This is a genomic window from Candidatus Acidiferrales bacterium, assembly GCA_035515795.1.
Classification (GTDB): Bacteria; Bacteroidota; Ignavibacteria; order Kryptoniales; family JAKASW01; genus JAKASW01.
In genome coordinates, this window is the sequence record DATJAY010000012.1 from 57,672 (window position 1) to 115,342 (window position 57,671).

At 47.8% G+C, this 57,671-nt stretch carries 52 protein-coding genes and 1 tRNA gene (2 of these 53 cut by a window edge); 44 read left to right on the forward strand and 9 right to left on the reverse strand.

Going from position 1 to position 57,671, the window contains the following annotated elements:
- The 10 genes from fabD to VLX91_06295 form a co-directional block, all read left to right on the forward strand.
- Positions 1-127, forward strand: partial view of an ACP S-malonyltransferase gene (gene fabD / locus VLX91_06250; protein ID HUI29800.1) — the final stretch only. It extends 827 nt beyond the left edge of the window; the window shows 127 of its 954 coding nt (coding positions 828-954); its start codon lies beyond the left edge, outside the window; the stop codon is at positions 125-127.
- A complete protein-coding gene (locus tag VLX91_06255; GenBank protein ID HUI29801.1) occupies positions 124-780 on the forward strand; it encodes a hypothetical protein in 657 nt (218 codons plus the stop codon). Before fabD ends, VLX91_06255 begins: the two co-directional genes overlap by 4 nt.
- The gene (gene fabG, locus VLX91_06260; GenBank protein ID HUI29802.1) at positions 767-1,507 is read left to right on the forward strand and encodes a 3-oxoacyl-[acyl-carrier-protein] reductase; all 741 of its coding nucleotides are present in this window, start codon (positions 767-769) and stop codon (positions 1,505-1,507) included. The genes VLX91_06255 and fabG overlap by 14 nt, the downstream gene beginning before the upstream one ends.
- A gap of 33 nt (positions 1,508-1,540) precedes the next feature.
- The gene (locus tag VLX91_06265) at positions 1,541-1,780 is read left to right on the forward strand and encodes an acyl carrier protein (protein ID HUI29803.1); all 240 of its coding nucleotides are present in this window, start codon (positions 1,541-1,543) and stop codon (positions 1,778-1,780) included.
- A gap of 14 nt (positions 1,781-1,794) precedes the next feature.
- Positions 1,795-3,048, forward strand: coding sequence for a beta-ketoacyl-ACP synthase II (fabF, locus tag VLX91_06270; GenBank protein ID HUI29804.1), 1,254 nt, complete (start codon positions 1,795-1,797; stop codon positions 3,046-3,048).
- Between the two features lie 59 nt (positions 3,049-3,107).
- Positions 3,108-3,935: a ribonuclease III gene (rnc, locus tag VLX91_06275; GenBank protein HUI29805.1), complete on the forward strand. Its 828-nt coding sequence runs from the start codon at positions 3,108-3,110 to the stop codon at positions 3,933-3,935.
- Positions 3,932-4,564: a class I SAM-dependent methyltransferase gene (locus VLX91_06280; GenBank protein HUI29806.1), complete on the forward strand. Its 633-nt coding sequence runs from the start codon at positions 3,932-3,934 to the stop codon at positions 4,562-4,564. Before rnc ends, VLX91_06280 begins: the two co-directional genes overlap by 4 nt.
- 76 nt (positions 4,565-4,640) lie before the next feature.
- Positions 4,641-5,741: a cellulase family glycosylhydrolase gene (locus tag VLX91_06285; protein HUI29807.1), complete on the forward strand. Its 1,101-nt coding sequence runs from the start codon at positions 4,641-4,643 to the stop codon at positions 5,739-5,741.
- Positions 5,742-5,768: 27 nt separating this feature from the next.
- Positions 5,769-6,026, forward strand: coding sequence for a hypothetical protein (locus VLX91_06290; protein HUI29808.1), 258 nt, complete (start codon positions 5,769-5,771; stop codon positions 6,024-6,026).
- Positions 6,027-6,263: 237 nt separating this feature from the next.
- Positions 6,264-9,095 carry a PAS domain S-box protein gene (locus tag VLX91_06295; protein HUI29809.1) on the forward strand — a complete coding sequence of 944 codons (2,832 nt, stop codon included), beginning with the start codon at positions 6,264-6,266 and terminating at the stop codon, positions 9,093-9,095.
- 155 nt (positions 9,096-9,250) lie between these two features.
- Here the strand turns inward: VLX91_06295 and VLX91_06300 are convergent, their stop codons facing one another.
- The 3 genes from VLX91_06300 to carA all read right to left on the reverse strand — a co-directional run bounded on the left by VLX91_06300 (position 9,251) and on the right by carA (position 14,228).
- A complete protein-coding gene (locus VLX91_06300) occupies positions 9,251-11,701 on the reverse strand; it encodes an AAA family ATPase (GenBank protein HUI29810.1) in 2,451 nt (816 codons plus the stop codon).
- Positions 11,702-11,916: 215 nt separating this feature from the next.
- Positions 11,917-12,723 carry a hypothetical protein gene (locus VLX91_06305; protein HUI29811.1) on the reverse strand — a complete coding sequence of 269 codons (807 nt, stop codon included), beginning with the start codon at positions 12,721-12,723 and terminating at the stop codon, positions 11,917-11,919.
- Between the two features lie 374 nt (positions 12,724-13,097).
- A complete protein-coding gene (gene carA / locus VLX91_06310; protein ID HUI29812.1) occupies positions 13,098-14,228 on the reverse strand; it encodes a glutamine-hydrolyzing carbamoyl-phosphate synthase small subunit in 1,131 nt (376 codons plus the stop codon).
- A gap of 184 nt (positions 14,229-14,412) precedes the next feature.
- On the opposite strand from carA, the gene nth reads away from it, so the two are divergent.
- The 5 genes from nth (at position 14,413) to VLX91_06335 (ending at position 18,856) form a co-directional block, all read left to right on the forward strand.
- Entirely contained in the window at positions 14,413-15,210 is a 798-nt protein-coding gene (gene nth, locus VLX91_06315; protein HUI29813.1) for an endonuclease III, read from the forward strand.
- A 176-nt stretch (positions 15,211-15,386) separates the two neighbouring features.
- Positions 15,387-15,725 carry a P-II family nitrogen regulator gene (locus VLX91_06320; protein ID HUI29814.1) on the forward strand — a complete coding sequence of 113 codons (339 nt, stop codon included), beginning with the start codon at positions 15,387-15,389 and terminating at the stop codon, positions 15,723-15,725.
- A gap of 57 nt (positions 15,726-15,782) precedes the next feature.
- The gene (gene era, locus VLX91_06325; GenBank protein ID HUI29815.1) at positions 15,783-16,673 is read left to right on the forward strand and encodes a GTPase Era; all 891 of its coding nucleotides are present in this window, start codon (positions 15,783-15,785) and stop codon (positions 16,671-16,673) included.
- Between the two features lie 84 nt (positions 16,674-16,757).
- A complete protein-coding gene (locus VLX91_06330; protein HUI29816.1) occupies positions 16,758-17,519 on the forward strand; it encodes a DUF559 domain-containing protein in 762 nt (253 codons plus the stop codon).
- Positions 17,520-17,545: 26 nt separating this feature from the next.
- Positions 17,546-18,856: a DUF1015 domain-containing protein gene (locus VLX91_06335; protein ID HUI29817.1), complete on the forward strand. Its 1,311-nt coding sequence runs from the start codon at positions 17,546-17,548 to the stop codon at positions 18,854-18,856.
- 38 nt (positions 18,857-18,894) lie between these two features.
- Here VLX91_06335 and VLX91_06340 read toward each other — a convergent pair whose 3' ends face one another.
- Positions 18,895-20,214 carry a hypothetical protein gene (locus VLX91_06340; GenBank protein ID HUI29818.1) on the reverse strand — a complete coding sequence of 440 codons (1,320 nt, stop codon included), beginning with the start codon at positions 20,212-20,214 and terminating at the stop codon, positions 18,895-18,897.
- Between the two features lie 51 nt (positions 20,215-20,265).
- Positions 20,266-21,447 carry a hypothetical protein gene (locus VLX91_06345; protein HUI29819.1) on the reverse strand — a complete coding sequence of 394 codons (1,182 nt, stop codon included), beginning with the start codon at positions 21,445-21,447 and terminating at the stop codon, positions 20,266-20,268.
- Between the two features lie 199 nt (positions 21,448-21,646).
- Here VLX91_06345 and VLX91_06350 point away from each other — a divergent pair, with 199 nt between their 5' ends.
- The 15 genes from VLX91_06350 (at position 21,647) to VLX91_06420 (ending at position 37,463) form a co-directional block, all read left to right on the forward strand.
- Entirely contained in the window at positions 21,647-22,738 is a 1,092-nt protein-coding gene (locus VLX91_06350) for a UDP-N-acetylmuramate dehydrogenase (protein ID HUI29820.1), read from the forward strand.
- Positions 22,731-24,191: a DEAD/DEAH box helicase gene (locus VLX91_06355; protein ID HUI29821.1), complete on the forward strand. Its 1,461-nt coding sequence runs from the start codon at positions 22,731-22,733 to the stop codon at positions 24,189-24,191. The genes VLX91_06350 and VLX91_06355 overlap by 8 nt, the downstream gene beginning before the upstream one ends.
- 79 nt (positions 24,192-24,270) lie before the next feature.
- Positions 24,271-26,991: a pitrilysin family protein gene (locus tag VLX91_06360; GenBank protein HUI29822.1), complete on the forward strand. Its 2,721-nt coding sequence runs from the start codon at positions 24,271-24,273 to the stop codon at positions 26,989-26,991.
- Between the two features lie 82 nt (positions 26,992-27,073).
- Complete coding sequence (locus tag VLX91_06365) at positions 27,074-27,838, forward strand: acyl-ACP thioesterase domain-containing protein (GenBank protein HUI29823.1); 765 nt, start codon at positions 27,074-27,076, stop codon at positions 27,836-27,838.
- Positions 27,831-29,273: a hypothetical protein gene (locus VLX91_06370; protein HUI29824.1), complete on the forward strand. Its 1,443-nt coding sequence runs from the start codon at positions 27,831-27,833 to the stop codon at positions 29,271-29,273. Before VLX91_06365 ends, VLX91_06370 begins: the two co-directional genes overlap by 8 nt.
- Positions 29,274-29,333: 60 nt before the next feature.
- Positions 29,334-30,572 (forward strand): MFS transporter, encoded by a 1,239-nt coding sequence (locus tag VLX91_06375; protein HUI29825.1) that lies wholly within the window; start codon positions 29,334-29,336, stop codon positions 30,570-30,572.
- Positions 30,573-30,745: 173 nt separating this feature from the next.
- Positions 30,746-31,921: a T9SS type A sorting domain-containing protein gene (locus VLX91_06380; GenBank protein ID HUI29826.1), complete on the forward strand. Its 1,176-nt coding sequence runs from the start codon at positions 30,746-30,748 to the stop codon at positions 31,919-31,921.
- A gap of 15 nt (positions 31,922-31,936) precedes the next feature.
- Entirely contained in the window at positions 31,937-32,485 is a 549-nt protein-coding gene (locus VLX91_06385; GenBank protein HUI29827.1) for a DUF1697 domain-containing protein, read from the forward strand.
- A 36-nt stretch (positions 32,486-32,521) separates the two neighbouring features.
- Positions 32,522-33,115 (forward strand): J domain-containing protein, encoded by a 594-nt coding sequence (locus VLX91_06390; GenBank protein HUI29828.1) that lies wholly within the window; start codon positions 32,522-32,524, stop codon positions 33,113-33,115.
- Between the two features lie 9 nt (positions 33,116-33,124).
- Positions 33,125-33,331: a YwbE family protein gene (locus VLX91_06395; GenBank protein HUI29829.1), complete on the forward strand. Its 207-nt coding sequence runs from the start codon at positions 33,125-33,127 to the stop codon at positions 33,329-33,331.
- A 24-nt stretch (positions 33,332-33,355) separates the two neighbouring features.
- Positions 33,356-34,594, forward strand: coding sequence for a T9SS type A sorting domain-containing protein (locus VLX91_06400; GenBank protein HUI29830.1), 1,239 nt, complete (start codon positions 33,356-33,358; stop codon positions 34,592-34,594).
- A gap of 258 nt (positions 34,595-34,852) precedes the next feature.
- A complete protein-coding gene (locus VLX91_06405) occupies positions 34,853-36,313 on the forward strand; it encodes an aminoacyl-histidine dipeptidase (protein ID HUI29831.1) in 1,461 nt (486 codons plus the stop codon).
- Between the two features lie 147 nt (positions 36,314-36,460).
- Positions 36,461-36,907 (forward strand): hypothetical protein, encoded by a 447-nt coding sequence (locus VLX91_06410; protein HUI29832.1) that lies wholly within the window; start codon positions 36,461-36,463, stop codon positions 36,905-36,907.
- Positions 36,888-37,061 (forward strand): hypothetical protein, encoded by a 174-nt coding sequence (locus tag VLX91_06415; protein HUI29833.1) that lies wholly within the window; start codon positions 36,888-36,890, stop codon positions 37,059-37,061. Before VLX91_06410 ends, VLX91_06415 begins: the two co-directional genes overlap by 20 nt.
- A 39-nt stretch (positions 37,062-37,100) precedes the next feature.
- Entirely contained in the window at positions 37,101-37,463 is a 363-nt protein-coding gene (locus VLX91_06420; GenBank protein HUI29834.1) for a hypothetical protein, read from the forward strand.
- Positions 37,464-37,564: 101 nt separating this feature from the next.
- On the opposite strand, the gene VLX91_06425 is transcribed toward VLX91_06420, so the two are convergent.
- The gene (locus VLX91_06425; GenBank protein HUI29835.1) at positions 37,565-39,763 is read right to left on the reverse strand and encodes a S46 family peptidase; all 2,199 of its coding nucleotides are present in this window, start codon (positions 39,761-39,763) and stop codon (positions 37,565-37,567) included.
- A gap of 268 nt (positions 39,764-40,031) precedes the next feature.
- On the opposite strand from VLX91_06425, the gene VLX91_06430 reads away from it, so the two are divergent.
- Both VLX91_06430 and VLX91_06435 read left to right on the forward strand, forming a co-directional pair.
- Positions 40,032-41,042, forward strand: coding sequence for a hypothetical protein (locus tag VLX91_06430; GenBank protein HUI29836.1), 1,011 nt, complete (start codon positions 40,032-40,034; stop codon positions 41,040-41,042).
- 56 nt (positions 41,043-41,098) lie between these two features.
- On the forward strand, positions 41,099-41,863 hold the full coding sequence (locus VLX91_06435) for a glycerophosphodiester phosphodiesterase family protein (GenBank protein ID HUI29837.1): 765 nt from the start codon (positions 41,099-41,101) through the stop codon (positions 41,861-41,863).
- Between the two features lie 46 nt (positions 41,864-41,909).
- Here VLX91_06435 and thiL read toward each other — a convergent pair whose 3' ends face one another.
- Positions 41,910-43,079, reverse strand: a complete 1,170-nt coding sequence (gene thiL, locus VLX91_06440; GenBank protein ID HUI29838.1) for a thiamine-phosphate kinase — start codon at positions 43,077-43,079, stop codon at positions 41,910-41,912.
- Positions 43,080-43,135: 56 nt separating this feature from the next.
- Between thiL and VLX91_06445 the strand changes: the two genes are divergently transcribed.
- The 5 genes from VLX91_06445 (at position 43,136) to clpX (ending at position 49,440) form a co-directional block, all read left to right on the forward strand.
- Positions 43,136-45,736 (forward strand): CARDB domain-containing protein, encoded by a 2,601-nt coding sequence (locus VLX91_06445; GenBank protein ID HUI29839.1) that lies wholly within the window; start codon positions 43,136-43,138, stop codon positions 45,734-45,736.
- Between the two features lie 120 nt (positions 45,737-45,856).
- A tRNA-Leu gene (locus VLX91_06450) sits at positions 45,857-45,938 on the forward strand.
- A gap of 180 nt (positions 45,939-46,118) precedes the next feature.
- On the forward strand, positions 46,119-47,405 hold the full coding sequence (tig, locus tag VLX91_06455) for a trigger factor (protein HUI29840.1): 1,287 nt from the start codon (positions 46,119-46,121) through the stop codon (positions 47,403-47,405).
- A gap of 4 nt (positions 47,406-47,409) precedes the next feature.
- The gene (gene clpP / locus VLX91_06460; protein HUI29841.1) at positions 47,410-48,021 is read left to right on the forward strand and encodes an ATP-dependent Clp endopeptidase proteolytic subunit ClpP; all 612 of its coding nucleotides are present in this window, start codon (positions 47,410-47,412) and stop codon (positions 48,019-48,021) included.
- 153 nt (positions 48,022-48,174) lie between these two features.
- Positions 48,175-49,440, forward strand: a complete 1,266-nt coding sequence (gene clpX / locus VLX91_06465; GenBank protein ID HUI29842.1) for an ATP-dependent Clp protease ATP-binding subunit ClpX — start codon at positions 48,175-48,177, stop codon at positions 49,438-49,440.
- A 141-nt stretch (positions 49,441-49,581) separates the two neighbouring features.
- On the opposite strand, the gene VLX91_06470 is transcribed toward clpX, so the two are convergent.
- The gene (locus VLX91_06470) at positions 49,582-50,274 is read right to left on the reverse strand and encodes a DUF1573 domain-containing protein (GenBank protein ID HUI29843.1); all 693 of its coding nucleotides are present in this window, start codon (positions 50,272-50,274) and stop codon (positions 49,582-49,584) included.
- The gene (locus tag VLX91_06475; GenBank protein HUI29844.1) at positions 50,264-50,746 is read right to left on the reverse strand and encodes an NYN domain-containing protein; all 483 of its coding nucleotides are present in this window, start codon (positions 50,744-50,746) and stop codon (positions 50,264-50,266) included. Before VLX91_06475 ends, VLX91_06470 begins: the two co-directional genes overlap by 11 nt.
- 528 nt (positions 50,747-51,274) lie before the next feature.
- Between VLX91_06475 and VLX91_06480 the strand changes: the two genes are divergently transcribed.
- From VLX91_06480 to metG, 7 genes are all read left to right on the forward strand, one after another.
- Positions 51,275-51,568 (forward strand): hypothetical protein, encoded by a 294-nt coding sequence (locus VLX91_06480; protein ID HUI29845.1) that lies wholly within the window; start codon positions 51,275-51,277, stop codon positions 51,566-51,568.
- Positions 51,569-51,773: 205 nt separating this feature from the next.
- Positions 51,774-52,706 carry a M23 family metallopeptidase gene (locus VLX91_06485; protein HUI29846.1) on the forward strand — a complete coding sequence of 311 codons (933 nt, stop codon included), beginning with the start codon at positions 51,774-51,776 and terminating at the stop codon, positions 52,704-52,706.
- 73 nt (positions 52,707-52,779) lie between these two features.
- A complete protein-coding gene (locus tag VLX91_06490) occupies positions 52,780-53,004 on the forward strand; it encodes a DUF2795 domain-containing protein (GenBank protein HUI29847.1) in 225 nt (74 codons plus the stop codon).
- A 75-nt stretch (positions 53,005-53,079) separates the two neighbouring features.
- Positions 53,080-55,107 carry a BamA/TamA family outer membrane protein gene (locus tag VLX91_06495; GenBank protein HUI29848.1) on the forward strand — a complete coding sequence of 676 codons (2,028 nt, stop codon included), beginning with the start codon at positions 53,080-53,082 and terminating at the stop codon, positions 55,105-55,107.
- Positions 55,107-56,246, forward strand: coding sequence for a DNA polymerase III subunit delta' C-terminal domain-containing protein (locus tag VLX91_06500; protein HUI29849.1), 1,140 nt, complete (start codon positions 55,107-55,109; stop codon positions 56,244-56,246). Before VLX91_06495 ends, VLX91_06500 begins: the two co-directional genes overlap by 1 nt.
- The gene (gene ricT / locus VLX91_06505; protein ID HUI29850.1) at positions 56,239-57,369 is read left to right on the forward strand and encodes a regulatory iron-sulfur-containing complex subunit RicT; all 1,131 of its coding nucleotides are present in this window, start codon (positions 56,239-56,241) and stop codon (positions 57,367-57,369) included. The genes VLX91_06500 and ricT overlap by 8 nt, the downstream gene beginning before the upstream one ends.
- Before the next feature lie 10 nt (positions 57,370-57,379).
- Positions 57,380-57,671, forward strand: partial view of a methionine--tRNA ligase gene (gene metG, locus VLX91_06510; protein HUI29851.1) — the beginning only. 1,781 nt of this gene lie beyond the right edge of the window; 292 of the gene's 2,073 nt are visible here — the first part of the coding sequence; its start codon is at positions 57,380-57,382; the stop codon falls past the right edge of the window.

Genomic DNA, 57,671 nt, shown 5'->3' on the forward strand with positions numbered 1-57,671 from the left:
GGAGATCGGTCCCGGTAAAGTTCTTCAGGGACTTGTAAAAAGGACCGTCCCGGCGAAAGAAATTTTCGGAATAGACAAAATGAGTGAAGCGGACCTAGTTGTGAGGAGCGTGACTGAAAATCGATGAGCGAGTGTGTTGAAGTAGCCGAAACTAAGTTTGACATTGAAATCTTCACGGAAGGGTTCAGGGATCGAAGGGGCCCTAATGCATGCACTTCGAAATGCTGCCGCCATGGTGTCTATCTCGATCCTGCGGAACGCGACAGAATTCTCGATCACGCCGACGTCATCGAGAAATATTTCGACGACACTCAGACGAAAGACCGGAGCAAGTGGTTCGACAACACTGAAGATGAGGATTCCGATTTTCCGTCGGGCAAATGCGTGAGCACCGAGGTTTATAATGGCAAGTGCACGTTTCTCGACAGGAAAGGCAGGTGCGTCCTGCAAGTTGTCGAGACTGAGGAAAAGATGCCGAGATTTTCACTGAAGCCGTACTATTGTATTCTCTTTCCGATTGTGAAGATTGACGGAGTTTTCAAGTATGACGATTTCTGCAAAGGCGAGTCAGATTGCTGTACCGCGTCAGATCAGTGTGCAATGAAGATGATTGAATCATGTTCCACCGAGCTTCAATATGCGCTCGGAATTTCAAAGTACGACGAGGTTTTGAATCACTATCGAAATAGTGTTTTTGATTCTAAAAATCAGAAAACCGCTGAAGGTGTTCAGTCGGGCATAACGTATGCGGGAAAGGATGCAGTCAATGTTGGAAAATAAAGTTGCTCTTGTGACAGGCGGTGCTCGCGGAATCGGCAGGTCTATAACCGTCGAACTGGCCAGAAACGGAGCGGATGTAGCATTTACCTACAGGAGCTCCGCGAAGCTTGTAGACTCGCTCGTCTCGGAATTGAAAGCCATGGGACGAAGAGCGCTTGCCATTGAGGCGGACGCGACATCCATGGAAAGTGCGATAAAAGCCGTTGAAAAGGTTGTCACGGAATTCAAGAGGCTCGATATACTCGTCAACAATGCCGGTATTACCAAGGACAATCTGCTTCTTCGGATGTCTGAAGAAGATTGGGATTCCGTCATCAGGACAAACCTGAGGAGCGTTTTTAATTATACGAAGGCGGCCGCGCGTACCATGATGGGGCAACGTTATGGGAAAATAATAAACATAAGTTCCGTCGTCGGAATCATCGGCAATGCCGGGCAATCGAACTATTCCGCTTCTAAGGCAGGAATAATCGGTTTTACAAAGTCAATTGCCAAGGAACTCTCAAGTAGAAATATCCTTGTCAATGCAGTGGCTCCTGGTTATATTGACACAGATATGACATCTGTTTTTACAGAAGATCAAAAAAAGGCTTTCCTGGATTCAATTCCGCTGAAACGAGTTGCAAAGCCGGATGAGGTTGCAGGTGTAGTTCGTTTTCTCGCCTCACCCGACTCGGATTATATTACGGGTCAGGTGATTTCTGTCGACGGCGGGTTGTCAATTTAATATTAAACAAATACAAATGGAGGTAAAACAAAAATGGCAGTAGATGTCGAAGCAAAAGTAAAAGAGATCATTGTCAATAAACTCGGTGCTGAGGAGTCTCAAGTCAAGCCTGAAGCATCTTTCACAAATGATCTCGGTGCGGATTCACTCGATACCGTGGAGCTTGTCATGGAATTTGAGAAGGCGTTCAATCTCCAAATCCCCGACCAGGATGCTGAAAAAATTCGGACCGTCGGTGATGCCGTCAGCTATCTGAAACAGAGAGTAAGCTAATAACGGGGAAATTTATGAAAAGCGGAAAACGTGTCGTTGTTACGGGACTCGGAGCAATAACTCCGATTGGGCTTACCGTAGACGAATTTTGGAGAAGTATGATGGATGGAAAAAGTGGTGCTGGATCCATCACTTACTTTGATACTTCGAAATACGACACGAAATTCGCCTGTGAAGTGAAGGGATTTGATCCGCTTAAATACTTCGACAGGAAAACAGCACAGCGAATGGATTTGTTTACGCAATTCGCCATGGCCGCCGCCGCTCAGGCTCTCGAGCAAGCGCAAATCGACTTCGAGAAGATCGATAGAGACCGCGTGGGCGTGGTTGTAGGAAGCGGAATCGGCGGTATGTGGACCTACCAGAGGCAGCAGGAGACTCTTTTCAACGATCGCGGGCCACAGCACATTAGTCCATTCTTCATCCCGATGATGATTTCCGACATTGCTGCCGGAAACATTTCCATACGGTATAAATTGAAGGGCCCGAATTACGCGACGACGTCCGCGTGTGCCACTTCAGGCCATGCGATCGCAGATGCTGCGATGTTGATCCAGCGCGGCGATGCGGACCTGATGATAACCGGCGGGGCCGAAGCTGCGATCTGCCCGATGGGAATCGGCGGCTTCAATTCTATGAAGGCGCTCTCGACAAACAATGAAGATTGTGTTCACGCGAGCAGACCCTTCGACGCTAAACGCGACGGGTTTGTAATGGGCGAAGGAGGGGGTATCCTCGTCATCGAAAGTTATGAAAGTGCAGTTAAGCGCGGCGTGAAAATACTTGCTGAGCTTGCCGGCTTCGGACTCACAGCCGATGCGTATCATCTTACTCAGCCTGCGCCCGGCGGTGAGGGTGCAGTGAGGGCGATGAGATTATGTTTGAAAGACGCCGGGCTTGATCCCCAAGATATTGATTACATTAATGCCCATGGAACTTCGACGCCCCCCGGCGATAAGGGGGAAACACAGGCAATAAAAACAGTTTTCGGCGAGCATGCCAAGCAACTTCTGGTTAGCTCGACGAAATCGATGACCGGGCATTTGTTAGGTGCAGCGGGAGCCGTAGAAGCTATTGCAACCATTCTGGCGATCGCTAACGATACAGCCCCGCCAACGATAAATTACGAGTTCCCTGATCCCGATTGCAACCTTGACTATGTTCCCAACAAACCGATCAAGAGAACTATCAAAGCGGCCATGAGCAACGTCTTCGGTTTCGGCGGACATAATAATTGTTTGCTGTTCACGAAATTTAGAGAACAATAACAGCTCATAATTCATAAATCATAGTCCGTGGCCGTCAGCAATGGGCTGTGAATTAAGCTATGTTTTTTTCTCCAAAAAAAATCCTTGGGAAGTTTCGAGGTGTCCGGACTGACACGTTCGAGGCGAAGCGGCGTCATCTCAGGAAAAAACGCGAGCTTGAAAAGACTCTCGGGGTTAAAATCAGGAACGAAAATTATTTTTCGGAGGCGTTGACCCACCGTTCGGTATTGTCAATCCCGTCGTACGAGGAAAAGAACTCCAACGAGCGCATGGAATTTCTCGGCGATGCGATCCTTAATTTTCTAGTAGCTGAATTTCTTTTCAACGAGTTTCCGGAAATCGATGAGGGGCAGATGACCCGACTTCGCAGCCTTCTTGTGAACCAGCACGCACTCGCTGAATATGCCTCCGAGATCAATCTCTCGTCTTTTCTTTCTTTAAGCACGAGCGCCCAGCAGGCGATAGACAAAGGATATGAGACGATTGTTTCCGATGCCTTGGAAGCAGTGATTGCGGCGACTTATCTGGACGGCGGGATGAAGGCAGCAAAGAGATTTGTCGACAAAATGGTTTTGCCAAAGAAGAAACAGCTCAGCCGGCAAATGTTTAACGCACTTGATAGAAATTTCAAGAGCGCTCTCCTCGAATTGGCACAGTCACGCGGTCTCGGCGCACCGCGGTACAACGTTCTCAAAGAAGAAGGCCCTGATCACGACAGGACGTTTACGGTGGAAGTGTTGGTCGGCGATGAGTCGTGCGGAGTGGGGACGGGCAAAACTAAAAAAGCTGCGGAACAATCGGCAGCCGGAGAGGCATATGAGAAGCTGAAATACGGGAATCAGGAAAGAGACCGGCTCGATCCCTTTTCGGTGAGGGAGCAGAAATGAAGAGCGAAGCCGAGCACGTTCGACTGAACGAGGCGAAGTGGGACGGGTGGTCTCATAGACTAGACGGCGATGGCTGGAGATATCGGTATCTGCGCCGGATGCAAGCCGGTCTCATCTCGCTGTTGGATGTCAGAGAGGGAGTTAATTTCCTCGACATTGGATGTGGAACAGGGTGGGCAGTCGGTCAGGTTGGCAAGCTTGTCGGCGATAACGGCCTATTCTTTGGCATTGACATATCTTCCGTGATGATCGAAAAAGCAAAGGAGAGCTTTACAGGACGAGCGAATTTCCACTTCATAAAGGCAAATGTAGAATCTATTCCGCTCGAAGATAATTTTTTTGACATTATAATATGCACGAATTCTTTCCACCACTATTTAAATCCGGACAACGCGTTGAGGGAGATGCACAGGCTATTGAAAAACACCGGGAAAGTTTATGTGCTCGATCCAACTGCCGACAAATGGATCGTGAAGGTCGCTGGCAAGATAATAGGAATGCTTGAGCCTGCCCACGTTAAACTCTACAGCACAAAAGAGTTTCAGAGCTTGTTCGCCGGCGCGGGGTTGAAATATGCAGCCACCAGAATGGTTGACGGGCATCAGATAGTTCACGTCGGCGAAAGGTAGATTCCGGCAGGATGGCTATTCCCGGGTGAAATGAAACCGGATTAATCAACGGGCTAAAACCCATGGAGGTCTCATCATGTTTAAAGCAGGTTTGTTCATGTTAATTCTCGGATCGCTGGCCATGTCGCGCGCTCAGGATTCGAGATCTTCTGCAATGACAGGTCCGTTTGAGATAAGGACCGGTGTCAATGTAAGTCACTGGCTGTCGCAGAGCGAGAAACGCGGTGAGGATAGAAGGCGTTATATTACGCGAGCCGATTTTGACACGATCGCCTCGATGGGATTCGATCATGTGAGGATACCCGTTGACGAAGTGCAGCTCTGGGATTCGCTCGGGAATAAAGAAGCCGAAGGATTTGAGCTTTTGCACGATGCGATACAGTGGGCATTCGCTGCAAACCTGCGCGTCATTGTGGATCTCCATATCATACGGGCACACCACTTCAACGCCGGGTCGAACAAATTGTGGACCGATCCGGCAGAACAGGAAAAATTGGTGAACATGTGGCGCCGCCTTTCGGATGAGCTGCACCAATATCCGAACGACAAGCTTGCTTACGAAATTCTGAATGAGCCTGTTGCCGATAATCCCGGGGACTGGAATACTGTGCTTAACAAAGTCATAGCTGCGATAAGAGCTAAGGAACCTGAAAGGAAGATCGTCGTCGGCTCAAACAGATGGCAGATTCCGGACACGTTTCCCGAATTGAGATTTCCGGAGAACGATTCAAATTTGATCTTAAGTTTTCATTTTTACAGTCCGCTTGCCTTGACGCATCATACTGCATCATGGACTCCAATTGCCGAGTATAACGGGCCGGTAAATTATCCAGGACAGGTAGTTGACACGTCATACTACAAGGAGATGTCTCCGTCGGCTGCGGATTTCATGAGAACTACTGCGAACGGATATTTTACGAAGGAAGTGCTGGCAGAAAAGATGCTGCCTGCAATAAAGATCGCTAAGCAATACCATCTGCAATTGTACTGCGGCGAATACGGAGTCTATCCGAGAATTCCGGAGGATATAATGCTTCAATACTACAAAGACGTGTGCGAGATATTTAACGAGAACGGCATTGCATATTGTCACTGGTGCTACAAGGGAGATTTCCCGGTGGTCGACAGCCATGGCACGCCAAATCACAAAATGGTTTCAATCTTGACGGCAAAATAGAAATGAAAGCCTGTCGGACGCCCATCGGTGCCACGAAAGGAGAACACGCGAAATAATCTCGGACGCAAAGTCTGGACGCCAGACTTAGTTGTCTCTCGGAATGTCGACACGCTGGCCAAGAACGCAATAGTTGTGCCTGATAAAGTGAACGTGGAACAGGGGGAGTTACATTTACCACCATGGAGATTACTCTTAGGTAATGGTCCTGAAAATGTAACGGCATCATACGATTTTCCAGCGTGTTTCATGGGCTTTGTCGTGGCATCTTCTTTGAACCCTCTTTAATAGTATCTAAACGTAGGTTAAGTATGGCCAGACGACCGGGTGGAGGATCGATCTTTCTAACCATTTCTTTTCTGCAGCAGGTTCCTTCACTTTTAAACAGTTGGTCAATACACGGAACGAGAGGTTATCCAAGACAACGACCTCTGAATCTATATGTAGAATCTCACACGTAAGTAATTCAGTCGTTGCCGTCCGATATCTGATAGAGAGGAAAGGAGAAGAAGAACGCTTTTTAGATTGAAGCTGGAAAGCTACTCCGATCAGGAACTTGCCGAGCGCACAAGCTCCGTCCGCGCCGTCCTTTTGTTGTTGGCGATAGCCGTTACTCTCTATGCGGCCATCATGTCAATCGTATTCAGCGAGCACATCTTCAGATGGATTGGTTTGGAGGCCTTGACGGTTACGTTCACATTTGTTGCTTTGTGGTTGAACGGAAGGGGCCATGTCCGGGCTGTCGTCATTTGCGCCCTTATATATTTCTGGATGGTGATAACCGGATTTGCGCTGACTTCGGGTGGCATAAGAGGTCCGGCTGCTGTCATGTATTTGGGTCTCGTCTTCAGCGCAGGCCTGTTCTTTGGAAAGAATGTCGCGATCTTCGCAGCCATCGTATGCAGCCTCTCCGACCTGGGCTTCGTGTACCTGAGCGCTCATGGCCTCCTGCCTGCTCCTATATCACATTTTAATGATATCAGGTTCTGGATCGCGCATACTTTTGTCCTTTCCCTGTCCGTAATTCTTCCAAGTGTGGTGACGCGAAGCATAAGAAATGCTCTGCATAAAGCAACTGATGAAATAAATGAGCGTAAATCAGCGGAAGCTGCATTGTTTACCTCCAGACAAATGCTCCGCTTAGTACTCGATACGATTCCACAGCGCGTATTTTGGAAAGATCAGAACCTGAAATATCTAGGCTGCAACGAATCATTTGCGGAAGACTGCGGTTATGAAAAGCCTGAAGACGTTATTGGTTTGGATGATCACGACATAGCATCGGTCCAAACGGCGGATCTTTACCGGGCTGATGACCGCGAGATAATTGAAAAAGATTTGCCGAAACTCATGTATGAGGAGCCTCAAGTTAGATCGGACGGTGCGCTGGCCTGGTTGATAACCAGCAAAGTTCCGCTGCATGACGCGGACGGAAAAGTCATAGGAGTGCTGGGAACCTATGAGGATATCACCGATAGAAAAAATGCCGCGAGGGCGGTCCTCGAGAGTGAATCGAAATACCACAGGTTGATTGAATCCATGCCTGATGGATACTATCGCAGCACGCCGGAGGGCAAGTTTATCGACATCAATCCGGCTTTTGCAAGACTCCTTGGCTATACGCGGGAAGAATTACTTGAGATGGACATACCGAATGCTCTCTATTTTGACAAATCGGAGCGGGACGATCTCGTGAAGGACCCCGAATCCAAGTCGGGAACCGAAATCTATCGGCTCAAGAGAAAAGACGGGACTGAAGTCTGGCTCGAAGACCATGCGCGTTATGTTCGAGATGATCAGGGAAAGATGGTGTACCACGAAGGAATCTGCCGCGACATCACGGAGAGAAAGCGAGCCGAGGAAGCACTGAAGCGGCAAAGATTATTGTTCGAGAATTTTGCAGATGTAATTCTTTACTTCAGGCACTCCGACGGCAAAATTATTGAAGCAAACAGAGCCGCCGAGACTGCTTATGGTTATTCCCGTGATGAGCTGCTCACCAAGACTATCTATGACTTCAGTGTCAATGAAACCTCCGAAGAGGTGCAGGCGCAAATAGGCAAGGCTTACTCAAGTGGAATTGTTCTTGAAACGGTACACCGGCGCAGAGACGGGTCTACTTTTCCGGTCGAGGTAAGATCGGGTGGGCTGACGATGGGAGGCGAACGTGTTCTGGTAAGCGTTATCCGCGATTTGACCGAACGCAACCAGCTTCAGGAACAGCTTATCCAATCGCAGAAGCTGGAAGGACTGGGACTCCTCGCAGGTGGAGTCGCTCATGATTATAACAATATCTTGAACGTTATCATGGGCTACACGGATATCCTGAGATCAAAATTGGAAAAAGATGATCCCGACAGGCAACGGCTTGAGGTCATCATGTCTGCCGCAAACAGGGGGGCTGCGCTGACGAGACAACTTCTCGTTTTTGCAAGGAAAGATGTCGTATCACCGCGAGCCATCAACATGAATTCTTCCATAGAGTCAATTCGGAAAATGATGGAGACGATAATCGGCGAAAATATTAAACTCGTCTCTATTCCCGGAGATCGCCTGTGGAACGTTTACATAGATCCTTCGCAGCTGGATCAAGTCATAATGAACCTGGTGACAAACAGCAGGGATGCAATCGATGGAGTCGGGACGATAAGCATCAAGACTTTCAATATGCATGTGCACGAGAAAAGCGCCGAGAGACCTGTCGATTTGAGTCCGGGCGACTACGCAGTCCTGTCGATCACCGACACCGGACGAGGAATGCGGGAAGATGTTTTGAAAAGATTATTTGAGCCGTTCTTCACAACGAAACCGAAAGGGCGGGGAACCGGGCTTGGACTTTCGACGGTGTATGGGATAGTGAAACAAAACAATGGAGCCATCGATGTGGCAAGTAAACCGGGAGTGGGGACAAGGTTTCAGATCTTTTTGCCCCGCTATTGCGGCGAACCGGAGGAGCTGGAAGAGGACATTTCTGAAGAGCCATTGAAGGGAACTGAGACAGTCCTCGTTGTCGAAGATCAGGCTGAACTTCTTGATCTGGTAAAATTCAGTTTGGAAGAGTTTGGGTACAGCGTACTATCGGCGATAGATCCTCACCAGGCGCTTTTGATTTGTGAAGCATTTCCGAAAAAGATCGACTTGCTGCTGACCGATGTAATCATGCCCACCATGAGCGGCAAGCAGCTGAGCAAGAGAATTCTCGCCCTGAAACCCGACACCAAAGTCCTGTATATGTCAGGCTACACGGCGAACGAGCTCAATCATCACGGCGTTCTTGCGGATGATATCAATTTCATACAAAAGCCCTTTAATGTGATCGACCTTCTGAAGAAAATGCGGGGTGTGCTGGACAAGTAGACCGCGTTGTTGATGTCAAATTAATTTTTGGCTTTAATTAAATTTGGAAATGCCAATGCACGGCGAAAAGCCGAGTGTGATAATCAAGGCGGTTTTAGATAAGAAACTTTGACTAGTGCTAGGATTCAATCCTCGCACAACCCGTAGGGGAAATCCTACTTAGTTTTTCTCTTCCTGCTTTTCTTCCTACTCGTTTCTTTTTCTTCCCCCGACATCTCCTTCAATCTCTTCGCCACAAGGTGGAACACGGAATTTTTTTCGTACTGGCCTTTCCTGTCTTGCTTTCCTGCAGCTACACCGGTCAGGATTTCTATCCCATCCTCAATTCGCTCGACCGGATAAATGTGGAACCTCTTTTCGTTCACTGCCCGGATTACTTCATCGCGGAGCACGAGGTCTTTCACGTTTCGCTGAGGTATGATGACTCCCTGATCGCCAGTCAAACCTTTCGACTTGCAGACCTGGTAGAAGCCCTCGATCTTCTGGTTCACTCCACCGATCGGCTGAACATCGCCTTTCTGGTTCACGCTTCCTGTGACTGCGATGCCCTGCTTTATCGGGAGGTTACTAAGACTCGACAGCAGCGCATAGAGTTCGGTTGACGACGCACTGTCGCCATCGACGCCGCTGTACGATTGTTCAAATGCAATACTTGCCGAAAGCGAGAGTGCCTTTTCTCTCGCAAACTTCTCGCGCAGGTAACCTGAAAGTGTCATGACGCCTTTATCGTGGACTTTTCCCGACAAATTTGCCTCGCGCTCGATGCTCGTGATTCCCGCTTTGCCCATTCCGACTGCGGCCGTAATGCGCGTCGGCTTTCCGAAAGAGTAATATCCGATATCGTAAACGGCGAGTCCATTCACCTGTCCAACGCGTTCACCAGTCGTATCGATCATGATCATGTCCCTCTCGATCATTTCCTGGACTTTATCTTCGGTGAGATTGTTCCTTTCGATGAGCGATTCGAGACTCTTGCCGACATCTTCTCTGTTGACGAGTTTGTGCTCATTCTTGCTTGCCCAGAAGCTCGCTTCACGGAGAAGGTCGGCGATGTCACTGAACCGGGTCCAGAGTTTATCCTGCCGCTCCGCCTGACGTGCAGCGAACTCGATTACTGCTGCCACGCCTGATTTGTCGAAGTGCATCAGATTTTCCGCCCTGCATATTCGCGAGATGAACCTTGCATACTCTGTAATTTTCTCGGAGTCTAGTCTTACTTCGCTGTCAAAGTCTGCCTTCACTTTGAAGATCTTCTTAAAGTCCTCCTCGGCGTCGTACAGAATGTCGTAGACATACGGATCGCCGATGAGTATGACCTTCACGTTGATGTTGATCGGCTCCGGTTTCAGAGCGATCGAGTTCAATTGGAAAAAAGTGTCCAGCGGCTGGATCTCCAATTTTCTGTAAATCAGCGTCCGCTTTAGAGCCTTCCAAACTCCTGGCTCGGTCAGCGCGTCGAGCGCGTTCAGCACTATGTAGCCGCCGTCCGCGCGAAGGAGCGCTCCGCCTTTGATTTTTGTATGATCGGTTTGAAAAAATCCACGCGCGTCGATCAGTCTTTCGATTGTTCCGAAAATATTTGTGTAAGTCGGACTCGTTTCAATTACGACTGGACAACGCTCCCGATCCGTGTTGTCTTGAATCAGGTTTACCCGGTAGACGATGAAGGGATCGCTTGCCGGTCTTGGCGGCTGAGCCTCGGAATCCTGTTCTTCACCTCCCTTGAAGATTTGTATGTTGTTCAATGTATATTCTTGCACCAGCTTGAGATAGTCGAGGACCGCCTGGTTCATTTTGAATCGGTTCTCCAGTTCCTCAAATATTGAGCTGACGACCACCGAGACGGTTTGTCTCTCCATGTCCTGGATTTTTCTTACCATTTCTCCCGCAACCGTAGAGCCTTTTCGCGCCACCGCGGCAAGCTCTTTTCTGAACTCCTGTAGTTTGTGTTCGGCATCTATGTAATCTTTTGTTGTCAATTTGCCTTCGCCTGCAAGCTTTTCAAGCTCTTCGATGGGAACGGGTTTGCCTTGAAAGACAGGGAAAACCTGCGGCTGGGTGATCGGTCCGATTTGGACGGGCACGAGCGCGAATCCTTCACTTTCGATCTTCCTTTGAAATTCCGTGAGGAGAGCCTTCTCTCTTTTCTCGTACGACTCAACAATCTTGCTCCTCGCATCTGTGTAAGCTTCGCCTGTCAATAACTCCGGGATTTTTCTGATGAGATAGCGGACCGTCGCTTCGAGATCTTCCTTGAATTTTTTCCCCTGACCGCGGTCGAATTCGAGCAGATGCGGATTGTCCGGCTCTCTAAAATTGAAGACGTAGCACCTGTCGGGGGATGGCGTGCACTCCACCGTAATTTCTTCCAAGAGCCGTTTGATCGTGGTGAGCTTCCCGGTGCCGGCGAGCCCGCTGACGAAAATATTGTAGCCGGGACTCTTTATATTGACGCCGAACTTCAGAGCCTTCACGGCTCGTTCCTGGCCTATGATGGAATCGATCGGTTCTAATTCTTCGGTGGATTTGAATTTCAGTTCGCTTTCCGGACAACGCCATGTCAACTGTTCCGGGGTCAATTCGCGATACGTCTTTCTAGTCTTCAAGATATGCCCTGCCTTTTCTTCCAATTTATTCGGCGGAGGAATTAATAGCAATTAGATGCCGGCAATCGACGACGCTCGTTTCATCCGCTGCATCATGGCTTTGATTACAAAAAAAGAGGTCCGCCGATTTCTCAACGAACCTCCAGCTCTCCTTCGAGTAAAATTCAGATTCTACATGGAAGATCGAGACGCTTGTTACACGTTACTGGTCAATATCAGAACGCCCAGCGCCAGTGATCATCCCAGTCGCCGCATCTTCCGTTATTGAACGAAGCTCTTATCGCCTGCTGGATCATAAGGTAAGTGCGCAGCGACATGTCCGTCGGATCCAGAATGGCTCCGTTGAACGGATTGACGAACCATGATCCCATGTTGAAGTTGAGCGCAACGTTCACCATCGTTGTCGGATTCGTAATCGTGAAGGTCCCTCTCACCTTGAACTCAAGGTTCTGATTGTCTTTGAATTCGAACGGAACCCACGCGGTGTCTTTATGAACCGCTCCCCAGACTACTATCGAGTAGTTTGTCGTAGAGGAGTCGTCCGTGCTGCCGGGCTTGTGATTAAAGTCGTCGCTGTCCCAAAATCTCTCGGCAGGTGCGAGCCTGTGAATATCGAATTTTATTCCAGTATAAGTTCCTGCCGGGAGGGTATCGCTGGCAAAACTTATCGCTGCAGTATCGCCCACGTGTACCGCGAAGGGTCCGCGGAAAGTCACGCTGGAGTTGTCCTCATCGACGTTGATGAACGGGATGCTCGTGCTGGTATCAACCGTGACCGTATCGATGTCGGACTCAAACCTTATTCTCGCGAAGACTACGATCGCACTGTCGATGCGTATAGAATCTACTCCGGCCGTTGTGGCGCTTGCTTTCTTAAACCCAACCGGCGTACCTGTATTTGAAAACGCGACCGACATAGTAACATTCCCTGATGAAGATGAGGAAACGGGGTTGGTCGTCTTTGTACATCCGAAAACAATGAATGAAATTAAAAGACAGCCTATCGCTTTCCGAAAAGACATATTTCTCTCCTTTTCTTTTTCTGCATAATGTTCATTTGATGTGCCGAAAAAAATAGACGAAAATGATTTGTTTTGGTTTAAATGTTCTTGAGAGGGCGAAAAGATTGCTCGGTTTCCGTGCAAAGTTTGCACGCGCATGTCAGTTGGGTTTTTGAAGGAAGGGATAATTTTTCAGCAGCAGCGCGGACCGTTGCTGCGGTCGGAGAAAAATCCTTTCAGGAATTCTCTGAACGCGTCCCAGAAGCGCATTATGAGAAAATTGTCATTGCGAGGAACGGAGTGACGAAGCAATCCCTTTGTCTCGCCATAATAAACATGGGGATTGCTTCGCTTCGTTCGCAATGACACGTGCCCCTCTCTTTTTTGCCTCTCTCTCATTTTGCTGCAACGCTAGTTTGTGTATGCGTCAAGGCAGTCTTCGTCTCCATGATAGACATGAAATTGTCGAAGAGGTAATCGCTGTCGTGGGGGCCCGGTGACGCTTCAGGATGATACTGCACGCAGAAAAGCGGCAGACTCCTGTGGCGAAATCCCTCGAGCACATTGTCGTTCAAGTCTATGTGAGTCACCTCGTAATCGGAAGGGAGACTACCGGGGTCGACTGCGAAACCATGGTTGTGCGAGGTGACTTCGACTGTTTCGTTCAACAAATTTTTCACGGGGTGGTTCGCGCCGCGGTGACCGAATTTAAGCTTATAAGTTTTTGCGCCGGCCGCAAGCGCGAGTATCTGATGTCCGAGACAAATTCCGAAAATCGGTTTACGCCCGATAAGCTTCTTCACGTTTTCAATCGCGTAAGTGACTGCTGCTGGATCGCCGGGTCCGTTCGAAAGAAAGACTCCGTCCGGGTTGAGCTTCAAGACTTCTTCTGCCGGGAGACTTGCAGGGACAACGGTTACATCGCAGTGCCGTTCATGAAGCTTGCGGAGGATGTTTGTCTTGATGCCGTAGTCATATGCAACGACTCTGAAGCCCTTCTCGGTATCATCTTTTCCGTTTGAAGAATATTTGTACTGGTTTTTTGTGGTGACGACCTTTGCCAGGTCGAGGCCGGACATCGATGGAAACTTCTTTGCCTTCACGACGAGCGATTTGTCGTCGAGGTCGGTGGTAGAGATTACCGCGTTCATTGCACCGGTGGTCCGGATGATCCGTGTCAGCCTGCGCGTGTCGATGTTTTCGATCCCGACTATATCGTTCCGCTTGAGGTAATCTCCGAGGCTTTCCGTCGCGCGGAAGTTGCTGTAGAATTTACTGTATTCTCTGACGACAAATCCTGCGACCTGAGGCTTTGCGGACTCGACGTCTTCTGGATTTACGCCGTAGTTTCCGATATGAGGATAAGTCATCGTGACGATCTGACCGCAGTAAGATGGGTCAGTGAGAATTTCCTGATAGCCGATCATGCTTGTGTTGAACACAATTTCTCCCGCCGTTTCGCCGGAACCTCCGAACGATTCGCCGGTGAAGACAATTCCGTTTTCAAGTGCCAACTTAGCTATCAATTATTTTCTCCGTGCTTTTATTAAAAATACGAATCGGAAATGTTGATTACAATCCGAAGCGAGCGAAAACTCTAAATCGTAATCACTGGACTTTAAACAAATCGTAAATTCAAAGGCCGAAGGTTCAAAACTATCAAAGGTGTAAGGAAGCGAATTTTGAAATTTAGGATTCTGGATTTTCGGCGTGTCTAAGATTTCCTATTTAGAATCTACTTCCTTTAAAATTGCTTTTGTGCCATCGATTTTCTATGTTTTGTACATGAAAAGAAAACCTAAAACCAAATCTGTTTCTAAAGCTAGATCTAAACCCAAGCCCAAACGAATCATCCACAAGAAGAAAGTGTCGAGCGTGAGGGTTGTTCGAGACTGGGCCAAGGCTATGAATCCTATCTTCGAGAACTACGGACAAAGGAAGCACCCGCTGGATTACAGGAACAAATACCAACTTATGGTCATGGTTGTTCTGTCGGCAAGAGACTCGGATAGGCACATAAACTCTATTGCGCCAGCTCTCTTTGAGAAATATCCGTCGATGAGGGAGCTGTCGAAATTGGAGCCGGAAGATCTCTATCCGTACATTAATACGGTCACAAACTTTCCTAACAAGGCAAAATGGATTACTTCAATTGCTAAGGCAGTTGGCGATGACGAGAGTATTCCGTCTACCCTTGACGAGTTGACGAAGCTTCCGGGAATAGGAAGAAAGTCTGCGAATGTAATCATCAGCGAGTCAGGCGGGATAGCCGAAGGAGTTATCGTCGATTTGCACGTTCTCCGAGTCGCACCGAGGATTGGAATCGCAAAGGGCACCAATCCGGAAAAAATCGAGAAGCAGATCATGGAGAAAGTGCCCCAAGAATATTGGAGGGCAGCGGGAATGGGCATGTCTTTTCTCGGAAGGGAAATCTGCCGCCCTAAGAATCCGAAATGCGAAGAATGCGTCGTCAATAAAGTATGTGAATATTATGCGGCCCTGAAGTGATCGGATGCGGCGGCACGGAAAATATTAAAGTCTTGCCGGCGAAAATTTATGAGGCGGTTGCATCTTCACTTCATCTTTCCAATATTTAAGCGAGAAAATGCCGCGATACGGCATCCCGCGCACATTATCGGTTCTAAATCAGCGGGAATGGTTCTAACTTTTAAATAAGGGCTAACATGAAAAAAATTGAAGCTATCATTCGACCTTTCAAAATCGACGACGTCCGCGAAGCGCTGGTTGAAATCGGAATCAAAGGCATGACGATAACGGAAGTCAAAGGATACGGCCGCCAGAAGGGGCACACAGAAATGTACCGCGGGTCGGAATATCAGATCGATTTCCTGCCGAAGATGAAGATAGAAATCATTTCTCCGGATGATAGTGTTGACAAGATTGTAGAGACGATTATTAAAAGTGCGAAGACGGGCCAGGTAGGGGACGGGAAAATTTTTGTTTATCCTGTTGAAGACGTCATACGGGTCCGAACCGAAGAGAGCGGCGAAGCGGCATTATAGCAATTCCAGTGAAAAGTTGAAAGCTCTTCGCGGTTCGCTCTTCACTATCGGTTTAACATGAGCTTCAAAGCCGGTTACGTTGCACTTGTCGGTGAGCCGAACGTGGGGAAGTCGACTCTGCTGAACGGGCTCCTCGGTCAAAAACTTTCGATTGTAACTCCCAAGCCTCAGACAACACGCCACAAGATCGCGGGTATCCTCACCAAGCAAGATTTTCAAATTGTCTTCCTCGATACACCCGGACTAATCAAGCCGAGGTACGCGCTTCAGGAAGTGATGATGGCTTTCTCGAACGCGGCGCTCCATGATGCAGACATCGTCGTTTTCATTCTCGACGCGAGCGGCGCGGCCAAATCGTTGAAAAACTTAAGCGTCCTCAGCCGGTCGTTCCCGAAGGGTACGCCGGTCTTTCTTGCGTTGAACAAAATCGATCTCGTGAAGAAGAACGAAATACTTCCTCTCATTCATTCTGCGAACGAGGTTTACCCTTTCAAAGAGATCATTCCGGTTTCTGCTCTCACCGGTGAAAATCTTGAGGACCTTGAAAATACCATCGTGAAATACCTGCCGGATGGGCACGCGTTTTATCCCGAAGATTATGTGAGCGACCGCGACGAAAGATTTTTCGTAAGCGAGCTGGTGCGCGAAGAGATTTTTAAAACGTTCAAAGAGGAAGTGCCGTACTCTACGACGGTCGAGATTGAGGAGTTCAGAGAAAAGGATGACGAACGCAAAACTTACATCCGTGCTATCATCTATGTCGAGAAGGAATCCCAGAAAGGAATAATCATAGGCAAAAAAGGTGCGGCGCTGAAGCAGATCGGGCAAGAATCAAGAAAACAAATAGAAGAACTGATCGGCCACGAAGTGTTTCTCGAGCTGTTCGTCAAGGTGAGGGATGGATGGAGGGACGATAAGAAGACATTATCACGTCTGGGGTATAAGTAATAAGAGGCCGGAAGATGGAAGCGAGAGGCAAGCGATGTTGCATCGGGGGATTTTAGTTTCAAGGCTCGGGTTTTATCTTATATCATGCCTCGTGGTGAAGTCTTAGTCTCAATCCTGAACAATGAAGATGATCTTGAGATACTAAGAAAAAATCTCTGGTATCGTATCCCTGTCAGCAGCGCGAAAAAATGGTTAAGCAAGCGCTGGCCTCCTGAATTGATGGCTTTTTATCAGACCAGCATTTTCGGAAAAGAAAAGTATTCTATCCGCTATTACGGGAAGGTAAAAGAGATAAGGGAAGCGCGCCGGTGTGAACTCTTTCCAAACGAAGCTGACAATCCCAAGACGGCCCGTCTTTATTACAAGATTGTTCTTTCTTCTCTGGAACAACTAGAGAAACCGATCAGAAGCAACAGGGGGAGGCGTCTGATTTTCATTCCCACAACGTTTAAGAAATTCCAGAAGGCCACGGAAATAAATGACTTGTTCGATGAGAGCAAGCTTGAGGATAGGCTGTGGGCGGGATTCAAGAAAATGAAGATCGCGGCTGAAAGACAAATGTTCGTCCGGCCGGTGGGGAAATTCTGTGCGTTGGATTTTGCATTGTATTGTGAGGAAGGCAAAATGGATGTCGAGACGGACGGAGATTATTGGCATGCGAATCCCGAGAGAGCGGCGGCAGATAATTTCCGCGACAACAGTTTGAAGACGGCAGGCTGGGATGTTCTCAGATTCAACGGACGCCAGATAAACGATCATCTCTACGATTATTGCATTCCGACGATTAGTTCCAACATCCGGAAGTTAGGCGGCGTGCACAAGAGCAGAATCAGGTTCGACGAATGAGCATAAAGAAATCAAGGAGAAAAACCATGGAGAAGGTTCCGCATGCGGGCGCGGCTGTCAAACCGTTTAAAGCAGTACACTACAACCTCAGCAATCTTTCGGAAGTCGTCGCGCCGCCTTATGACGTGATCGATAAGAAGCGTCAGAACAGCCTTTACGAGAAAGATCCCAACAACATCATAAGGCTCGATCTGAATCGCGAGACAAATCCATATCAGGCAGCGGCAGCAGAGATGCAGAGGATGCTGAAAGAAAAAATTCTCGTGCAGGATAGTGAGCCGGCGATATATCCTTACTTCCAGACATTTGATACTCAGAGCGGGGAATCGGTTACGCGCCGCGGTTTTGTGTCGTGGATCAAGTTGGAGCCGTTTGAAGCCGGCGTCGTTCTTCCGCATGAACACACGCTGTCGGGACCGAAGATTGACCGGCTGAATCTGATGACCTCAACGAAAGCTTCGTTCAGCCAGATATTCAGTCTTTACGGCGATGGGAATAAGGTCGCTGAAAAGGAATATGACAAGTTGAGAATCGCGAAACCGTATTTGGAAGCCGACTACGATGGAGTGAATAACAAAATTTACCGTATCACCGATATGGGCATCGTGAAGACCTTTCAAAACGTCATGAGCAAGATGGCTGTTTACATAGCCGACGGCCATCACAGGTACGAGACGGCTTTGGAATACCAGAAGTTGATGCGCGCGAAGAGTCGGAAACAGGACGGCGAAGCGGCGTACGACTATATAATGATGTACTTCACGAATATCTTCGATTCAGGGCTTGTCGTTTATCCGACCCACAGGATTATTCACAGTTTGAGCAGTTTCGATTCGGGAAAGTTCTTACAGGCAACGAAGAATTACTTTGATTTGGATCCCAAGTCTGACGTCGGAGAATTAGCAGACTCACTCGCACCCGCCGGCGCCCATTCTTTCGGAATGATACTTCCTCAAAAGAAATATTTTCTCATGACGTTGAAGCGAGGCGTGGATGTTCTTTCGATTGTGAAGGAAGACGCTCCCGCACCTGTGAAGAGGCTCGATGTCACGCTGCTCCACGATGTCGTTCTCGGGCAGACGCTCGGGATATCGAAGGAAGCGCAGGAGAAAAAGTTGAACATCAACTACACCATCGATAAGAATGAAGTTGATAGCGCGGTTCAGTTCCCGCAGGCGGGATCTTCGACCGGCAAAGGTCAGATCGGATTCCTCCTCAATCCTACCAAAGTAGAACAGGTTCGCGAGGTCGCGGATGCAGGCGCCGTCATGCCGCAGAAGTCGACTTACTTTTATCCGAAGCTTCTGTCGGGGATGCTGATTAGTAGTCTTGAATAGAACCGCGACTTAAGTCGTGGGTTCTACATGAATCTTAGTTACTTGATTACGAGATTTATCTCTTTGAAAGTCGTGCCATCGGCACCCGTATTGACGCCGTTCGTGTATTCGCTGAAGTGATATTGCAGATCAAGGTGATCGGCTAAGAAGGCGAGAGGTCCATCCTCGATGTCAACTATATCAAAAGCTGCAAGTAACTTGAGAAGTCCACTTAGCTTGACGCTCGTTCCAAGAGTAGAATAGGAATATCCGATTCCTTGATAGGTAACTCCAAATGGAAATTCCACACCTTCAAAGGAGCCGCCGCGGACGTAAAGGAATTCCGCCAATTGTACCTGCCAACCTTTTCGCAAGGCGACTTTCCCGTATGTCCTTCCAAGAATCAGGTTGTCGATAGGCTCAATGTCGCCGATGCCGGATTTATAAAAGTTCTCGTAGGAATATCCATATCCATTATTGCTTACTGGGGTTATGGCAATCAGTTTTGCTGCGGCAAGGAGATCCTCTGCTTCCCTGGCCCAGATAAACGAAAACAGATTCCAGTTTCTGTTCTTGATATCCGTCTTTATGCCGATTTCGAAATTTAATCCAAGGGTTGCGGTTCGGGGTAAAAGCGGGCTCGGTGGATAGGACACGTATTCCCCTATGTTGCGTCTCGCGTATCCTATGTTTATGTTAAATATGGGGCTCATATCTGGCGACAGAATAATCGGTTGATCGGCAAGATGAGAGGCAATTTCCACAACTGGTATCTGTGCCATGATACCGTAGTCATGAGCATTTGCTTTGGGGCTGAGTTGGTTCCCGGTCGAATCAAGACCTGCTTCTTCTAAAGCTACACTTTTGAAAGTATACCCTAATCCCAATTTCACGAACCAATCGAATCCTACTCCGATGGCGTAATCTTCTTGTCTCTCCGACAGGTGGAAGAAACCAGACGTGTCCATCTGCGCAGTCGTCCATTCAACTGTTCCTTGATCAAGAAATACTCTTGAATAACCTGCGCCTAAGCTGCATTGAAGAGGAAGTTTCAAAAAGTTTCCTAAATTCATCCCGATGTTTGCCGCTGAGGTATTCAAAGAATGATCACTCGTCCACGAGATATTTGGCAGCCAGGGGGTTTTTTCTACATATATGCTTGTGTTCAAAAATCCGGTGAGGCTGAAAAGACCGAGCTGAGCCGGGTTCGCGATCGTCGCAGTTGCATTGTCAGAAGGAAGAGACGCGGCGATTCCCGCCATTCCATTCGCATCGGCGGAAGGTTGAATCTCCATGACTCCAGCGTCAAGTAGTCCTTGAGCATCTGCAATTTGGATTGTTGCGCTAAAGAGGCACAACACCAAAAGAATTCTTTTCATTTTTCGACCTCGTTCTTTGTTTGATCGCAAATGTTTCTTGTTGATGGAATATCATTTCAGGACTATGTTTATTGACTGAAATGTTGTTCCACTAATGAGGCTGTTTACACTGCTCATGTAGTTGCTGAAATGGTACTGGAGATCTAAATGATTGAGGAAGTAAGAAAATAATTTTGAATCCGGTTCAATAATGTTCAACGACGCAAGAAGCTGTAAAAATCCGTTCAACTTGAAGCTCTCGCCATAAGTGGAGTAAATAAGTTCTCCTGACGCCGTGTATGATCCACCGCGGATATATAGGCACTCTGCAATTTGGAACTGCCAACCTGTTTGTAAATAAATTTGCCCGAATGTTTCGCCGAGAACGAGATTGTCGAAAGGTCTGATGCCGCCAAGGCCGTTCTTGTATGAAATGGTTCTTGTGTACGGGCTGTCATTCGCAGAAGAGACATTTACAAGAATGTCTTCAGCTTCCCGTCCCCATGTAAATGTCAGTACCTTCCATGGTTTGTTTTTCACTTCTGATTTCAGGCCAATCTCGAAATTCCATCCGAGTACGCCTTGACGTGGGAGCGGATCGGATTGCCCCTGGATGCCGTAGTTAACTTCACCTCCAACATTTCTTCTTGCATAGCCAAACGTTAAATCGAACATCGGAGAAATTTTCCCATTACACCTGATCGGTGTCTCGTATGCATCGGAAATAATATCCACTACAGGTACCTGCAGGATGGCTCCGTAGTCGTGCGCGGGAAGTTTTGCTGCGCCTACGCCCGAATCCTGAGGTGCTAATTCTGAATCTATCCACTTGAAACTGTAACCTAAGCTGAGCTTCACTTTGTAATCAATTCCAATCCCGAAAGAAAGGTTGTCCGACTTTTCGTAAGCGTGCCATGTTCCGATTGGAGTCGGAGCGTAGGGCGAGGTCTCTGTGAAATTTCCCAAATCAAAATAGACCTGTGAATATCCTATTCCTAGACTGATCGGTGCAGGAAGAGCAAAATATTTGTTGAAGTTCATTCCGGCATTGAATGCAGTAGCGTCTAAGCTGAGATCATTCGAGAAACTCGGCAGCCATGGTGTCTTTGGGCTATATGTGCCGGCGTTAAACAAATTATCCAAACTGAAAATCCCGAGCTGTGCCGGATTTGAAATCGTGGAGATTGCATCGTCTGAAATTAATGATGCTCCGATTCCGCCCATGCCGTTTCCTTCGGCAGAAATAGGGATCATTAGAAAAGGGACTCCAGTTTCAACTTGGCCATAACTCTCTGCGGTGCCGAGAATCGCAAATGCTAAAAGAATTATCCAAAGGCTGTGACCCACATGACCTCCTTTTTCTTCCTTGAAAATATAGATGACACCATCGTCGATGTCAATCCCTGCGGGCCGTGAGCTATGAGCTATCCGCTAATTTGTTTATCTTTAATATATGGCGGTTCTGCAAGACAGATTGACAGGCATAAGATCCAACGTTTCCCTTGCTCCGTATACTACTATCGGTCTTGGCGGCAGCGCAAAATATTTTATTTCCTGTCCGACGGTTGATGAGATTTGCTCTGCGATAGAATTCGGCAGAAGCGAAAATCTTCCGATTGTCGTGCTCGGCGGCGGGAGCAATATTATCTTTCCGGATGAGGGCTTCGAGGGGCTTGTTATCAAAATCGATTACAAAGGAATCCATTTCGAAGATGATGGCTCGCGCACGGTTGCTCGTGTAAATGCCGGCGAAGGGTGGGATGATTTCGTAAAGTTGTGTGTTGAAAAAGATCTTGCGGGTGTTGAGTGTCTGTCGGGAATTCCCGGCTCGGTCGGAGCGACGCCGATACAAAATGTCGGAGCTTACGGACAGGAGGTCAGGGATACTATTGTCTCCGTGAAGGCAATCAACATAGAATCGCTCAAGGTTGTCGAGCTAAATTCGGGGAGGTGTGAATTTGGTTACCGCAACAGCCGATTCAAAACCAGAGATAAAAATAAATTCGTGATTGTCGAAGCCGGTTACAAATTAATGAATGCAGGAGGGCCGACTGTAAAGTATGATGAACTTCGGGAATACATTGAGTTAAGAAGAAAACGGACTGGAAATGGGAAACAGGAAACTGAAGAGTTAAGCTTGAATACGGTGAGGGAAGCGGTGTTGGCGCTTCGAAAGAAGAAATCCATGATAATCGACCGTGATGATCCGAATTCTAAATCGGTGGGATCATTCTTTGTGAATCCGATTCTGTCGGAAGTCGAATACAAAAATTTCAAGGAAAGGTTAGTTTCTGCCGGAATCAAGCGTGCGCCATCTTACAGGGACACAAACGGGATTAAGATTTCTGCAGCGTGGCTCGTCGAAAACTCAGGTTTTCAAAAAGGCTATAAGAGAAATGGAGTCGGTATCTCGTCGAATCACTCGCTTGCACTGGTGAATTATTCGGGGACCGCCAGAGAAATCCTTTCGCTTGCTTCCGACATTGAAAATGCCGTATTTGAAAAATTCGGGGTGAAGCTCCAGAAAGAGGCTGTAATTGTTTAAAGAATTCTTAAAGAAAGTTTTCGGCAAGAGTACAAAAACGGAGACTGGACTCAAGAGCGCGAAGGTCGGGGAAGAAAAACCTGATCTAAGTTTCCGGCGTCCCGTTCCCGGTATAAGACCACCGGCGACATGGGACAACTCCCAATTCGCCGTTTTGCCGGTTGATGGAAAGAAACGATTCCTGGATTTCGATTTGCCTGTCGAAGTCATGCACGCGATTTCCGATCTGGGCTTTAAATATTGCACGCCCATACAGGCAGCAATCCTTCCCAAACTCCTCGATGGGCTCGACGCCGCGGGCCGTGCGCAAACCGGCACGGGTAAGACTGCGGCATTTCTTATTTCAATGATGACATATCTATTGAGGAATCCGCTGAAGCAGCCGATCCGGAAATCGCCTCGCGCATTGATACTTGCTCCGACGAGGGAATTGGTTCTGCAAATAAAAAAAGATGCGGACGGACTATCCAAATACTCCGGCCTCCATGTCGCTGCAGTGCTCGGCGGAATTGAATATAAGCAGCAGAGAAATATCCTGGCGGCGGAGAAGATAGACATCGTGGTTGCTACTCCCGGCAGGCTCCTGGATTTCATGAAGCAGGGAAGCATTCGCCTCGACAAAGTCGAGATTCTCGTAATCGACGAGGCGGACAGAATGCTCGACATGGGGTTTATTCCCGACGTGCGGCGGATCATCGAGAGCACGCCGCCGAAATCGAAGAGACAAACAATGCTTTTCAGCGCGACCCTGACGCCAGAAGTCAACAGGCTCGCCTCGAGATGGACGCGTGAGCCGAGCATCGTGGAGATTGAGCCGGAACAGGTTGTGGTGAAAGCGATAAAACAGATTTTTTATCTTACGACCGACTTCGAGAAATTTAAGATTCTCTACAACCTGATCGCGGTTCGCGGTCTTCAGAGAGTAATGGTGTTTGCAAATAGAAAAGATACGGCGAGAGAATTGAAAGACCGGCTCTCGTCACACGGAATAAACTGTGCTCTGTTGTCCGGCGATGTCGAGCAAGTCAGGCGCATCAAGCGTCTCGAAAACTTCCGTTCCGGCAAAACAAAAGTATTGGTAGCGACTGACGTCGCCGCACGCGGACTCCACGTCGAAGGCATAAGTCATGTCGTGAATTTTACACTCCCCGAAAATCCTGAAGATTATGTTCACCGGATCGGGCGAACGGGTAGAGCGGGTGCAAGCGGGATATCCATAAGTTTTGCAACGGAAACGGATGCGTACAGCGTTCCGGCAATAAAAGAATATCTAGGCGAAGATGTCAAATCTGTTTATCCCGAGGACGATCTTCTGACTCCTCTTCCGGAGCCGAAATTTGCTGTTCAACCGGCGAGCTCACACGGAAAGAAATTTCATCGCCATGGAAGCCATCAGAAGAATAGGAGGAGCTCTTTTCCAAAAAGCAGCCATTCCGGCGAGAGAAGAACATAAGAAATTTTGCCAAACTAAAATTGTAGACAATAGATCGTGACCATCGGTAGGCGGCACGTCTAAAACAACGGGAGTAAAAATGGGAAAGGTCAGTAATATCCAGTTTTCAGTCGTAAATCGAAAATTCTTATTTCTGTTGATCACTGCTGTTGTTTGGGAAATTGCATTGTGTTTTGCGAAACCAACAGATGCGAGTGCTGCCAAGGCGGCGGATTCGGAGAATGTTCTCCGTGCCACGTTGAAGAACGGACTTCGTGTCGTTATCGTCAGGAATCCGCTGGCGCCTGTAGCGACCACGGAAATTAACTATCTGGTTGGTTCGGACGAAGCTCCCGAAGGATTTCCCGGAACCGCACATGCGCTCGAGCACATGATGTTCCGCGGAAGCCCGGGGCTTTCGGCTTCTCAGCTTGCCGACATTTCTGCTGTGATGGGCGGCGATAATAATGCGGATACCCAGCAGATGGTCACACAATATTTTTTCACGGTGCCGTCTGAGGATTTGGATGTCGCTCTTCATATTGAGGCAATCCGGATGAAAGGGATCTTGGGCACCGACAGTCTCTGGGATAAAGAACGCGGTGCAATAGAGCAGGAAGTCGCGCAGGATTTATCTAATCCGCAATATCTGCTTTTTACAAAGCTCCTCGATGCGATGTTTCATGGTACGCCGTACGCGCATGATGCACTCGGCACGCGAGCGTCGTTCGACAGTACGACCGGCGGAACGCTGGAAGAATTCCATTCGAAGTGGTATGTTCCTAATAATGCCGTGCTGGTCATAGCCGGCGATGTCGATCCGCAAAAATCATTGGACGAAGTTAAGGAGCTCTTCGGGAATATTCCTTCCGGCAATTTGCCTCCAAAGCCCGTTTTCAATTTCACCGAAGTCAAGTCAGACACCTTGAGGATGCCTACTGACCTGCCGTACGGTTTTGCAGTAATTGCGTATCGATTCCCGGGCACTGAGAGTCCTGATTACGCTGCGGCTCAAGTTCTTTCCGATGTTCTGAGCAACCAGCGTGGAAAATTATATTCGCTCGTCCCGGAAGGGAAAGCCTTGTTTGCAGACTTTGAGTACTATCCGCTTCCGAAGTCGGGGATTGGTTTCGCTATCGCGGGATTCCCGAAGGGATATGACTCAAACGCTCTCTTGAAAGATATCAGCGATGTGGTGGCACAGGAGTTAAAAAACGGAGTTTCTCCTGATTTCGTCGAGGCATCCAAGCGGCACGAGATTTCCGATGCCGAGTTCAGCAAGAATTCTATCTCCGGACTCGCCTCCGATTGGTCGGATGCTGTGGCTGTCGAAGGACGACAATCGCCCGACGATGATCTGGATGCGATGAGGAAAGTCTCGGTCGAAGACGTCAACCGCATTGCCAGGACTTATATTGATTCGACTCACGCCTTGATCGCAGTGTTGACGCCGCAATCATCCGGGAACCCGATATCTTCGAGTGGTTTTGGCGGTGCCGAATCTTTTGCGCCGAAGGAGACGAAAGAAGTCGAGCTTCCTTCATGGGCCGAGAATGCGGTCGGAAAACTTGCGATACCGCACTCGACAATCGAGCCGGTCGTCGATACGCTCCCGAACGGGATGAAGCTGATAATCCAACCTGAATCGATAAGCAACACTGTGACTATTCTTGGCGGCATAAAAAGCAACCCGCAGCTTCAACAACCAGACGGCAAAGATGGTGAAGCGGAGATTCTCAACCGGTTGTTCGAATACGGCTCGACGACTCTCGATCGAGTGGCATTTCAGAAGGCGCTTGACGATATCGGCGCAGATGAATCTGCCGGCTCGAGCTTCTCTCTCCGGGTTCTCGGCAATAATTTTCGGAGAGGTGTCCAGCTCCTTGCCGATAATGAGCTTCATCCGGGGCTACCTGAAAAAGCATTCAAGGTAATACAGCGAGAAACTGCCAGGACGGTCGCCGGACAGCTGGAGAGCCCGGACTATTTGACGTCAAAAGCAATTCGCACTGCCATTCTTCCGAAAGGGGATCCTGCACTTAGAGAGACGACGCCTTTGACTGTTGATTCGGCCAGTATCCATGATGTGAAGGATTACTGTGCGCGGGTCTTCCGTCCGGACATGACGACCATGGTTGTTATCGGCAATGTAAACGCCGACACCGCAAGGGAAATCATCTGGAATTATTTTAAGGAGTGGACAGCATCCGGGCCGAAGCCTGGAACAGATCTGTCGTCTGTACCATTAAGCAGGCCTTCCACGACGGAGGTGCCTGACGTGAGCCGTGTTCAGGACAGAGTCTATCTATCCGAAACGCTTGGAATAACCAGATCGAATCCGGATTATTACGCTTTGCAGCTGGGCAACCATGTCCTTGGCGGAGGATTTTATGCAACGAGATTTTACCACGATCTGCGCGAGAATGAAGGATTGGTTTATTATGTCGGCTCGAGTTTCAACATTTCAAAGACTCGAGGGAGCTACCAGGTGAGCTACGCTTGCGATCCGGACAAGGTCTCGCAAGCACGGTCGATAATTGTGCGTGATCTGAAACAGATGCAGGATACTCTGGTTACCTCGAAAGAATTGAGCCAGGCAAAGGCACTGCTGCTGCGCGAGATCCCGCTCTCCGAATCGAGCGAGAATAGTGTCGCACGCGGCTTGCTAAGCCGTGCCATGGATGGTCTTCCTTTGGATGAGCCGATTCTTGCGGCGCAGCGGTATCTGAAGTTGAGCGAAGAGGATGTTAAGTCGGCATTTGCAAAGTGGATCCGTCCTGATGACCTGGCACAGGTAACGGAAGGACCCGCTCCGAAGTAAAAATAAACTACCAGCAAAATTGTAAATGAAACGGCCGCATGTTGCGGCCGCTCTGGTTGCCTCAGTAAATTCTTCACGTAAAATGGAAAACGATAATAATGCAATTCACAAGCAGACCTTTCGCCTCCACTCCTACGAAGTAGATCAGCGCGGGGTTGCAAGACCTGACATACTTTTATCTTTCATGCTCGACAGCGCATGGGGACACACCAGGGATACTGAATTCAGCTACTCCGAGTTGAACGACGAAGGCCAGCTTTGGGTGCTGTCGCGCTTCCTCGCGGTGTTCCATGATCTGCCGAAGTGGGACGATGAGATAACGGTCGAAACATGGGGAAAGGGAACGGACAAAATTTTCGGGCTGAGGGATTTCATGGTTTGTTCTCAATCGGAAAAAAAATTCCTCTCTGCAACATCGGCCTGGCTGATTATAGACAGGAAAACCTCCCGCATCCAGAGGATTGATGCGCTTGACAGAAAATTTCCGACGCAGCTTTACCGGGACGAAATAGAGACCAAGTTGGAAAAAATAGAGACACGGGATGCAGATAAAACCGATTTCAAACACGTCGTGCGTTCTTCGGATCTTGATGTGAATAGGCACGTCAACTCGTCAAAGTATCTGCTGTGGATGCTGGACAGTTTTCCGGCTGAATATTCTGAGAAAAAAAATCTAAAATCTTTCGAGATCAATTTCTTATCGGAAGCAAAACTTTACGATGAGATATATGTCTCCAGCATGCGGGACGAGTCGGTCTTAAGCGGCGGCGAAAATTTTTATTGTGAAGTGAGGCGCGAAAGCGGCGACGCGGAATTGTGCCGGGCCAGGATCGTGTGGAATGATTAGATTAATCGTCTTCTCGTATGTCGTGTCTTTCGTTTGTTCGGCGCAGGCGAATGTCTTGTCAAATCAAGATGCCGAGCGTTTCATCCGCCATCTCGCGGCGAACAGCGACTCACTGAAAGCCGACGCAGATCCGGCAGAATACCGGTTGTCCGGGCGGCTAGGGATCAAATATATTGGAGTGAAAAACAAATTTCTCATCTCTTACGAACTACGGAGTGATATCATTCAGGATATCGAGAGCGGAAATTACAAATACCGAATCGATTCACTCGATACTCAATTCTCTCGTCTAAGTATTATCATACCGGGCAAGAATATTCAGCAAGACTACTGTTTCAGAAACGGCAAGCTCGTATCGCCGCTTGCCTATTACTCGAGGAATTGGAAACGCATCGATAGCCGGTATTTTGTCTTTATCGTGGATGATACAAACGCCTGCAACTCGTATTCAATTGCCGTCCTCGATGCGTTTGTAAAGAGAATTGCCAACAAACTGAGATTTGGAAGCGATGCCTTTGAACGACTTAGACGCGAGAAAATCTATTACTATATCTGTAAAGACCAGGACGAGATCGAGAAGTTGACCGGATTCAAGACCCGCGGCATTTACAATCTTGCGTATGATTGTATCATCAGCACCTACACCTGTCATTACCATGAACTTCTGCACCTTCTCATGAATTACAGATTGGGAGTTCTTCCGCTCTACACGAGTCCGTTTTTACAGGAGGGGTTTGCGGTTGCCTTCGGCGGCCGCGGCGGTCTGGACCCTGATGTCGTTCTCGAGGCCGGCCTTTATCTGGAACAGTCAGGCATGATGGACTTCTCGCAGCTGCTGACAAGGCGGGAGTTCATGGAGAACGATGCGAGTCTGACTTATCCGGTCAGCGGACTGTATTCGAAGTTCCTTTTTGAAAAGCTGGGAGCTACCGGCTACATAAATCTCTACAGGAAATGTTCGGGTGCGGAGCTCCAGGTTGACACGATGCGAATCGACACGAGTGACCTGCCGTCATCAAGAGAATATGCGGATTTTATGAGGAAGGAGATTTCAAGAAATATTATCGAAGTAAAATTGCCCGCGAATTTCGAATTAACTCAAGGATCGGATATCGCCGAGGATTCTTCGAGATTCTATTTCCGCGTCAGGGATACGCTGCTGATAGCCGTTAACGGCCAGCCTGCAATTTTTTATTCGAAGAAATTTGCGGAATTGTTTCCTTCCAGAAAATATCGGGGCGAGAAATACGCAATCATAGTGAATCCTTCTGAAGTTTTGGTCTACAATTTATTCACGGGAAATTTAATTGCCTCCTATGTCGAGTCTTTTGCGTTGCCTCCGCTTGTCGTACCGAACAGGGATGGTTATTTCTATTTTTCAATATTTAAGAGAGTGTTCGATGAAGGAATGACCGAGTGGAGATCTCATTCATGATGGAAAAAGTCGGAGCAGGATTGTACCTCCTCGTCGCCGTACTGGAATAATTTCTCTGTGGTGCCGATCTTAGATAATACCGATCCGTATGCCACTCTGAAGTTGTGGGACTTCAGACTGTTTGTCCTGGCGCGGTTTGTGATGACGTTCGCCGTACAAATGCAGTCGGTGATAGTCGGGTGGCAGATTTATGAATTGACGCACGACCCTCTCTCGCTTGGATTAATCGGACTTTCTGAAGCGATTCCAGTTTTGGGGATTGCTCTTTTTGCCGGTCATCTTGCCGATGTCGTGAGCAGAAAAAAAATAATCGTAATTTGCAGTTCGGCTTATGTTATTTGCGCCTCCTCGCTCTTCCTCGTCTCCACCGAGTTTCGTGAGATCCTGGTGCAGCACGGAACACTTCCTATTTACGTCATCATCTTCCTTGCCGGCCTCACGCGCGGATTGATGTCTCCGGCTCAGGCTGCATTTTCAGCGCAGCTTGTTCCGCGTGAGCTGTTTGGAAATGCTTCGACATGGGGAAGCGTCTCATGGCAGGTAGCCGACGTTGTAGGTCCCGCGGTCGGCGGGTTGATTTACGGTTTCGTGGGCGTCGGGAGCGCGTATGGAATGGTAGTTGCGACGAGTATTGCAGGTCTTTTTCTTTTTCTGGCCATCAAGGATAAGCCGATGCCTGAGCGTAGGCGCGGCGAATCGATTCTGCAAAGTCTTTCCGAGGGGATAAAGTTCGTGTTCCATGATCAGGTGATTTTAAGCGCAATATCGCTCGACATGTTTGCAGTTTTTTTCGGCGGGGCAGTCGCCGTGCTCCCGATCTTCGCGGATCAGGTGATGCACATTGGCGCAAAGGGATTGGGTTTTCTGCGGGCCGCTCCGGCAATCGGTGCCATCGTTATGTCGGTTATTCAGGCGAATTATCCTGTCTTCAAACAGGCCGGACGCAATCTGCTCCGATGCGTGTTCGGATTCGGACTCATGGTGATCTTCTTCGCGCTGTCGAGGAATTTTTATCTGTCGTTAGTGATCTTGATGCTCGGCGGAGCGTTCGATAATGTCAGCGTGATCGTCAGGTGGACCATCATCCAGCTGTACACCCCCGATGCCGTGCGGGGACGCGTATCGGCCGTCAACGGGATTTTCCTCGGTGCATCGAATGAGCTTGGCTCGTTTGAGTCCGGCGTCGCCGCAAAGCTGATGGGACTGATCCCATCCGTGATTTTCGGCGGAAGCATGACGCTTCTGGTTGTGGCTGCCGTGCGAACGTTTGCACCAAAGCTGAGGAAATTACGACTATGATTTCGTCCTGATAAGGGGCCGGGTTTTGTTTACAGTGAATCAAGAAAATGGCACGAAGTTGAAATTGATTGCGGGGAAGAATAATTTTAATGGAAATCAAGAATAGACTGTGTTCTTGGAAAATGCGAGGCCGGTCTTGCTTTGTGGAATTGTCGCAGAACAGGAGGCGTAAATTGAAAATTCGTAATACCTTGTTCATTGTTTCGGTTTTGATTAGTGCAATCGCTTCTATCGAAGCCAGGGCTCAAACGGCGGACGAAATATATCGAAAGTTCTCAAAGAGCTATCACACGTACAACGGTGTGACACTCCCATTCTACTTTTTCGTACCAGCAGGCTACAATTCTGCTTCGAAGTATCCTCTTGTTCTTTGTTTGCATGGAGCCGGAGAGAGAGGCGATGACTCGACTGCCGTGGAGAAAAATAGCATGGCGACGGTCTGGGCGCAGGACACAAACCAGATTAAGTGGCCATGTTTTATACTTGTGCCACAATGCCCGATCACCGGATCGTGGGTGTATTTGTATGGCCCCGGCTCCTACAGCACGAACGCTATACCCATCAGCGCGGAGTTGCTTAACGTCCTCGATATCATGGATTCATTGATCGGAAGATATTCAGTCGATACAAACAGAGTTTATGTCACAGGTCTCTCCATGGGCGGATTCGGAACGTGGGATTTGATAGTGCGGTTTCCGGATAAATTTGCCGCCGCAGTTCCGATGTCGGGAGCTGGAGATACGTCGAAAGCTGAAGTGATAAAAGATATCCCGGTTTGGGATTTTCATGGTGCGCTGGACGGCACCGTTCCCGTCTCGGGCTCGCGGGAAATGATGCATTCACTTGAAGAGGTCGGAGACGAAGTGGTTTACACCAATTGTGGAAACGGAAGTTGCACCGGACTTTCCGATAGTGCGGTTGCGGCGAAGATACAAAATGGCGCCAGGCATTTGTACACCGAGTATCAGTATGGCTCTCACACAATCTGGGATGTGGCTTACAACGATCCATTTCTCCTGCCGTGGGTCTTTTCTCAGTCGAAAGCGGACAGACCGAATGCGATTCGAAATCCCGCGACAATTCCGGACAAAGTCAGCCTGTCTCAAAATTATCCCAATCCATTCAACCCAACGACAGAGATCGACTATCGGCTGTCAACTGGCTGCCGTGTAACTTTAAAACTCTATGATGTGCTCGGAAGAGAGATCAGGACTTTGGTGGACCAGAGGGAGAACGCAGGCAGTTATACCGTTGAGTTCGACGCGAGCCAATTGTCGACCGGAGTTTATTTGGTAATATTGCGCGCGAATGGATATCTTGCCGTCCGCAAGATCAGCCTCATCAAATGAAGCTCTAGAGCCTCCATGCCTGTTTACATTTCACTCTTGCGTGGAATAAACGTCGGCGGGAACAAAATCATTCTGATGGATGACCTGGCGGAGCTTTTCGAAAAGTTGGAGTTCTCGGAAGTAAGAACATATATCCAGAGTGGAAACGTGGTGTTCGCCTATCGAAAGAAGACAGCGTCACAGTTGGAAGAAATGATAAAGGCTGCGGTCAAAACTCAATTTAAATTTGACATCGAAGTTCTTGTATTGAATCTCGAGGACCTTGGTGACATCATCGAAGAAAATCCATTCAAAGGAAATAAGCCAAAGGCAGGTGAGCGGATTTATCTTACAATTTTGTCGCAGACTCCTTTGAGTGAGAAGGTCGCAGAACTTCGCAAGATAAAAAGTCCGAATGATGACTTCGAAATCATCGGAAGAACGGTTTATGTCCTGTGTCGGAAGGGATATGCAAAGTCGGTTTTCAACAACAATTCCATCGAGAAAACCTTGAAGGTCCTTGCCACAAGCAGAAATCTTGAGACGATGAAGAAACTGGTAGAGATTGGAAAAGCAATTGACTAAATTTGAAATTCAAGATTTAGAGTTCAAAATTTGAGAATGACCTGGCAGGAAGCTTTCCGCATACTGGAACTTTCCAATCCTAAGACGCTCGAAGAAGTGCGTGAGGCGTACAACGTTCAGGCGAAGGCGTGGCATCCGGACCGTTTCGAGGGCGACACGAAGATGCAGCGAATCGGAACCGCGAAGCTGAAACTAATAAACGAGGCATTCAAGCTCGTGAAAGAAAATTGGGATCGTCGAGGTTCGTTTCACAGTTCATATGAGTTTCCGAAGGCTCTGGAGCCGGCTCGACGCGGCAAATCTAAGGTGCCGTCCACTGGAACGGGCCCGAGAGATTTGGTCACGGTGTCGGAGAATGACACAGTGCTGGCGAAAAAAACAAATATCACCGTCGGCGCAAAAAGGGTGCACGAGTATTTAGGCGATGCTGTGATCACCGTGATCTTTCCAGATCATCGCAGCCGCGAACTCAAAATGAAAGTCGGCGACGCTGCGACGGTCGACTTCGGAAAATCTGCGAAGTTCGAGATCCGTCTGCTCCAGGTTCGCCACGTGTACAAGTCGCGCCGTGGTATGCCGTTCCCGCTGTTCTATCCTGCGGCGGATCTGGCGGTGACAAAAATTGGTTGAGGTGACTGCTTGAACGGCACAAAACGATCCGACGTAAAGCCAGGCATGAAGGTGGCAATCGTTCTGAAACAAGACCAGCGCACCGGCAAACTGACGGAGGGAATTGTAAAAGATATCCTCACTAACTCGCCGATTCATCCGCGCGGAATCAAAGTCAGACTGGAAACAGGCGAAGTCGGAAGGGTGAGGAGAATTGACGGAGAAAATCGGGATTAAACGAATTTTTTCATTCTTCACTTCATGACTACTGGAATAAGAGTTCTCGTTATTTTGTCTCTGAATGTTCTCAATGTGAAATTCTCATTCGCACAGCTCGATACGTTGATCTCTTATGATGTAAGGACCCAACAGATTACCGTCTTGCCTTGTGTTGCTCCGGATTCGGTAATAAAGTTCGACTCCACCGGCTGTTTCTATGGTACCGTCCCGGGTTTCAGTCCGCTCGATACGAGTGAACCAACGAATACTTACATGAATTCCGGCTCTACGGATTATACTCCGGCACATCTTTTCTTCCCTGTGTCGAACTATCCGCTTAGGGCTGCTGTGAAATTGTTCAGATACGCGAAAGACACTCTTTCGCAGGAGTGTTCCGGGATGATGGTTGAAAAAGATTTGGTGTTGACATCAGCGCACTGTTTGCATTACTATTTCAGATCCAACGACACGGCATCTTTTCAGGATAGTATGCTCGTTGTTCCGGCATATGACGATGGTGAGATAAATCCGGAGTTTGGCGAGAGCGTGAGTGAGTCTTACATCTTGCCGAAGGCGGATCTTGTTTTTCCTTTGGAGGAGGATATTGCGCTGATAAAGTTACGAGACCCGATAGGAATCAAAACAGGATGGATCGGGATTGCGTTGCCAGCTAACGACAGCATCTTCAAAGGTATGGTATTGCATCAATTCAGTTATCCTGGTGTCCCCGATCCTTTCGACTCTACAAAGGTGTTTAATGGTGATACAATGTACTACAATTATGGGGCCCCGACTCTTGTTAATTCTATATACCTGGGCTACGTTGGATTCTATGGCGTACCGGGCCAGAGTGGATCCTCTATCTTCTACACCGACAACATAAATTATTATTCGTTCGGAGTGGCGCAGTACGCGGCGGACGCAGAACACTATCGCATAGACAGAAATATTTTTTATGCCTTCAAGAACATTATCGACCAAGAGGGGACTTCAGTGAAGGCGCCGCCGTCGGCAGCGACCGACTACGTGTTGTACAATGCCTATCCAAATCCTTTCAATCCCGCTACCAACATCTCGTTCAGTGTCCCGAGAATGGGCCACGTGACTTTGACCGTTTATGATATTCTCGGAAGGACCGTGACAAAACTTGTTGATGAAATGAAGCGTCCCGGCAAGTACATCGTTCGGTTCGATGCTTCCGGTCTCGCGAGCGGCGTTTACTTCTACCGCATTGAATCGGAGGGATTTCATGAGACGAAGAAAATGCTATTCCTCAAGTAGCATCGTTCTGTACCTCGCGTGAGCGAGCCCTGAACGAGTCAATTGGATTTTTTTCCGGAATCTGTTTCCCGGTCGGTTGCTTCTCTCACTTCTATATTATAGATTCCATCAGTCCCGCCTACGGGATCTTCGATATGATGGAGCAGACAGAGCATTTGGTGGTCGTCCTTCGGGACTTAACGGAGAGTTTTTCAGTTTTGATTTTCATTCAAGATTTACAATTCACAATTTAACATTCTCCAAAAGGGAGTTGATTCCATGAACGAAACGGTCATTCAGGGTCTGAAACCGGAAAGAATCTGGCATTATTTTAACCAAATAAGTGAGATTCCGCGCGGCTCGAAAAACGAAAAGGCAGTACTCGAGTATATCAAGAAAACCACCCAAGAGATGGGTCTCAAGTCGAAGCAGGACAAAGTAGGAAATGTTGTCGTCACAAAGCCGGCAAGTCCGGGAAAAGAAAACTCGACGACCATCGTTCTTCAGGTTCACACCGATATGGTCTGCGAAAAGAACCGCGATGTCCAGCATGACTTCCTGAAGGACGGGATCAAATTTCACAGGGAAGGAAACTACATCAAAGCCGACGGAACTACACTCGGCTCTGATGACGGCATCGGCGTCGCGGCGCTCCTCGCACTCCTTGAAGACAAGTCGCTGGTGCACGGACCCATTGAAGGACTCTTCACGATAGACGAAGAAACGGGACTGACCGGAGCAAATTTCATTGCGCCGGGTTTCATCACTGGAAAGATCATGATGAATTTAGACTCCGAGGATGAAGGCGTACTTTACATCGGCTGCGCCGGCGGAGAAGATACGACGATTGCCGTTCCTGCGAAGAAGAAGGCTGTCACCGGAAAAGTTGCTGTTCTGAATGTGATGATACGCGGATTGAAAGGCGGGCATTCCGGAGTCGATATCCATCTTGGAAGAGCCAACGCTTTGAAACTTTTAACACGCACTCTGCTGGCCATCGACGCGAAAACCAAAATGAAGCTCGTTTCTCTCGAGGGTGGAAGCAAGCACAATGCAATTCCACGCGAAGCGGATGCAACTGTCGTTGTTCCGCCAGCGGATGAGAAAAAAGTCAGGAAGATCGCCGCCGAATGCGAGAAGACTTTCCTGAACGCATTCAAGTCCGTGGATCCGGACGTCAGAGTCGTCGTGGAAGAAGGCAAAAAAGCAAAACAATCGTTCGACGACGTGACCAAGAAAAAGGTTCTCGGAATGCTCGCCGCGCTGCCGCACGGTGTTATCAGAATGAGCAGCGATATCCCGGATTTGGTCGAAACCTCTACCAACGTGGCCGTGATGAGAACGGAGCGCAACGGCGTTACAGTCGTGACAAGTCAGAGGAGCTCGATCGAATCGGAGAAAGAAATGATCGCTGGACAGGTTGCCGCCGTCGGACAGCTGGCCGGCGCCAAGATCAAAGTGAGCGACGGTTATCCGGGCTGGCAGCCGGATGTGAGTTCTGCCGTTCTCATGAAAGGGAAAGAGGTTTATAAAAGTCTTTTCGGCAAAGAGCCCGCGGTAAAAGCAATACACGCCGGCCTTGAATGCGGTATCATAAACGATAGAGTCGGCGGCGGTGTCGATACCATCTCATTCGGTCCGACGATCATCGGTCCTCATTCGCCTGACGAGAAAGTTGAGATCGGTAGCGTCGAGAAGTTTTATAAATTCCTGGTGGCTATGGTGCAGGCTGTCGCGTAGAATTCCAGAAGTGCGTTACGCTCGGCCGCCGTCCGCTATTGACTGTTTAAGATCAGACGGCTAATTTACTGCGTCAGAAAATCACGGCGTGATTGAGTAGCACAACCTCATTCTTGTTATTTGAAATTCAAATAGGGAGTTGTTGCTATGAAAAAAATCGGGCTGTTTTTTCTTCTCGCGATTTCATCGGGAATTCTCATTACCTGCTCCGATAAGTCATCGGATCCGGGGAAACAGCAGGTCAAGACCTCGCTCACCCAAGTTGGAGGCTGTGGGTCGCACCAGCTGGGGAAGGTTTCCATGTGGGATTCTTGCTTCACATATCAATTCGACCAAAATCTCGAAGTAAATTTCTTCCTGTCCGGAAACTGTTGCCCGGACTCGAACAGGTTCCTTCTCTCTAACAGGATCAGCAACGATACAATTTTTGTCGTCGCGATGGATACGGCCGCTCAGGTTTGCAACTGTGTTTGCAACTACACGATCAACGCGAAATTTGAAAATCTTTCCCTGTCGCATTACGTCTTCTATTGTACGCGGGCAGACGACAGCAATAGAGTATACTATGCTAAGGATGTTTATAGAAGCAAATGATGAAAGGGAGAAGGGATGTGCCGTGAAAGCAAGCGGATATTTGGAATCGGCGTCGGCGATGCTTGTCTGCACTTTCTTATTCGGATGTGGAGGAACAAAGATAGTCGATGCGGGGAGCAACTCGGGGAGAATAATTTATTCTAATTCTTTTTAGTCGGCTGCGGACACAGTAGGGTGGACAGGATCCGGCAGCATGCAATTTAGGAACGTTGCTCCTTCAGGCGGAGGGAAACAATCGCTTTTCGTTTCGGGTGGATGCATCGTGCCGCACGCACAATATAAAATCGGGAAGATATCGCAAGATGGTCACTATGTCCTTCGGTGCTGGGGGAAAAATCTTGGCGTTGGCGGCGTGGTTATTCTGGGTGGATCGCAAAATGCTTTCGAGGGAGGCGGAATCTATATAAACGTTGGTGACACCAGCTGGACGCTCTATCAGTCTGCAGACACTTTGTTTTGTCCAGCCGATTCAAGTCTTTGGCTTACGATGATCTCCGGCGGATTTGTCGAGAGTGCCATGCTGGTTGACGAGGTCCGGGTAGTGAAAATGAATTAAAAATAACCTTGTCAGGATTTTCCCGAAGATACCCTTTGGACTGTAAATCTCGACAAGGTTAGTGAATATCCTGTTTCTCTCCGCTGACTTCCTAATTACTATTACTGAATCTTACCGTCCTTTATTTCATTTACGAGTCTGTCTGCGTGGTAAATGTACTTCAGCGCTTCGGGTATAGCGTCTGAATGAACCGCGACCGAACGATTGTACGTGTCGACATAGATGAAATCGCCGGGGAGGCTCTCGATGTTTCCATCAAATATTAACCCGACGACCTGCAGCTCCTTGTTCAGCACCGGGCTGCCCGAGTTGCCGCCTATGATGTCATTTGTCGCGACGAAATCGAGCGGTGTACTCAGATTGAAATCAACAGGAGGATTCTGCCAGTTGCCCGGCAAACTCCAGGGATATTTCTTCCCGAATGAATAATACCTGTCATACATTCCGTAGTAAGTGGTATTTGTCGGAGCGATTGTACCATTATATTCGTATCCCTTCACGACCCCGTCGGCGATTCTCAGCGTGAACGTTGCATCTGGCGGAATCGTAGCCCCATAGACGTCAAACAGCGCTCTTCCGAGGAGTTGCACCTTCGCCCCTTCTTCTGCGGTCAGATGGCTGTATTTCGAACTCAAATCTCCTATGGCTTGCTGCGACTCGACTATGAATTGAATGAAAGGATCGGAAGATGTCAATATTCTATTCGGATCGCCGCTCAACAGCTTGGCAACGCTTGCGCTATCGCTGATTTCAGTTGACCCTTCAAGAAAGTCCGCTGCCTCCTCCGGTGTTCTCCCGCCGAGGAGTTTGTTGAGGGGTTCGCTGGTGGTTCCTAGAACACTCTGCATCAACTTCAATTGAAATGCGAGAATCATTTTTTCCAACTCGGGGTTGAAATCGGACGGGAAAAATTTTGATTTCATCTCTTCTAATGCAGCGCCTTGATAACCGCCCGGCCTGCTCGAATCCGGCATCTTCATGTTATTTGCGTATTGAACCAATCGTGTCGCAAGCGATAAATATTGTGACCTGCCGAAACCCGTAGTGTTATAGGCGTTAACGTCCGCAAACAGGTTTGCCTTCTCCATTTGAACAGCGGAAATATCATTCCACACCGAGCCGTATTTTGCCGCAAGCGAAGGATTTGCCATGACTTTTTCTTTAAATTCTTTTTCGAATGCTTTTTTCCTCGCCATCAAATATGGGTCTCGAAGACCGCTGAGATAACCGTTTATTGCCTTCAGCGAATTTGAATTAAAAAACAATTGGGTTTCATATTTCACCTTTTTGTCGGGATGATCCATGATATACTTGTCGTAGATATCGTAATTCCCCTGCAGCAAATTTATAATGAACGGATATGAGTAATCACGATTGAATTCGAGCTGGGAGACCGTCAGGAGCCTGCTTGTCCTGCCGGGATTCCCTACTACAAAAACAGGTTCTCCTTCTTTTGCGCCATCCTTGCTCCACTTGAAATAATGGCCGGCCTTCAACGGTTTGTCGTGGTCGTAAATCCTGAAGAGCGAGAAATCGACGTCATATCGCGGATACGTGAAATTATCAGGGTCGCCCCCGAAATATGCGACGATCATCTGCGGTGCAAAAACCAATCTCACATCCGTGTATCGTTTATATCCATATAAAGAATATTTTCCGCCGTTGAAAAAATTCACGACCTGGAAAATCATCGAATCTGCGGGCTGATCTTTTTTGTACTGCGTCCAATAATCCTTCTGAATTCTCTTAATTTCCTCAGTCCTGTCGGCGATTTTTTCTTCATCCGTCTTTCCCCTCTCGAACGCAGCTTGAACGTCGGTCGTGACATCCTTTATCAGGACAAGCTGGTCTGCATACATGCCATCGACTTTTCTTTCGTCGTTCAAAGTGGGTGCATAGAACCCGCTGTCGGGAAGATCTTCACCGGGTTTGTTGACTTTGTCAAGTGCGGTTCTTGCGCAATGATGATTTGTGAGCACGAGGCCGTCTTCCGATATGAATGAAGCTGTACAGCCTGACAGTCTGAGTGCGCCGAGCCGTGCGTCGTCGAACCAGTCTTGATCCGGAGTAAAGCCGTAAGCTTCCTGGAAATATTGAGCAGGTGGATTGTCAAATGTCCACATTTTCCCAGTGTCGAACCGTCCTGCTTTTACCGTGTCGGGATCAAAATATAGATTTGATGCAGGCAGTGTCGCTTGATACGACGAACAGCCGGCAATCGCAAACAGCATTAGCAAGGCCGACATGCCGCCAGATACGGGAAGACTTTTTCCTATCCGAAAAGTTAGAGCCTGTTTCATATTTGCCTCTTGTTGGTTTGATTTGAGTGAATTTAACTAATGGGGTACGACATTTACCACTGTCGATAATTGCCCTATAAGACGGCAGATCGGCTGGGAGGTTTCCATGGTTCCACAGAAAAATCTGGAATCTCTTCGGTCCTGCAAAGCGTGGCGGCACTTGTGCAACTTCAACAGGGTTTTATTCTATTCAGGCGTTATTGTAAATTCCTTCGACTATTGATATATTTTCCCGTAAACAAGCATATCAAAATATGAGGAGTGCTTTATGAAAACAAAAATCTCTACGAAGTTTTTCGTTCTCACTTTCCTGGTGATTGCGGGTTGTCAGAAGAGCGAGCCGGTTGCCGTTCCCCCTTTGCAGGAGTACAGAGATGGCTCAAATCTTTTTGTCGTAAAAATTCCCTCGACGTGGCAACAGTCCGCTGAGCCGGGGAAGCTGAACATATATAATTCGCAGGACTCATGGAATCGATTTGCAGATCCGACATCGAGTTCGAAATCGGCGGTGAGGATGTACATTTATGCCCAGGAGGCAGGAGCAAAAACACTCGTGGCTGCAGCGGAGGATTTCAAATCTCAATTGAGGCAGGAACAGGCACAAATCGATCCTGATGTGCAGACGACGTTAGCGGGGAGTCCGGCCGTGAAGATTCCGTATTCGTTGAAGCTCGATGCTAACAACACCATATATTCTTATCGCATCATCAGTGTCAACGACAGTATGGAATACGGAGTCGAGTGCCAGGGATTTAACGACGATTTTAAAGATTACACGAATGTATTTGACAGCGTGGCGCTGACCTACAGCATAGTTCCCAAGGCGGTGGCCCAGCAGCAGCTTCCGGAAAACATGATACCGGCGGCGACCATGGCATCATATCAGAACGACTATTTTGTAATCCAGTATCCGGATAATTTTACCGTGACTCCGAAAGGGATGTCGGGCGGTGTATTGGCATCGCTTTCAATTAAGGGCTACCGGGACGATTGCACCATCGTAGCAGACGTTCATGATGCGAAGAACTTGACGGTCGACAAAATCTTTAATCAGGTCAAAGGGAGTTATCCTGCCAGCGCTCGTTCCGTGAAAACAAAGGTTAGCGGTCTCGATGCGTACCAGATCAGCTATTCTCCGTTCAAAGGAATTCAGAGCCGCGCGTACATCGTTGTGAAGAATAATAAATGGATTCGTATAACTCTTAATTGGGCGGAGGAAATGCAGAAAGATTACCTGCCTGCTTTTGAGAAAACCGTCTCAAGTCTAAAGTTAAAATAACGATAGCTAATGGCTCATAGCTCGCGGCTGATAGCCGCGGGCCGTGGGCTGTGAATATGAGCCATTCATTGTTTGGAGACGGTGTAGAATTTTATAACGTCGCGCATCGCGGCTTTTCTGCGATAGCTCCTGAAAATACCATGGTGGCTTTCGAGAAGGGGATGGAAGCGGGGGCCAACATGCTCGAAATGGATGTTATGATGACGGGCGACGGCCAGGTCATCGTGTTCCATGATTATAGGCTTGGAAGAACCACAAACGGGAACGGTCTCGTAAAGAGATCCAATTTCAATCACATCAGGATGCTGGATGCGGGGACCTGGTTCAGTCACAAATACAAAGAGGAGCGAGTGCCACTCCTCGACGAGGTCCTCGAGATGGCGAAGAACCGTATCAGGTTAAACATCGAAATGAAGCATCGACGGCATAATGGAGTGTACGCGCTGGTCGACAAATGTCTGAGGATAGTCGAACACCGGCGGATGGGTGACGATGTCATTTTTTCTTCTTTCAATTTAGAGGCGCTCCGTTATCTTCACTACAAAGCGCCGCATCTTCGTTTTGCACCCCTCTATCGTCACAATTTCAATCCGACCCCGCGTTCGTTCCCGCTGCAATACGGGGCACAGGGAATAGTCCTTAATCATCTGTTCCTCAATCGCACTACAGTTCAACAGTTCCATAACCTCGGCATCAAAGTATTTGTTTATACTGTAAACGGGCTTCGTAAAATTGAGAAGACGATCAGGTTGGGAGTCGATGGCGTAATATCGGATAATCCGGCGGCGGTTGCCTCGGTCACAAGACGAATTATAGGATAAGATTTAATTGCCGGCGTTCAGCCGTTAGGCAGCATCTAAAACGCGGCTACTTGCTATTGGAAGTGAAATGCTGGTATGAAGGGAAACCGACGTATTCGTCCGTCTTTCCATCGACACGCCGTACCGCAACCTTCGTTTGACCCTCTTTCACCCTTCCGATGGCTCTGACATTTCCTTCCAATGAATGCAATTTGGTGAAGTCTTTCTCTGCGATGGTGAAGAGCAGTTCGTAATCTTCTCCTCCTAACAACGCGTAATCTAACGAGTTTTCTCCGAGCTCGTCGGCAACTTTCCGAGTGATTGGATCGATTGGAATTAATTCCTCATCGATCTCAGATGCAAGGCTGCTACCTCCGTGAGTAGAGCTCGCTAGGCATATGTGCATCATATCGGAAATCAGGCCGTCGCTGACATCGATCATTGAATGAACTTTGATTTTTTCAGTTAATGTCCTCGAAAGCATGATCCGGGATTCGGGCAATAAATGTTTTTGGAGTGCGTCATCATACCCTTCAAAGTTGGGTGAGAAGTCTGCGGGCTGGCCGGCTTCGATGTATCTATCTTTTTCGCGCTGAAGAATTCTTAGGCCGGCCTTTGCGCGTCCAAGGTCTCCCGTCACGCAGATTACATCCCCGGCTTTTGCTCCATTTCGAAGTACCTGACGATCGGGCTCAACTTCACCAACCAGAGTAATGCTGATGACGAAACCGATCGGTGAAGCTGAAGTATCACCTCCGGCGATGGTGCAATTGAGTTTCCCAAACTCATTTGCAAGCGACTCGTAAAATTCTTTGATCATTTCTACGCTGATACCGGAATGAATTCCGAGCGAGACGAATGCGGCAACCGGCAGTCCTGACATCGCTGCAATATCGCTCAAGTTCACGAGTGCCGCTTTTTGCCCGAGATGTTTCATCGATGTATATGATAGATCAAAGTGGACAGCTTGTGTCAGAATGTCCGTGGTGACCAAAGTATGTTTGTCCTGCGACGGCTTGATTATCGACGTGTCGTCGCCGATGCCCTGTAGCACGACTGGATTTGAAAACTTTGCGGCTATTGATTTGAATTCATCGATGAGTTTGAATTCTCCGATTTGCGAAAGGGGGGTGAATTTTATTTCCATCTTCCTTGCCAAGAAATTAGTGAAAAGACAGAGTAAATCAAATTGTGCTTCCTTGTTTGTCTTGATCCTGAAGAATACTTTTATAATCATTGACCATGATTTCCATGCTGCTTTTGTCCGAATTTCGGATAAGATCGAAGTACTAGATGAGGAAATTTATCGTCTGCGTTGTTCTCCTTTCGTGGCGCCTTCTTCCGGCTCAACAAAAGGTGTTTAATGTGGAACCCTGGCAGCATCCCGGAGCACCACCGGGATTTGTCGGCGAGAAACACCCTTCGATCCCACGACTGAGCCCTTTTGTGACTCCGATAAGAACGAATGGCACCTCCTACTCCACGACGTTTTATACCTTCAATGACATAGCCGTCTTCTCGTACATTGACAGCACGAGCGTAACAATCACGACGTCGGCGGCCGATACGATTTTAAACAAGACTCTTCGCGCGGACTCATTTGACACCCTCTCGCCGGGCAATGGGATCTACATGGTCACCGCAAACGAGCCGTTTTCGCTTCTGACGGGAGACGCGATCACAAGTTTCGCGAGCGGATATTTTGCGGTAGATGCCAACGGAAGCGGTGTAAGCACTAAGCTGAATACCTGGATGATGAAAAACAGCTCAGATATTGAAGCGCACTTTATTCTTTTTTCTTACGACGGGATTACGCAATTCACCATAAGAGATCTTGGAGCGGGAAATCTCATATACCGGGGGTTTATCGACACTTCGGGCTATTTTGACTTCCCGAACGTTTCATTGCTGGAGGGAAAGGCAATTCAAGTCTCAAGTGATAAGCCGGTGTCCGCTCTCTCGTACAACGACCAGGGATATTACATCCCCAGTGCGAACGGAACCTTCGCCGGGAATTTGTTCTACGGTTTCTCAGGACATCCTTCCGGGTTGGAGAACTCGATTACCCTCACGTCATATTCCGATAGTAATTCGATTGTTATTACGGATTTGTCTAATGGTGATACTATTTTGGTCGATACCCTCAATCACCAGCAGGTGAGAACGCTCGGCGTTTCCGGAGATATATTCTGGAAAGTGGCGTCAAGCGGAACCCTCACTGCCGCTAACATCCCTTTCGAGGAATCCTGGGAAAGAATAACCCCGTACTATTATCAGCTTACCGAAGTTGCGGACTCAACGGGGAAAAACATCGGCACCTCGTTCGTTGTTCCGACAACTGAAACTTATTTATCAATTTTTTCTTACACTGACAACAACCAGGTTCGTATCACGCTGCTCGGCGACATTTCTCATCCATATCAATCGCAAGAACTGATAAAGGACACCATTCTGCAAAATGGGGGAGTACTTGTTATTAGTACTGAGCTTGGGGATAATGTTTATCAAGTTCAGAGTGGCAGCGGCGTTTCCGTTGTGGAGAGTTTTGGGGGTGGGGGCGGAGCATTCGTGCCGATAAGAAACCCGGCGGTGAGCCTCGCTGATTTGGCAATTGCACAGTCCGATATCGTGCCGGATACGACGAATTACCAGGCCGGACAGGACGTGACTTTCAACTTGACGATCCATAATTACGGCTCGATCGCTGCTTCGAATGTTGCAGTTGTTGCTTATGATGGAAATCCTGACCTCGGCGTTGCACCCGTGCTGCTGCGTCAAACCGTTCCGGTAATTACCGCCGGTGACAGCGCGAGATTGTCGTTCTCCATGGTTATACCGCCGGGATGGCAGTACCATTCGATTTACGTCAAGGTCGATCCGAATAATTCCATAAATGAATTGAACAAATCGAATAATGAAGCGTTCAGATACTTGTTGCCGGGCAAATATCTGCAATCGCCCTATGCGGTGTATTTCTCTTCGCCGGGGGCACTCAAATCGCAGGGCGATACTCTTTCCCCGAATCCATTTACGGTCACTGCAGATATATTTAATACCGGAACCACAGACGTTTCCGATCTTAATATCGATGTTTCGGCCAGCGGGATGACCATACTTTCCGGAGCCACAAGTTCAACGATCAATGATTTTTCCGCCGGCGGTCATTTGAATTTCACCTGGAGCTTGCGGGCATATAAAGATTCGACAGGATTCGATTCGCTGACAGTGAACTTATTCCAGCCATTCATAGACACAACCGTAATGAGTGCCGGCATACTTGTGCCAGACACTGTTGCTCCTCCGGTTCCGCAAGGGCTCAACGCGGAAATCGACAGCTCCGGACCGGGCAGGGTGAAGCTGAAATGGACAGCGGATAGCATCCGCGACCTAGCCGGTTACAAAATTTATTATTCGACCGACAGCACTAATCTTCTTGCCGGAACGGCAGCAGCGCAAGGCAGCTCCCCCATCTATACTTCGAATATTGACTCGTTTGTCATATCGCAACTTGTAAGTGAAGCGAACTATTGGTTTGCTCTGTCGGCATATGATTTCTCGGCGAACGAAAGCTCAAGGAGTCAGAGCGTTAAGGTTTTTACCATTACGAGTGTTCATCAAAATCTCCTGCCGAGAACTTTTGCCATTTCACAGAATTACCCGAACCCGTTTAATCCGACGACGATCATCAATTATCAACTCCCATCGATCAGCCATGTCCTACTGAAAGTCTACGATGTGCTTGGCAGAGAAGTGGCGACGCTGGTAGATGAGGTCAAGGCGCCGGGAAAGTACGAGGTCGGATTCAATGGCTCGCGGCTTGCGAGCGGGGTTTATTTCTATCGAATTGTGGCGGGCAATTATATTTCGACAAAAAAGATGCTGATCGTCAAATAACTTCAAATATCGTTTAAAACCGGACAGATTGACCGTTTTCTGGAATGTTGAAGATTCGGGGTGCAAGAATTATATTTTACATTCAAAATCAGTTGCTCCTTTCCGAACCAGGTATTGCGAGGGCACGTGGCGGAATTGGCAGACGCGCTAGCCTTAGGAGCTAGTAGGTCACCCTGTGAGGGTTCGAGTCCCTCCGTGCCCACTAACGAAAGTTAGGCGCCGGAATAAAATATCTTTGATCGCAAATCAATCATTTGCCGACGAAGAAATATTTTGGTGAAATAGACTCGATGCATCGTTGTCGTGAAGGACCTCCTTGAGACGATCTTCACGGATTGGATCCTAGTCGGATGGAACGAAAACTTAGTCAGCAGGAGATAAGGTGGATTACAAAATCATTGACCTCGGCGGATTAAAAAAACAGCTCGAGGTAACTGCAACATTGGAAGATGAAAAAGTCAAGACAAAATTGGAATCTGCATATAATGAATTCCAGCAAAAGGCGGTCATACCCGGTTTTAGAAAGGGGAAAACTCCAATTGAAATTGTCAAGAAAAGATTCGGTGAAGAAATAGAATCGGAATCTTTACCCGAGATAGTTAACGACGTTGTAAAAGAAATATTCGAAAAGGAGAACACGAAAGTTGCCGGTGTGGTCGACTACAACCTTGACTCTAGAAAGTCGGGCGAGCCGCTCCATTTCAGATTGACCTTTGAAGTCGTTCCCGAAATCGAGCCGGCGGGATATAAGGAGATGAGACTTGAGCGCTCGATGTACAAGATTCTTCCACAGAATGTTGAACATGAGTTGATGCATATCCGGGAAGCGAATGCCGAGAAAAAGGAAGTAGAACATCTCGATGATGAAAAAGGGATGGTGACGGTCGATCTTCAGGTAATCGACGCGGGCGGTTTGCCGCTAATCGGACAGCGAAGAGAAAATTATAAAATCGACCTGCGGAGAAAGGCACCGGAATTGGCGGAGATACAGGCTCGGCTGTTGAAAGGCAATAAAGGGGACGAGTTTAACATCGAGCTTGAGACTTTCGACAAGGACGGCAAGCAGGGCGGCAAAAAACCATTCAGGGTATTTGTGAAGACCCTGGAGAAATTTGTGTTGCCCGATCTGACCGATGAATTTGCAAAGAAAATTTCCGGCGGGAAAATGGAGACGCTTGCCGCCTTGAAGGATGACATCGAAAGAGAGCTTGAACATTATTACGAAGACAAGGCCGAAGAGGAACTTCGCGATAGGATCGCAGAGGAGCTATTGAAGACAAATGAATTTGAGATTCCTGAAAGCATGGTTGAAGATTATCTTAATGATTTGATAGCAGAACTGAAGAAACAATCCGGCGACCAGGAAGTCGATGAAGGCTTTGTAAAGGAGCGATATCGAGAGGCCGGGGTAAGGGCAGTGAAGTGGAATCTTCTCGCTGCAGCAATTATCCAGAAGGAAGGATTGAAAGTCGATGAGTCGATTCTCGAGCGGACGGCCGACGACGAATCGACGAAGTACAACATTGACAAGGGCACGCTTATCAAACACTACAGACAATCCGACGACGTCAAAAACAAGTTGTTGTTTAATGAGATGTTTAATTTTATAATTAACAATGCTGAAGTTAAAGTTGTAGAAAAGAATCCGACACACGAACATGAGGACTGATGAAATGGAAGTATTCAATCAATTGACGATTCCTTACGTTATCGAGCAAACAGGCCGGGGCGAACGAGCGTATGACATTTTTTCCCGATTGCTGAAGGAGAGAATCATCTTCATCGGAACTGCGATTGACGATACCGTCGCGAGCCTGGTAATTGCTCAACTCCTCTTTCTTGAAAGTGAAGATCCGAACAAGGACATAAACTTGTACATAAACAGTCCGGGGGGGAGCGTTCCTGCCGGATTGGCAATATACGATACCATGCAGTACATCAAACCGGATATCGCGACAACCTGCGTCGGGCTTGCCGCCAGTATGGGAGCGGTTCTTCTTGCAGGCGGGGCAAAAGGAAAACGAGCCTCTCTCCCGAATGCCCGTATAATGATTCACCAGCCGTGGGGCGGTTTTCAAGGGTCCGCGGCCGATATCAGCATTCAAGCTGAAGAAGTGATCAAAACCAAAAGAAGACTCAACGAAATTCTTTCTCAACATACCGGTAAACCCGTTGAACAAATTGAAAAAGATACAGATAGAGATTATTTTATGGCTGGTGAAGATGCGGTAAAATACGGCTTAATCGACACAGTTCTCATGAAAAGGGACGATAAAAAGAAGTGAAACTAAATTGGAGTTACAAAAAACATTATGGGCAGTTTGCTCCTGATTGTTATGTTGATTTTTCTTGTTTTGTTTGCTATCTCTATTCCGACGGTGATCTCGGACTTAAAGTCAGGACGACAAAAGGACGTCGAGAAGGAATTCTAAATAACAATGGCTAAGCAGCGTCAAGAAGACATGCACTGTTCCTTTTGCGGACGTGCCGCGAAGGAAGTGAAGAGTCTGGTTGCTGGACCGGGGGACGTTTATATCTGCGACGTCTGTGTAGAACACTCTGTCGAAATTCTGCGAAGCAATATACCCATTTATAAGCAGCATACGGATAGTTTCACCGGAAGAGCTCCACTCACACCTGTAGAGATAAAAAATGCGCTGGATGAATATGTGATCGGACAGGAGCACGCAAAAAAAATCCTGTCCGTTGCAGTTTACAATCATTACAAACGCATCTCTCTTCCTCCGGGTCTGACTTCCGAAGATGACACCGAGATCGAGAAGAGCAATATCGTTCTAATCGGTCCGACAGGAACAGGCAAGACTCTTCTTGCACAGACTCTCGCAAAAATTCTGAACGTTCCGTTTGCTATCGCAGACGCTACGACCCTGACGGAAGCCGGTTATGTCGGTGACGATGTGGAGACTATTCTCGTTCATCTTTTGCAGAATACGGATTATGATGTTGCTCGCGCGGAGCGAGGAATTGTTTATGTCGATGAGATTGACAAGATAGCGAGAAAAAGCGACACGCCGTCGATAACACGCGATGTCTCCGGTGAAGGTGTGCAACAAGCTCTTTTGAAAATTCTCGAGGGCACAGTTGCGGGTGTACCGCCTCGCGGCGGCAGAAAGCACCCCGAACAGCCGCTGATCAATGTAAACACCAGAAATATTCTCTTCATTTGCGGCGGCGCATTCGAAGGGCTGGAGAAAATAATTGCGCGCCGGACGAGCAAGAATCCGATCGGCTTCAGAGCGGACGTGCATTCCGTCAAAGAAGACCAGGTGAACGAACTGTTGCCCCTCGTTCAGCCGGACGATCTTCTGAAATTCGGGTTGATTCCCGAGTTCATCGGCCGCTTGCCGGTGGTAGCGACCTTGCACACCCTCAGCCATGAAGCGATGAAAGATATACTTACCCTTCCGAAGAATGCGCTCGTGAAACAGTACAAGAAACTCTTTAAACTTGAAGGGGTGGACCTCGAGTTTGAAGACAAGGCGCTTATGGCCATTGTCGGGAAAGCGGTAGAACGCGGAACGGGTGCGCGAGGACTAAGGTCGATTCTTGAAGAGAAGATGGTTGATATAATGTACAATCTTCCATCCATGTCGAATATCGGCAAATGCATTATTACAAAAGAGGTTGTTACTGACGGAGCGGATCCGCTTTTCCTGACAAATAGGAAACAAGCCTCAGCCTGATTTATCATCGCTTTACCCGCGAGTTGAAACTAACCACAAAGACACGCAAGCTCACTGCCAACCAAGTGTGTATCCATGGTCCCTCGGGACAGCAATAGTGAGTCGGGGTGATCGATGAATGAACGGATAGACCTCTACATCTTACCTTAGGAGCGTTCCCGCAAAAATCCTTACTTGTAACACAGGTTGCAATGTGCTTGTGGAAAAAATTTTTATGAAGCCGGATATGTTGTTCTGGTCCTTTGGACTAAGATAAAGGTGTAAGTCGGTAAACTCGCCAGGCTTTAGTTCTTTTTTGTCCAACCTGTAAGTGATCTCGTCGTATGGTATCTCTACCTTGGTTATTTGAATCTGTTCGTCCGACGTATTGCTCAGAGTAACGCTTGTGCTGTCGGTTGTACCAACTTTGATTTCGCCGAATACTGCATTATTGGGAGTCGATTGTAAGGCATAAGCAACGTATCCCGTCATCCGAATTGAGATAAGCTGGGTCTTCGGATCGGAAGTATAAACGTAAATATTTTTTGAGACTTCGCCGATGTAACCCAGCGGATTAAATTCAATGTTTATTCGGACTTGCCCGCCGGGTTCCAAAGTACTGTCCGAAATCATGGCGGCAGTGCAACCGCAGCTTGTGCCAACATTCGTTATCTTGATTGCCTCATTCCCCAAATTTTTTAGAGTAATTGCCTCATGAACTTTTTCCCCAGTTTGATAAATCTTGCCGAAAGAGATTTCATTTCCTTCAAGTACTTTTAGCTGAGCTTTCGCTCCCGCCGCAGCAAATAGGAGCACCAAGATAGGCAGCATCCGAAAAATGAATTTATGTTTCATGTTTATTCTCTTTAAAAAGTTTCAACAATTCAGGATCAAATTTTGGAGTCGGTTTTTCCGAAAGATGTTCGATCGTCTCTCTTTCTCTTCTCCGGCAGCGCATGAATGAAAGAAAGTCTTTGCTTCCGATGACCTTTGCGCCGCATTCCTTTGCATAATTTATGATTGAACGGTCATTCGAAACGACAGTAATGGAACTCCGTTTCTCATGGTTGCCGACAATCTTTTTTATGAGTTCATCCGCCGTTTCATGTGAGGCTGAGAATCTTATTTCGAAATTGGGAGTAATTTTCTCTACTGCTCCTCCCGATCTTCCGTCAAAGACCAGAACTATCCTGTCACCACGAAATTTCCCAGAGAAAGCGATCTCTTGGATCAATTCTCTTCTGGAACCTTCTATGCTGTTTCTTGCCATCGCCGCCAATTTATGATCGGCAAGGATGACATTATACCCGTCCAATATCCACTTCACACCTCCGAATATAACGTGCGGTTATTTCTGTTCAAAATAATATACGCGCAGATAAAAATCCCATTTTGCGATTTCCAATCTCGTATTGCAACGATTCTGTTATAAAAACATCCAAAAGAATCATTTTTTTGAATATTTTTTTGGCACGATCTTAGTATATTAGAAACATGAGTTTACAGTTCATTAGACAAATTTGATTCTCAGGCAAGCAGTTTGCGAAGAAAAATATGAGTTTGCATACCCGCAAACAGCCCCCTGACATGGGAAGGAGATCTTGCCGCTCAGTTATCCCACGCTGCCACAAATCGCGAAGCACGACTCGCATGCCCTAATGCAGCCTCCTAATTTAGCGGTCAAACCCCAAGAAAGATTCTTCTTCCCGCTGCGGAAAACAGGCACTCCTGCCCGGGAGTGCCTCGTTTTTTTTGGAATGAATCTCGTGAAACCGCTGATCGGTCAAGGTTTTCTTATGAAGGGCTAAGTTTACAGGTCTTATTTTAAGTGACGGCAACTGAGCATACAAAAAGAGTGTTTGGTACAAGAGAAGAGCGCGATTCGTTGTTCGGCAGTCTGATTGGAGCCACTGTAATTGCAGTAATTGCGACTTCTTCCTTTCGCTTAATTCCCACAGAATCCATTAGTTATGAAAGAATCTTGATCGGTGGAATAGGAGGCGGGATCGGGGGTATATTGGGTCTTTTCATCATTTGCGAGATTGTGGGGCGGAGGTGGCTTAGAGTGGTTATGCTTTCTTTGGCGCTCGGTGTTCTTGACGGGCTGCTGGTGGGTGCTGCAATCGCCTTTTTCCCATCTATTTTCTGAATTCTCCCAGTCTAGTACGCACTTTTCAAATTCGGTTTAAAAATCTTTCGGGGTATGAATTTTTTTCTTGACAAAGACTTCGGCCCTTCTTAACTTCCACTTGTCGCGTTTGTAAGGCAACCCTGTTTTCGAATACGACTTTTCATGCCCGAGGGTCGTTGTTTGCTCGAGGGCAATCCGTATCTTAAAAAGTGAGGTTAGGCTTATGCGAAAACTCTACTATTTCTCTAAGGCCGACTTGAGCTTCAAATCTGTCGGAGGGGGAAAGCTGTCGGCGGTGATAGTCATCGTGATGCTAGCTGCATCAATTCTGACTATGGTGTCGGGTTATTTTGGAGTCGATTTGTTCGGGTTAAAGAGCTTGCGCGCAGATAGTATGGCTAGAGAGAATTCTATTTTGAGAGCTCAGCTTGCGTCTTTGAATCGGCAGCTGGGATCTTTCCAGACTGTTATGAAAACCCTAGGGCAAAGTGATGAGCAATTGCGAACCACAGTTAACCTCCCACCGATCCCGGACGACATGCGGAAAGCCGCTGTAGGCGGTGTCGAGATGAATACGGATTACGGGGTGTCCTCAGATGCGAATGAACTGATTGCGAATGCGGCTGGTACCTTAGATGCACTTGAGAGACAATCGAAACTGCAAAGCCAGAGCTACGCGGAAATAATGAATAAGTATCAGAACAACCAAAAACTTTTTGCGCACATTCCAGCGATTGATCCGATCCACGGCGGAATCGTTACCGATGGCTTCGGGATGAGGTACCACCCGATATTGCGAATGCGACTCATGCACGAGGGGATTGACATCGTAGCTGATGTCGGGACAGATGTATACGCGACTGGTGACGGAACAGTCTCTTATGTTGGTCCCAGGGGTGGTTACGGCAGTGTGGTCGAAATAGATCACGGGTTCGGTTATACCACTTTATACGGACATCTATCTAAACCATTGGTGCATGAAGGGCAGAAAATAAAACGAGGGCAGGTGATAGCTTTGACCGGAGATACGGGTTTGTCCACCGGTCCTCACTTACATTATGAAGTGATGAAAAACGGCGTACATGTTGATCCAACAGCATACTTCTTCAGTGGAAAAGAGTATAACGAAGCAGTGCCTTATAATACAGCGAACTAACATTAAATTGTTTTTGTTATGGTGACCAAAAAGGTAAGGCGTTTTCGCCACGGACAGAAAGGAGGTTGACGACATGATATGGACGCCGGAACTTGCAACTTACCTAGAAGATGCTCCATGGCCTGCTACGAAAGAAGAGCTTATCGATTATGCCGTTAGAAGCGGGGCACCTCTAGAGGTTGTTGAAAATCTTCGTGAGCTGGAAGACACCGATGAACCTTATGAAAGCATTGAAGAAATTTGGCCAGACTATCCAAGCGACGAAGATTTTTTCTACGAAGACGAAAGCGAATACTGAGATTTAGCATTTTAAGTCATGCCCAGTTGAGTCCTCGGATTCGACTGGGCTTTTTTATATCTTTATATTTACTTGATGAAGTCATTTTATATTGTTGCGGGGCTTCTATTTGCTGCTTCCATTTCATCAGCACAGGAAGCCTTCATGGTTCACTCGGTTTCTTTCTACGGCAATAAATCATTTCCTGAAGATGACTTTCGGGCCATAATGCTTACTAAAGAATCTCCCGCGTCTTTTTACAGATTTGTTTACAGAGTGTTTCATATTGGCAATCAGCCCGAATATTTTGATCCGTTAGTTCTTAAGGCGGATGTACAAAGAATAAAGCAATTTTACAAGAACAACGGCTTTTTCAACAGTCAGGTTGATACTTCCATAAGGTATAATATAGAGGATAACGAAGTTGACATCGGGATACAAATAAAAGAAGGTCCGGCATCTTATGTCGATTCCGTCTCTTATTATGGAATTGCGGACAGTTCGAAGGAATTTTTCGACATGCTGAAGGAAAAACCTCTTCTGGCAGGCGGAACAAGGTATTCGCTTGATAGACTAAATGAAGAAGTGGCACGAGTAGATAGCATTTTGCAAAACGACGGATATCCATATGCGAGACGAGATAGTACACCTGTTGTAAATGTCGAAAAGCTATCCCGGAATGACTCGGACACTGTGCACGTCGGCATCGATCTTTTTTTCTCGTCGGGGAAAAAATATCTTTGGGGAAATGTATCGGTCCAGCCTTCAGACAGTGCCGATCTCTCGTATGAAAGTCGGGTCGTTCTGCGTGAACTCCTTTTCAAAATCGGAGAACCATACAGACTTTCTAAGAAGTCCGATAGCGAACAACGCATCGATGCTTTGAACCTATTCGAGCCGGTCAAAATAATCATTCCGAACAGACCTCCTATCTCAGACACCTTGCCAGGGACGCTATCCCTGAAGTCGCGCCCCGCACACGAAATTACGCTCGGGCCTCTGGTGAGCGACGAAAACAACGCTTTCAACTTTGGGGGTGAGCTGGATTATCTTCAGCGGAATTTTCTCGGAGACGCAAGACTTTTAACGCTGACTACGAGCCTTCAGCTACAGTCTATCGGACTTCTTACTTTTAGCTCAAAGGCGCTCAGCGATACCGTCACGGTCGGCAGAATCGATGCTTCCGCTCAGATGACTCAGCCATATTTTTTTTCCAACTCGACAAGCTTAACGGAAGGCATCTCGTTCCTCGTGGACAAACAGAGGCCTTATGTTCAACTCGTACTGCGAAATAAAGTCCGGATAAGTGAGAGGTTTGCCGAATATACCACGGGTTATCTAGATTGGGATATTGAGCGTGCCAGGGTTGATTCACTCCAGGCACACCCATTACCGCAGGGACTCGAGACACCTCAATTCAACTCGATCCTTTCCTTCACGCTCCAGCGTGACAAGACAGACGACATCTACAATCCTACAGAAGGCTTTTTCAATTTGATGACAATCGAAGAGGGCGGAGTTCTTCCCTATTTTATCCATTCAATCTTCACTCATTCTGATTTTCCCTACTCCCGGTATTGGGAATTTACTCTCCTGGGTAAATGGTACTTTTCGATGAATGATAATGCAACAAATATTTTCGCCTTCAAATCGAAAGTCGGATATGCGCAGGAATATGGAACATATGCACAGGATCTTGCCGGTCCCATCCCGCTCAGCTACCGATTTTTTGCAGGAGGCTCGGGGAGTGTCAGGGGCTGGAGGACAAGAGAACTGGGTGATGTGTCTCTTCCTGAGTACGGCGGCAATACTCTTTTGGAATTGAACTTTGAAGATAGATTTCGGATAATCGGAAATTTCGGCGGTGTTGTGTTTATTGACGCAGGAGATCTCTGGGATACTTACAGGGATGCTACTCTCAAAAGCATAGCCGGAGCAGTCGGTTTCGGTCTGCGATATAATACTTTCTTCGGACCGTTGAGAGTCGATTTCGGAAACAGGCTTTACGATCCGTTTGCACCCGCCGGTCAGCAATTCATTTTCCAACTTTTCAGGACCAAACAAGAAAGAAGAACCCTCTTAAACCAACTGGTAATTCATTTTGGAATTGGACAGGCGTTCTGATGAGCTGGGACAAAGTCATCGGACAGGAACGGGTGAAAAATTTGCTGAAGCAAATTCTGCGTTCCGGCAAACTGCCGAGTGCGCTTTTATTTGAAGGTCCCGAAGGCGTCGGAAAAGATGCGCTCGCTATCGAACTTGCCAAGACGCTTAATTGCGAAAGAAATAAAGTTGATCCCTGTGAAGAGTGTATTTCGTGCAGGCAGGCAAATGCACTCCATCATCCAAACATTCGATTTGTTTTTCCCTTGCCCAGGGGAGAAAATGAAACGAAGGAGGATGGTCCTCTCGACAAGCTCGACGAGAAAACGATCAGGAAAATAAGAGAAGAGCTTGCTCTAAAGGCTGAGAACCCATACCACAGAATCTCTATCCCCAGGGCGCAGGTAATCAAAATCAGCAGCATTCGAGAAGTGATCAGAGAGGATTCTCTTTCGCTGTACCAGCATGGTCATAGAGTCGTCATTGTAATGCAGGCTGAGGAGGTTGGAACCGAGTCTGCCAATGCGCTCTTGAAAGTACTTGAGGAGCCTAACCCCGGTACGATTTTCATTTTAACCACTAGCAGACGGAGCTCGCTATTGCCGACAATAGTGTCACGCTGTCAGTCGCTTCGTTTTGATCTTCTATCCGAAGACGAGATAATGAGAGCGTTGATTTTAAAGCATGCCGTTTCAACGGCCGATGCAAAATTGAAAGCACGACTGGCTGGTGGGTCTTACACAAAAGCAGTTGATCTCCTCGAAACCGACACGCTCGATATCCGCGAAGAGGCACTCGATCTTCTGAGGGATGTTGCGACGAACAATTATTCCCGAATCGCCTTTCGAGGAAAGAAAGCCATTGAGTCAAAAGATTTGAGAAGAATTGAAACTCTGTTGAAGATGCTCCAGATTTGGTTAAGAGATGCTGCCGTGATGCACGTGGGCTTGCCCCGAGAATTAATCAATCAGGACAAGACTGAAATTCTTGAAAGAATGACGAAAAGCTTCGACGGGGGTAAGCTCGTAGACGCTGCCAACAGCATAGATGGGGCAATCTCGCAATTGTACAGCAATGTGAATTTAGGATTGCTTTTCGTAAATTTACTGATGAATCTGAGCGGAATGCTTAACAGGAAAAAAGAGCTTCAAAATGTCTGACGACTTTACGGGCCTTTCTGATTGGATCCCCTCGGAAGAGGAGCCTGTCTGGACAGGGGAAAGTTTAGAAAGACTTGAAGATAGAAATCTCGAGAAAGGGGTCGAAAAGGCGGGACCGGTTTTTGTGGAAGACTACTGGGGACCGTGTGCCAGTTGTACCTTTTGCGCATCAGGTTCGTACGCCGCGGGTACAGACTTTGAGAATAAGGAAGCCGCTCTCGATATTGTCGAAGTCCTATTCAAAGCAAACCGGGCTGAATTTTATGCAAACGAGACGGGCGTCTTTTTGCAGGTTGGCTCCAGAGTCATTGTCGAAGCTGAACATGGTATTGATCTTGGGATCGTTGCAGCGACGGGCGATGTCGTACACTGGAAAAGACGTTCGCAGGGTATCGTGTGCCAGCCAATGGGCAAGATTCTTCGGATTGCTAACGACGAGGATTTGAAGCAGCTTGACGAAATCCGCAGGACCGAAGAAAAGGCGCCGTTTGTTTTCAGAGAAAAATGTTCCAACCATAACCTTCAGATGAAATTGACCGCTGTCGAATTTCAATTCGATCGGTCTCGGATCACCTTTTATTTTATATCGGAAAGAAGAGTCGATTTCAGATTGCTGGTGAGAGACCTGGCCAGCGTCTATCACACAAGAATTGAATTGAGGCAAATCGGAGCGCGGGACGTGGCTCGGAAAGTCGGCGGCCTTGGAATCTGTGGAAGGGAAGTGTGCTGTGTGGCTTGGATGACGCAGCTTCATAAGGTAAATGTCGACTGTGCAAGATATCAGAACCTTGCCCTGAGCTCATCGCGACTCGCAGGTGCGTGCGGGCGTTTGAAGTGCTGCATACTCTTTGAGAATCAAAATTATCTCGAATCTCTGGAGAAATTTCCGCTGCTTGGTTCGGAATTAATAACGGCAAAAGGGAGCTGCATCGTAGAAAGGGTCGATATTTTCAACGATCGTATTTTCTTAAGATATCATGATACGGGAACGATTGACTCGGTCGATTTAAAAGAGTTTAAGACCTATCAAGTTCAGACACAAAACCACACCGGAAGCTTGTCCCGGACAGGGATTCCTTCCGGAAAGTCGATGGATGTTGCATCTCAAGAAAAAACTCAGTAGCGGATAAAAATTGCATCAAAGGTTCTCTCGCACTCTTGTTACAGCAGCACTCCCGTATGCAAACGGCCCCATCCATCTAGGTCATCTCGCGGGAGCATATTTGCCCGCCGATATTTATGTCCGTTACCTTCGTATGAAAGGCGAGGACGTCTTATTCATTTGCGGCTCCGACGAACATGGCGTGCCGATCACGATAACGGCAGACAAAGAGGGCGTGTCACCCCAGCAGATCGTAGATCGCTACCACGCGATGAACAAAGAGAGCTTTGAAAAATTCGGGATGAGCTTCGATAATTATTCGA

Bases quoted from the DNA above. Each gene is read 5' to 3' on its own strand.
- VLX91_06255 (HUI29801.1), top strand. From the start codon at position 124: ATGAGCGAGTGTGTTGAAGTAGCCGAAACTAAGTTTGACATTGAAATC.
- fabG (HUI29802.1), top strand. From the start codon at position 767: ATGTTGGAAAATAAAGTTGCTCTTGTGACAGGCGGTGCTCGCGGAATC.
- VLX91_06265 (HUI29803.1), top strand. From the start codon at position 1,541: ATGGCAGTAGATGTCGAAGCAAAAGTAAAAGAGATCATTGTCAATAAA.
- fabF (HUI29804.1), top strand. From the start codon at position 1,795: ATGAAAAGCGGAAAACGTGTCGTTGTTACGGGACTCGGAGCAATAACT.
- rnc (HUI29805.1), top strand. From the start codon at position 3,108: ATGTTTTTTTCTCCAAAAAAAATCCTTGGGAAGTTTCGAGGTGTCCGG.
- VLX91_06280 (HUI29806.1), top strand. From the start codon at position 3,932: ATGAAGAGCGAAGCCGAGCACGTTCGACTGAACGAGGCGAAGTGGGAC.
- VLX91_06285 (HUI29807.1), top strand. From the start codon at position 4,641: ATGTTTAAAGCAGGTTTGTTCATGTTAATTCTCGGATCGCTGGCCATG.
- VLX91_06305 (HUI29811.1), bottom strand. From the start codon at position 12,723: ATGTCTTTTCGGAAAGCGATAGGCTGTCTTTTAATTTCATTCATTGTT.
- VLX91_06320 (HUI29814.1), top strand. From the start codon at position 15,387: ATGAAAAAAATTGAAGCTATCATTCGACCTTTCAAAATCGACGACGTC.
- era (HUI29815.1), top strand. From the start codon at position 15,783: ATGAGCTTCAAAGCCGGTTACGTTGCACTTGTCGGTGAGCCGAACGTG.
- VLX91_06330 (HUI29816.1), top strand. From the start codon at position 16,758: ATGCCTCGTGGTGAAGTCTTAGTCTCAATCCTGAACAATGAAGATGAT.
- VLX91_06335 (HUI29817.1), top strand. From the start codon at position 17,546: ATGGAGAAGGTTCCGCATGCGGGCGCGGCTGTCAAACCGTTTAAAGCA.
- VLX91_06340 (HUI29818.1), bottom strand. From the start codon at position 20,214: ATGAAAAGAATTCTTTTGGTGTTGTGCCTCTTTAGCGCAACAATCCAA.
- VLX91_06345 (HUI29819.1), bottom strand. From the start codon at position 21,447: ATGATCCCTATTTCTGCCGAAGGAAACGGCATGGGCGGAATCGGAGCA.
- VLX91_06350 (HUI29820.1), top strand. From the start codon at position 21,647: ATGGCGGTTCTGCAAGACAGATTGACAGGCATAAGATCCAACGTTTCC.
- VLX91_06360 (HUI29822.1), top strand. From the start codon at position 24,271: ATGGGAAAGGTCAGTAATATCCAGTTTTCAGTCGTAAATCGAAAATTC.
- VLX91_06365 (HUI29823.1), top strand. From the start codon at position 27,074: ATGGAAAACGATAATAATGCAATTCACAAGCAGACCTTTCGCCTCCAC.
- VLX91_06370 (HUI29824.1), top strand. From the start codon at position 27,831: ATGATTAGATTAATCGTCTTCTCGTATGTCGTGTCTTTCGTTTGTTCG.
- VLX91_06385 (HUI29827.1), top strand. From the start codon at position 31,937: ATGCCTGTTTACATTTCACTCTTGCGTGGAATAAACGTCGGCGGGAAC.
- VLX91_06390 (HUI29828.1), top strand. From the start codon at position 32,522: ATGACCTGGCAGGAAGCTTTCCGCATACTGGAACTTTCCAATCCTAAG.
- VLX91_06400 (HUI29830.1), top strand. From the start codon at position 33,356: ATGACTACTGGAATAAGAGTTCTCGTTATTTTGTCTCTGAATGTTCTC.
- VLX91_06405 (HUI29831.1), top strand. From the start codon at position 34,853: ATGAACGAAACGGTCATTCAGGGTCTGAAACCGGAAAGAATCTGGCAT.
- VLX91_06410 (HUI29832.1), top strand. From the start codon at position 36,461: ATGAAAAAAATCGGGCTGTTTTTTCTTCTCGCGATTTCATCGGGAATT.
- VLX91_06415 (HUI29833.1), top strand. From the start codon at position 36,888: ATGTTTATAGAAGCAAATGATGAAAGGGAGAAGGGATGTGCCGTGAAA.
- VLX91_06420 (HUI29834.1), top strand. From the start codon at position 37,101: ATGCAATTTAGGAACGTTGCTCCTTCAGGCGGAGGGAAACAATCGCTT.
- VLX91_06425 (HUI29835.1), bottom strand. From the start codon at position 39,763: ATGAAACAGGCTCTAACTTTTCGGATAGGAAAAAGTCTTCCCGTATCT.
- VLX91_06430 (HUI29836.1), top strand. From the start codon at position 40,032: ATGAAAACAAAAATCTCTACGAAGTTTTTCGTTCTCACTTTCCTGGTG.
- VLX91_06435 (HUI29837.1), top strand. From the start codon at position 41,099: ATGAGCCATTCATTGTTTGGAGACGGTGTAGAATTTTATAACGTCGCG.
- thiL (HUI29838.1), bottom strand. From the start codon at position 43,079: ATGATTATAAAAGTATTCTTCAGGATCAAGACAAACAAGGAAGCACAA.
- VLX91_06445 (HUI29839.1), top strand. From the start codon at position 43,136: ATGAGGAAATTTATCGTCTGCGTTGTTCTCCTTTCGTGGCGCCTTCTT.
- clpP (HUI29841.1), top strand. From the start codon at position 47,410: ATGGAAGTATTCAATCAATTGACGATTCCTTACGTTATCGAGCAAACA.
- clpX (HUI29842.1), top strand. From the start codon at position 48,175: ATGGCTAAGCAGCGTCAAGAAGACATGCACTGTTCCTTTTGCGGACGT.
- VLX91_06470 (HUI29843.1), bottom strand. From the start codon at position 50,274: ATGAAACATAAATTCATTTTTCGGATGCTGCCTATCTTGGTGCTCCTA.
- VLX91_06485 (HUI29846.1), top strand. From the start codon at position 51,774: ATGCGAAAACTCTACTATTTCTCTAAGGCCGACTTGAGCTTCAAATCT.
- VLX91_06490 (HUI29847.1), top strand. From the start codon at position 52,780: ATGATATGGACGCCGGAACTTGCAACTTACCTAGAAGATGCTCCATGG.
- VLX91_06495 (HUI29848.1), top strand. From the start codon at position 53,080: ATGAAGTCATTTTATATTGTTGCGGGGCTTCTATTTGCTGCTTCCATT.
- VLX91_06500 (HUI29849.1), top strand. From the start codon at position 55,107: ATGAGCTGGGACAAAGTCATCGGACAGGAACGGGTGAAAAATTTGCTG.
- ricT (HUI29850.1), top strand. From the start codon at position 56,239: ATGTCTGACGACTTTACGGGCCTTTCTGATTGGATCCCCTCGGAAGAG.